Source organism: Streptomyces sp. NPDC055506 (assembly GCF_053643595.1).
Window position 1 is genome coordinate 1 of the sequence record NZ_JBSHKH010000054.1, and the last position, 51767, is coordinate 51767.

Here is a 51767-nt window from a genome sequence, read left to right on the forward strand (position 1 = left end):
GGACACGATCCGTGCCGCCGGACGCGGCGAGAACGCGGGCGACCAGGACATCCAAAACCGTTCGGGATGTCCGCAGCGACCAGGAATGGGTACAACACTCACTCCTGCTCACTGAATAGGAACGGTGACCGAATCCCGCCGGGCCGGACAGGACCGAGTGAAGCGGGCCGCACCGGAAGCGGCCCGTCGCATGGTCACTTCAGACCGATGGCCTGGCAGGCCGCCTCGTACTTGCTCGTGCAGATGTCCGACAGCTTGTAGATGTCGTCCGCGACCACCGTGTCCTTGATGTTGCCCTTGGTCAGCGCGACCACGGGCACCAGCTGGGCCGGGATGGCCTTGTGGGTGGGGCTGTCGACCTTGTCGCGGGTGAGGGCGGCGAACTGGATGTCCCGGCCCTGGACCTTGGCCACGGCCATCTCCGCGGCGTTCTCCGCCTCCTGCGGGTAGGACTTGTACACGCTCATGTACTGATCGCCCGCGATGATCCGCTGCACCGCCTGGAGCTCCGCGTCCTGCCCGGTGATCGGCGGCAGGTCGGTCACGCCCGCGGCCTCCAGCGCCTTGACGATGCCGCCGGCCATGCCGTCGTTGGCGGAGTAGACGGCGGCGATGTCGTCCTTGCCGATCGCCTGGATCGCCTCGGCCATGTTGGCCTCGGCGTTCTCCGGCTTCCAGTCCTTCGTGTCGTAGGACTGCGCGATCGTCACCTTGCCGTTCAGCTCGGACATCGCACCCGCCTTGAACTGCTTGGCGTTCGGGTCGGTCGACGAGCCATTCATCATGACGATCTTGTCGGAGAGGCTCGCGTCCTCGCCGATGGCCTCCAGCAGGGTCCGCCCCTGGACCTCGCCGACCAGCTCGTTGTCGAAGGAGATGTACGCCTCGATCGGGCCCTCGGCCAGCCGGTCGTAGGCGATGACGGGGATGCCCGCCTCCTTGGCCTTCGTGACGCCGCTCGCGATGGCCTGCGAGTCGACCGCGTCCAGCAGGATCACGTCGACCCGGTCGTCGATCATCTTCTGCAGCTGGCCCGCCTGCGTGTCGGCGTCCGCCTCGGCGTTGGCGTACTCGACGCGGCCCTTGTTGTTGGTGAGGGACTCGACCTTCGTCTTGATGATCGGGTAGTCGAAGTTCTCGTACCGGGTGTTCGCCTTCTCCGGGAGCAGCAGGCCCACGGTGATGTCGTTGCCCTTGGCCGGGCTCGCGTCGTCACTGCTCCCCGTCGCGTTGAGCGCGCCGCAGCCGGCGAGCGTGACGGACATCGCGGCCGCGGCCACGGATATGGAGATACGACGACGCATGTCGGGAGCTCACTTCGCGTGTGATTCGGACGTGGGCACAGCTTTGTGGCCCATGTGACTGAAAAGCCAACGCGGACGCGGCCCCCAGCGTCAAGCGGAACCACTTAACGAGATGACAACACCACGCTCCGCAGTGGTTGTGAAGACGGTGCGGAATCGCCTCCAAGTGCTCTGCACTGATCAATCATCGACAGGAGACCCTGCGAAATCGGGTCAAGGTATGCGAAAGGGGCCGGGAGTTGCCTCCCGGCCCCTTCCACAGACTGTGGACAGGCAGTCAGTCCGACTGCTGCTGCCGCTTCGGCCGCCACACCACCAGCGCGCTGCTCTGCTGGACCTCCTGGTACGGCACCAGGTCGCGGCGGTACGACGCGTGCACCGCCGCCTCGCGCTGGCGCATCGCCGCCGCCGCGCCGTCGAGCGCGTTCTGCAGCTCGGCCGCCCGGGCCTGGAGCGCGGCGACCTGGTTCTCCAGTTCGATGATGCGCTTGATGCCGGCCAGGTTGATGCCCTCGTCCTGCGACAACTGCTGGACGGTGCGCAGCAGTTGGATGTCGCGGGCCGAATAGCGCCGGCCCCGTCCCGCGGTGCGGTCCGGGGACACCAGACCCAGGCGGTCGTACTGGCGCAGGGTCTGCGGGTGCAGGCCGGACAGCTGGGCCGCCACCGAGATGACGTAGACCGGGGTTTCCTCGGTCAGTTCATACGGATTGCGCCGACGACCGTCCATCTGACTCATGCTCCCTTCGCGGCCTGGAACAGATCCGCCCGCGGATCCTCACCCGCGGTCGCCTCGCGATACGCCTCGAGTGCGTCACGAGCCTTCCCCGTCAGGTCCGTCGGAACACTCACTTCGACGGTGACCAGAAGGTCCCCGCGGGTGCCGTCCTTGCGGACCGCGCCCTTGCCCCGGGCGCGCATGGTGCGGCCGCCCGGCGTACCCGGCGGCAGCTTCAGCGTGACGGGCGGGCCGCCCAGCGTCGGCACCCGGACCTCGCCGCCGAGGGCCGCCTCGGCGAAGGTCACCGGGACGGTGACCGTGAGGTTGTCGTCCTTGCGGCCGAACACCGGGTGGGAGTCGACGTGCACGACCACGTACAGGTCGCCCGCCGGGCCGCCCCGCTCACCGGGCGCGCCCTTGCCACGCAGCCGGATCCGCTGGCCGTCGCTGACGCCGGCCGGGATGCGCACCTGCATGGTCCGCGAGGACTTGGCCCGGCCGCTGCCCTTGCAGACCTCGCAGGCGTGCTCCGCGATCAGGCCGCGGCCCTTGCAGTCCGGGCAGGGGTCGGTGAGGGAGAACCCACCGCCGCTGCCCCGGGCGACCTGCCCGGTGCCGACGCAGGTCGGACACACACGCGGCGTGCCGTTCTTGTCGCCGGTGCCCGAACAGGCCTTGCAGGGTGACTGCGAGGACATCCGCAACGGGACCGTCGCGCCCTCGATCGCCTCGATGAAGCTGAGCGTGACCTCGGACTCGATGTCCTGGCCGCGCCGCGGGTGCGTGCGCGTCCCCGCGCCCGTACCGCCGCGGTTGAACAGGCCCCCGAAGACGTCACCGATCCCGCCGCCGAAGCCGCCGGCTCCCTGCCCCTGGCCCTGGGCGCCGCCTCCGAAGAGGTCGCCCAGGTCGAAGTTGAAGGAACCGCCGCTCCCGCCGGGCCCCGGACGGAAGCCGCCGTTGCCGAAGAGGGCGCGTGCCTCGTCGTACTCCTTGCGCTTCTTGGGGTCGCCGAGAATGTCGTTGGCCTCGGAGATCTCCTTGAAGCGCTCCTCCGCCTTGACGTTTCCCTTGTTGGCGTCCGGGTGGTTCTCGCGGGCGAGCTTCCGGTACGCCTTCTTGATCTCGGCCTCGGTGGCGTCCTTGGGGACGCCGAGGACCTTGTAGTAGTCCTTCTCGATGAAGTCCTTGGTGCTCATCCTCGACGCCCCTCCTTCCTGTCGTCCGTTATGCCGTCAGCCCTCGTCCGGGCCACCGCTCTCCTTGTCGTCGGCGTCGGCGGACTCGTCCGCCTTGACCGTCTGTGCCCCCGGCTGGGGTTCGGCCACCGCCACCCGCGCGGGGCGGATGGTGCGCTCGCCGATCCGGTACCCGGGCTGCAGAATCGCCACGCACGTCGTCTCGGTGACGTCCGGTGCGTAGCTGTGCATCAGGGCTTCGTGGATCGTCGGGTCGAAGGGCTCGCCCTCCTTGCCGAACTGCTGCAGGCCCATCTTCGCCGCGGTGCTCTCCAGCGACTCGGCGACGGACTTGAAGCCGCCGACCAGTTCGCCGTGTTCGCGGGCGCGGCCGATGTCGTCGAGCACGGGCAGGAGCTCGGTCAGGAGGTTCGCGATGGCGATCTCCTTGACCGCGATCCGGTCGCGCTCGACCCGGCGGCGGTAGTTCTGGAACTCGGCCTGGAGGCGCTGGAGGTCGCCCGTGCGCTCGTTGAGCGCCGTGCGGGCCTGGTCCAGCTGGGCCACCAGGGCCACGTCCTGTCCCGTGTCCCCGGCCGGGGCCGCCCCCTCCTCGGAGGCGGCCTTCGGCTCGGCGTCATCGGAGGTGGCGCCGGAAGGGACGTCGGGCTGCTGCTCGTCGAAGCCCGGGGTCTCCTCCGTCACGCGGCACCGTCCTTCCGGTCCTCGTCGACGATCTCGGCGTCGACGACGTCGTCGTCGGCCTTGGCGTCACCGGCACCGGCACCCGCGCCGGCTCCGGCGGCGCCGTCGGCCTGCGCGGCGTTCGCGTCGGCGTACATGGCCTGGCCGAGCTTCTGCGAGACGGCCGCGACCTTCTCCGTCGCGGTGCGGATCTCGGCCGAGTCCTCGCCCTTGAGCTTTTCCTTCAGCTCGTTGACGGCCTCTTCGACCTCGGTCTTGATCTCGCCCGGGACCTTGTCCTCGTTGTCCTTGAGGAACTTCTCGGTCTGGTAGACGAGCTGCTCGCCCTGGTTGCGGGACTCGGCGGCCTCGCGGCGCTTGTGGTCCTCCTCCGCGTACTGCTCGGCCTCCTGGCGCATGCGGTCGACCTCGTCCTTCGGCAGCGAGGAGCCGCCGGTGACGGTCATCTTCTGCTCCTTGCCGGTGCCGAGGTCCTTCGCCGTGACGTGCATGATGCCGTTGGCGTCGATGTCGAAGGACACCTCGATCTGCGGGACGCCGCGGGGCGCCGGGGGCAGACCGGTCAGCTCGAACATCCCGAGCTTCTTGTTGTACGCCGCGATCTCGCGCTCGCCCTGGTAGACCTGGATCTGCACGGAGGGCTGGTTGTCCTCGGCGGTGGTGAAGATCTCGGACCGCTTGGTCGGGATCGTCGTGTTCCGCTCGATGAGCTTGGTCATGATGCCGCCCTTGGTCTCGATACCGAGGGACAGCGGGGTGACGTCGAGGAGCAGGACGTCCTTGACCTCGCCCTTGAGGACACCGGCCTGCAGGGCGGCGCCGATGGCGACGACCTCGTCCGGGTTGACGCCCTTGTTGGCGTCCTTGCCGCCGGTCAGGTCCTTGACCAGCTCGGCGACGGCGGGCATACGCGTGGAACCACCGACGAGAACGACGTGGTCGATCTCGGAGAGGTTGATCCCGGCGTCCTTGATGACGTTGTGGAACGGCGTCTTGCAGCGCTCCAGCAGGTCCGCGGTCAGCTGCTGGAACTGGGCGCGGGTGAGCTTCTCGTCGAGGTGCAGGGGGCCCTCGGCGGAGGCGGTGATGTAGGGCAGGTTGATCGAGGTCTCGGTGGACGAGGACAGCTCGATCTTCGCCTTCTCGGCGGCCTCGCGCAGACGCTGCAGGGCCATCTTGTCCTTGCCCAGGTCCACGCCGTGGCCGGACTGGAACTGCTGGACCAGGTAGTCGACGATGCGCTGGTCCCAGTCGTCACCACCGAGGTGGTTGTCACCGTTGGTGGCCTTCACCTCGACGACGCCGTCGCCGATCTCCAGCAGCGAGACGTCGAACGTACCGCCACCGAGGTCGAAGACCAGGATGGTCTGGTCGTCCTTGTCGAGGCCGTACGCCAGGGCGGCCGCGGTGGGCTCGTTGACGATGCGCAGGACGTTGAGGCCCGCGATCTCGCCGGCCTCCTTCGTGGCCTGGCGCTCGGAGTCGTTGAAGTACGCCGGGACGGTGATGACCGCGTCGGTCACCTTCTCGCCCAGGTAGGACTCGGCGTCCCGCTTCAGCTTCTGGAGCACGAAGGCGCTGATCTGCTGCGGGTTGAAGGGCTTCCCGTCGAGCTCGATCTTCCAGTCCGTGCCCATGTGCCGCTTGACGGAGCGGATGGTCCGGTCCACGTTCGTGACCGCCTGGCGCTTGGCCACCTCTCCGACGAGCACTTCACCGTTCTTGGCGAAGGCGACGACGGACGGCGTGGTCCTGGCGCCCTCGGCGTTGGTGATGACGGTGGGCTCGCCGCCCTCCAGAACGCTGACGACGGAGTTAGTCGTGCCCAGGTCGATGCCGACCGCACGTGCCATGGTTGATTCCTCCAGCTGACTTGAGTGGAACGGACTCAAGTGTGCACGACGGCCCCCAACCGGTCAACAGAGCTGAGTCGACCGGACTCAAGTCTTATCCGTTCCTTACACGCAACGGTGCCCTGACCTGCGGCGACATCTCGCGCCGAGGAGCCCGGGGGCCTCGGGAGGCGTACACCGAGACGCGTGACACAGCGAGGACGACGACGAGCGCCGAGCCCGCCACCCACCAGAGCGCGTCGCCGCCGACCCGCCCGGCGTGCGCGAGTACCCCGACGGCCACCCCGGACAACGCCCCGGCGCCCAGCAGCAGACTCGCCCCCGGCGCGGTCAGCCCGAGCCGCCGCAGCCGGTGCGCGAGATGATCGGGGCCGCTGCGGAGGACGGGCCGCCCGGCCATCCGCCGCGACAGCAGCACCAGCCCGGCGTCGGCGCACACCAGGGCGGTCAGCGCGAACAGCACCCCCGCGCTCTCCCCGATCCCGGACCCGGCCCGCGCGTACACGGCCCCCAGGGCGATCACGAACCCCGCGGGCATGGCCCCGCACGCCCCGAGCCCGACCCGGGCCGGATGCCAGTTGTGCATGAGGAACCCGGTCAGCGCGGCGGCCAGCACGCTCATCAGCACGGCGATCCCGTCCATCACCTCGACCGCCGCGCAGACCCCCACCCCGAAGGCCGTCACGACCCCCACGGTCCCGGCGAGCCCGTCGGCGTGATCGAGCCCCCGGAACCCGAGGGCCATCCCCGCGACCCACACCACGGCCAGCAGCCCGGTCCCCACCCCCGTCTCCCCGTACGGCACGACGCACGCGGCCGCCGCGGCCGTACCGGCGAAGAGCACCCGCCGCCGCAGCCGCCACACGTCGTCGACCAGCCCGAGCAGGGCCACCACGCCCCCGGCGACGAGCAGTTCGCGCACCTCGCCCCCGGTCGGCACGCCCTCCACCCAGCCGTAGGCGCACACCACCGCACCGGTGACCACCACGACGGCCACACCACCGGACAGCGGCACCTCCCGCTGCCGCCGCCTATCCAGCAGCCGCGACCACCGGGCGGGCGCCCGGAGGAGGGCAGCGAGCAGGGCGGTGAGCAGAAGGGCGATGGCGGCGGCAGCGATCCCGTAGAGCACGGATATAAGTTAGGCGTCACTATGACAATTCGGTACGAATAACACGACCGGATCCCGACTTGATCTCGACTACATGTGTGCGAGTTCTGAGGCAACCCTCAGCGATTCAGATCACCCCCCACCCGGCTACAGTGCGGCGGAGGATAGGGGTAGTCTCAGACGGACTGCATAAGTTACCGCTTAGTAATTTCGGGAACCCTCTGAAACGGAGAGGGTCCCGACAGAAACCCCTCGCAGGCCCGAGGAGCCCCCATGCAACTCGCCGCGATCATCGTGTCGCTGGTTCTGACCGTGGTCGGCGTCGCGCTGCTCGCACGCGCGATCGGCCAGTTCGTCCGGTACTTCAAGCTGGGCCAGCCGGTCCCCGCGGGTACCAGGACCGACAACCCCTACCAGCGCAGCGTGACCCTGGTGAAGGAGTTTCTCGGGCACACGCGCATGAACCGGTGGGGCATCGTCGGTGTCGCCCACTGGTTCGTCGCCGTCGGCTTCCTGACCCTCCCGCCGACCCTCGCCCAAGCCTTCGGCCAGCTGTTCAAGGCCGACTGGGTGCTGCCGGTCATCGGTGAGTTCCTGCCGTTCGAGCTGTACATCGAGTTCATCGGTGTGATGACGGTCCTGGGCATCGCGGTGCTCATCGCCATCCGCCTGCTGAACCTGCCGAGCCGGCCCGGCCGCAAGTCCCGCTTCGCCGGCTCCAAGGCCGGTCAGGCGTACTTCGTCGAGTACGTGATCCTGACCATCGGACTGGCGATCTACGTGCTGCGAGGCCTGGAGGGCGCGCTCCACCACGTGGACCACTACGAGGCGTCGTACTTCGCGTCGTATCCGCTGGTCCTGGCCTTCAAGGGGCTGAGCGTCTCGGCGCTGCAGAACCTCGTCTACTTCGTCGCGATGATCAAGATCAGCACCTCGTTCATCTGGATGATCGTGGTGTCGCTCAACACCAACATGGGTGTGGCCTGGCACCGCTTCCTCGCCTTCCCGAACATCTGGTTCAAGCGCGAGGCGTCGGGCGGTACGGCCCTCGGCGCCCTGCAGCCGATGACGTCCGGCGGCAAGCCGATCGACTTCACCGACCCGGGCGACGACGACGTCTTCGGCGTCTCCCAGGTCGAGCAGTACTCCTGGAAGGGCCTGCTGGACTTCTCCACCTGCACCGAGTGCGGTCGCTGCCAGTCGCAGTGCCCCGCCTGGAACACGGGCAAGCCCCTCTCCCCCAAGCTGCTGATCATGTCCCTGCGGGACCACGCGCACGCCAAGGCGCCGTACCTGCTGGCCGGCGGCGGCAAGACGATGGAGGGCGAGGAGAAGGCGTCCGAGGAGCAGCTGGCCGGTGTGCCCGCGGCCGCTCTGGCGGAGGCCGAGCGCCCGTTGATCGGCACCGCCGAGGAGAACGGCGTCATCGACCCGGACGTCCTGTGGTCCTGCACCACCTGCGGTGCCTGTGTCGAGCAGTGCCCGGTGGACATCGAGCACGTCGACCACATCGTCGACATGCGCCGCTACCAGGTGATGATCGAGTCGTCCTTCCCGTCCGAGGCGGGCACGATGCTCAAGAACCTGGAGAAGAAGGGCAACCCCTGGGGCCTGGCGAAGAAGCAGCGCCTGGAGTGGCTGAAGGAGCTCGACTTCGAGGTCCCGGTCGTCGGCAAGGACATCGAGGACCTGTCCGAGGTCGAGTACCTGTACTGGGTCGGCTGCGCGGGCGCCCTCGAGGACCGCGCCAAGAAGACGACGAAGGCCTTCGCGGAGCTGCTGAACATCGCGGGCGTCAAGTTCGCCATCATGGGCGGCGACGAGAAGTGCACGGGTGACTCCGCCCGCCGTCTGGGCAACGAGCCGCTGTTCCAGGAACTCGGCATGGAGAACGTCATGGCGCTGAACATGGCGTTCGGCGAGGAAATGGACGACGACGGCAAGGTCACGCCGGAGTCGGCGAAGCCGAAGTCTTCGAAGAAGATCGTCGCGACCTGCCCGCACTGCCTCAACACGCTCGGCAACGAGTACCCGCAGCTCGGCGGCGACTACGAGGTCATCCACCACACTCAGCTGCTCCAGCACCTCGTCGACGAGGGCAAGCTGATCCCGGTCACGCCGGTCGAGGGCATCATCACGTACCACGACCCGTGCTACCTGGGCCGCCACAACAAGATCTACACGCCCCCGCGCGAGATCATCGCCAGCGTCCCGGGCATCCGCAACGAGGAGATGCACCGGCACAGGGAGCGCGGCTTCTGCTGCGGTGCCGGTGGTGCCCGGATGTGGATGGAAGAGCGTATCGGCAAGCGCATCAACAACGAACGCGTCGACGAGGCGCTGTCGCTGAACCCCGACATCGTCTCCACGGCCTGCCCGTTCTGCCTCGTCATGCTCACGGACTCCGTGAACGGCAAGAAGAACGACGGCAAGGCCAAGGAGTCGATCACCGTGGTCGACGTGGCCCAGCTCCTGCTGGACTCCGTCAAGACACCGGTCCCCGCGGAGGACTCCGACGGTGACGACGATGACGAGAACGGCGGCGAGCCGCCGGCGGGCACGTCGGACTCTACGAGCGCGCCGGAGCCGGAGCCGGTGAAGTAGGCGATCGTTTGCGGCTGTCTCCGACGCCCCCTGTCCGAGTTTCGGGCAGGGGGCGCCGTTGTGTTCTACGGCTGGGCCCCGTGGCACCGACATCCACACCGGCGCTGGAGCAGGATGCCGAAGGCGAAGGGCAGGGGCAGGTCGCTGGTCTGGCGGCAGTCGGCGTGCAGGTACTGGTAGCCGGGGCGGGAGGCCAGGGTGCACTCGGGTGACGCGGACGGCTGCTCGGCCGCGGCGGGCCTCACGGGAAGGACCGCTCCGGAGCCCCGTCACCGGACGTCCACCCCCGGCTCTCGGCGACGCGGAGGATGTCACGCAGGGCCTCGGTCAGGCGCTCGGCGAGAAAGCGGAGTTGTGTGTCGGTGGCGTTGGGGAGCAGGTCCTCGGCGTGGGCGAGAAGTTGAGCGCCCATGTCGAGTTGGGTTGCTTCCCTGATGTCGGCCAGGCGGGAGACGCGTCCGCCGCCTTCGTCAGTGATGAGAAAGCACGGCTTGTCCTCGGGACTCGTCCAAGGCAGGAGCCGAAGCGTGCGGTGAGGACGTCCACTCATCCGGCGGCCTCCATGTGCTCGTGAGCGACGAGATAGGGGCGTACCGCCTTGGTGGAGGCGCCGTCGATGAAGGTGTCCACACCGTAGGGGCTGCGAAGAGCGGGCAGAGGACGGCAAGCCAGAAGCGAAGCGCCAGTCGCGGGGCGGAGGTCGCGTAACGCACGAGGGCACGCCCTGCGGGGCTTGCACAAAGGGCCCACCCAGGCGACGAGACGGCGAAGCAGGTCGGTCATGGCATCGGTTCCGATCGGGTTCGGCGGACGGCCGGAATTGCCCAACAGCGCAGACCTTACTGCTATTCACAAAAAGCAGCAAGCATGCCGCGCGGGGACGTTAGCAGACGACCGCCGAAGCCCCTTGGCCACCAAGTCGCTTACCGTGTAAAGCGGCAAGGTCACTGCAGGCGTCAATCGCGGGAGGACATCGTGGACGTGAGCGCATGGGTCAGCACTTCGATGCCGTACCTGACCCCGCGCAAGCAGGGGGAGGGCGACGCGTGGAGCGCGGACGCGGCCACCCGGGGACGACGAGGATCCCAGCGCATCGTCCATGCCGGAGAGGTGCCCGCCCCCGCCGAGGTCGCGACCCTGCTCGGCATCGCCGACGGTGAACCCGTCGTCGTACGGCGCCGCCTGATTCTCCTCGACGACGAGCCGAACGAACTGACCGACACTTACTACCCGGTCGCCATCGCCCGGGGCACCCCGCTCGCCGGAACGGCCAAGATCCGCGGCGGAGCTGTCACGCTGCTCGCCGAGCTGGGGCATGTCGGCGCGCTGGTCAGGGAGGACGTGACGGCCGGCCTGGCCGAGGGAGAAGAGCAACAGAACCTGCGGCTCGCGCCGACGGAGCCGGTCCTGCGCCTCACCAGGCTCACCCTGGACCGCGACGACCGGCCGATCCAGGTTGACCGCATGGTGATGCCCGCCCAGCGCCAGCAGTTGCGCTATGAGATCAGGATCGGATGACCGTGCCCAAGGCCGAACCGGAAGCCCACGACCGCCGCTCGCTGCACGAACGGATCGCGGCGGACCTGCGCGACGACATCATGACCGGCGAACTGCCGCCAGGCGCCAACCTGCCCTCCACCGCGCAGCTCAGAACCCGCTTCGACGCCTCGAACGCCACGGTCCAGAAAGCACTCCAACTCCTCAAGGACGAGCGCTTGGTGGTCGGACGCGCGGGCGCGGCGGTGACGGTTCGCGAACACCGCCAGCGCACGATCCGACCTGCCACCTCCCTGGCACCGGCGGCGCCGGGTGAGCCCTTCCCCTGGCTCACCGAGGCGGCCAAGCACGGCACGGACGCCCGCATCTCCCTCCTCGACGTGACGGAGACGAACCCACCCGCGGACATCCGCTCCGCCCTCGGCCTCAGCGACGATGACACTGCGGTACTCCGCAGCCAACTCGTCCTGATCGACGATGAACCGGCCGAACTCCTGAAGTCCTACTACCCGTTGGCCGTCGCCCGGGACACGCCTCTGACGGCCCGGCAGCGGATCAAGGGCGGAACACCCACGCTCCTACGGCGACTCGGGCACACACCCCACCAGTGCGTGGACCGCGTCTCGGCCCGCGTCCCCACGCAGGAACAGTTCGAAGCCCTGCGCCTCCCCGGCAGCCTGCCCGTCCTGTGCACGCTGCGGGTCGTCTTCGCGGCAGACGGGCGGCCGATCGAGGTGACGTCGATGGTGAAGGCGGGGCATCTCTACGAGGTGCAGTACGAGTTCACGCCGGAGTGAGAGTGGTTCATTCGCCGATTTCCGGCCGATACATGTGCATGGCCTGACCGCAGGAGCCCCTCAAGGGCCAGTTGGAGTTTCCCTGGGCGGTCCGTCATAAGGCTCCCAGTAGGGATTCTGATATTCGGAAGCTCCCGGATACCCGTACTCGTCCACCAGTTCCAGGGAAACTGTGCTGCCGTTCGACGGGACTTCATCGAACCATGCGCCCTGCTCAATGGTCTCACCCGGGTCAAGCGTCGCGCTCCACTCGCCCCCAGTTTCACTACAGACAGTCTTCGCGGCGTCGAACGGCTCGCCCAGGTCATTTTCTGTAGGCGCAATGAGCTGCCTCACCGTATCGGGCTGCGCATAGCCCTCGCAGTCGAGTTCCTCGGCAGGACTACTGTGATTCTCGTACCGGATCACGTAGTAGACCCAAGAGGGCTCACCACCGGACTCTGACGGTTTTACATATACAGGCCCCCAAGTGATGCGAACGTTCGAGTTCTCGAAGATCAGATTGTGCTCTTCGGACCCTGTGTTGAACCATCCGCTCTCAGGGGCACCACTAACGACCTCAGCGTTGCGGGCCATTGCACCAGCCGAATAGGGGGCCACAGCTGAAATCGCCAGTGCGGCAACTGCTGGCAGGGTGCGAAGTCGATAGCTCAACATGGACTCACGCTCCTTTAATCCATTTGCACACGCGCCTAGCGCACAACCACAGCTAGCGGCCTGCTGTCAGCATCTGCGGATCCACAGGCGCAACTGCCCTCCGCGATGCCGGAACGGGCGATTCAAGTGACTACGCCGTCCTGCATTTCACACCCCCCGCCGGGTCGTCAGGATCAGAATTAACAGACCTCATGTCACCAAATCTGACCCCATAGAAGAGATCGCACGCCTCATCCCAGGTGAGGGTCTCAATACTCGACTCATCGTCAGTGATCGGCATGGCGCCACGTGGGCTTAGGCACTTCCAGTCTCCTACCGTTCGAACAACCTGCCAGTTGGCATCTTGGAATCCTTTGGCCTTGCAGTAGGAAGTGAGGTCGGGCAGGCCGCCCACGATCCGACTCGAGGCGGATGGCGCATTGACTGGAGCGGCAGGGGCGACCAGAAGGGCTGACACCAGCACCAAAATTCCGGCTATCGGAAAAAACCATCCAAGCCTGCAGCCGGACCTTCTCCGTGCAGCTGTTGCAGAATTTCCGCTCTCCTGACGCAGCATGTCACTCATTTCGTCTCCCTGTGCGCGGCGCAACTGGGTGACCCTCATGACAAGACTGCGCCGAACATGCGACGAACGCATCTGGACGTGGGCGCCGGTGAGTACGACCTGTTGAATAGGTCGCGGGCGTTGCTTCCACACCAGTTCCGCCGGCACCCGGCCTTGCTGTCGGAGACGTGGTTCTGCGTCCGGGCCGACACCTGTCCGGTCTGCTCACCACGGCCTACCGACGGCTACGAGCCTCCTGCTCAACAGCACGACCTGAGCAGCGCCTGGCTCGCTGTCGGCCCAGCGATCACCGAGGCCGAACGCTCAGGCACCCCCGTCGTCCCTGCCTCCAGCGTCCGCGTCCAAGCCCGTGCTGGCCCGGGAACAACACACGCCTCAGGCCGTCCCTACTCGTCCTGCACACCGCAGGCCAATTGTCGGGCTCGTACGATCGTCGCTCACCGAAGTGCCCCGCCGCTATTGGGCTGTTACTACGGGGCGCTGTTACTACGGGGCGGTGTCACGGCGTCCAGCAGCGACGGCGACCGTGCCATTACGAAAGAGCTCCTCACAGAGGCGAAGGAGCGCGGACCGCGTCCTGCGCCTAACCCGGCTCACCCCGGACCGCGAGGACCGGGGGATTTAGGTGGGCCGTATGAGGATGCCCGCCCGGCGCCAGCGGTTGCGCTACGAGATCAGGCTCGGATGACCGGGCCCAAGGCCGAACCGGAATCCCACGACCGCTGCTCGCTGCCCGAACGGATCACGGCCGGTCTGCGCGACGACATCGGTGCTGCTGTCCCCTTACCGGTCTTGGAACTCAGACCGTGCACGGAGTCGCGGTGGGACGCCGCCCGGCGGTGAACGCGGCCGGTGGGACGCCCATGAAGTGGCGGAACTCGCCCGTCATGTGGGACTGGTCGTAGTACCCCGCCGTCGCGGCGATGTCCGACCATCGACCGGCGCCCGCCGCGAGCACGGTGCGAACTCGGGCGATGCGCGCGAAGTGTTTGGGGGACAGGCCGGTGCCGTCGGTGAACAGGGTGTGCAGGCGGCGCTCGCTGATATGCAACCGGGCCGCGGTCGTGGCGACACTGGTGCTGACCAGCAGGTGTGCCGCCTCTTCGAGCCGCGCCGGGGGCTCCGGACGGTCGGCCAACGCCCTTTCGAGAGCGGCGATCGGATCGGCGGCGAGCTGGTCGACGTCCAGGCCCGGTAGTTCGCCGAGCGGAAGGGCCCGGTCGGCGACATCGCGCAGTGGACGGCCGAGCAGGGCTCGCGCACGACCCGGCCGCATGCGAACCCGCAGGCACGAGTGGCTGGGCGCACCGACGTGATAGGCGGCCCGGGTGCGGGGGCCCATGACGATCAGCTCACGCTCTTCGATGCGCAGGAGGAGTGTGGTGGCGTGGTCGGGTTCGTCGATCGCCGCCGAACCCGTCGCCGTGGCGACATCGATCCCGGCCACCCAACGCCCAAGGGTAAGAGGCACGTTGAGAGAGCTCACGCGGTCCACGATAGTGCCGAATTCTCCTATCACGCGGCCCGAGCGCGGTGTGATCGTCGGAGCATGATTCTTGTAACCGGTGCCACCGGCACCATCGGCAGCCACGTCGTTCGTCGGCTCACCGATCAGGGCGTGCCGTTCCGGGCGATGTCCCGCGGCGTACAACCTGGCGGAGTGCGGGCCGACTTCGACGACCCGGCGTCACTGGCGCACGCCGTGGCCGGCATCGACACGGTCTTCCTGGTGACCGTGCCACCCGTGCCGACGGCGGACCACGACATCGCCCTGCTGACGGCCGCGCGGGCGGCAGGCGTCCGTAAGATCGTCAAACTGTCCCCGCTCGGCAGCGGCGAGCGGTTCGGCGGAGCGACCGTCGGCGCGTGGCACGTCGCCGCCGAGGAGGCGATCGAGGCCACTGGACTCGTGTGGACGATGCTCCGCCCGCCGAGCTTCGCGTCGAACCTCTTGCGCTACCGGGCGCTGATCCAGGCCGGAGAGCCGATCCCGAACCTTGCCGGCGACTCGCGGCAGGCCATCGTAAACCCGAGGGACGTAGCCGCGGTCGCCGTTGCCGCCATGACCGGCGATACACACGATGGACAGCGGTACGACCTGACCGGGCCCGAGCTGCTGACGTTCACGGACCAGGCGTCGATCCTGGAGCGCGTACTGGAACGACCGGTCAAGACCACCGACGCGAGCGCGCTCGACCAGTTGCCGGCCGGGGTGATCACCGGCATCGGTTGGGCGCGCGCCGGCGGAGCGGCCTACGTCACCGACCACGTGCCGCGGGTGCTCGGCCGACCGGCGGGCACGTTCGAGCAGTGGGCACGCGACCATCGGAAGGCATTCGCGGCCATGCCGAACCCACCGTCACCCGGCACAGACACCCCCTACCGGGCGATCCATAGAACACCTGCCCGGTGAACCCGCGCAGCCATATGGCTCATTCGTTCGAGTCGAGCCCCTCGAACGAGGTACGCGCGATCGATTCTGCGATGCGTGATCAAAAACCTCAGGCGGGCCGCGCTCGCGGCCGTACTCGTTGTCCTCGTTCTTCTGGCATCCACTCCGGCCCAGGCGCACGGCCGGGCCGCCGAGCCGCGCACGCTCCCGATGGGGACCGCGGTCGGTGTCCTGCCCCTCGCGGACGAGGTGCGGGAGGGGTACCAGCGCACGAGCTTCCGGCACTGGAACGCGGGCCAGAACCCCACCGACGGCTGCAACACGCGCGCGGAGGTGCTCATCTCCGAGGCGGTCGACCCGCCCGAGATCCTCGCCGAGTGCAGGCTCTCCGGAGGGCGCTGGTGGTCGTACTACGACGCCCGGTGGGTGACCGAGGCCGGTTCCCTGGACGTCGACCACATGGTGCCGCTCGCCGAGGCCTGGGATTCCGGGGCATCGCAGTGGACCGCCCAGCGGCGTGAGGCGTACGCCAACGACCTCGACGCCCTGACCTCCCTCGTCGCGGTCACCGCGGCCTCCAACCGCAGCAAGGCCGACAAGGATCCGGCCGAGTGGCTGCCGCCCGCCGCCGGTGTCACGTGCCGGTACACCTCGGAGTGGGTCGGGACCAAGCTCCGGTGGGGCCTCAGTGCCGACGCCGTCGAGTTCGAGGCGCTCACCCGGCTCGCGCAGTCCTGCCCCGACACCACCGTGACGTACGATCCCGCGCCGTAGAACAGGAAGGTGGTCCCGCCTCGGCAACGTGGCCTTGGCGCTACGGCCCTGCCGCAGGCGGGACATCGTCGTGAGGTGCGGTTCGGGCTTCCGGCGGCGTGACACCGCCCGGGGCGCCGAGGGTGTGGCCGGGCATGGCCCCGTACGGCATGCCCGACGGCGGGTACGGGGCGTACGGCGGGTACGGGGCGTACGGCGGGTACGGAGCGGGCTCGGGCGCCGGCGGCGCGAGGCGTTGCGGGCGGTGGCGTCGGGCGAGCCACAGCACGAGCGCCGCGTACAGCAGGGTCGTCGCCACGTCCGCGAGGGCGAGTGGCCAGGGCGAGTCGGCCGCCGTCTCGTCGGAGTTCAGCCCGTCGACGACCGCGGCGAGGGTGCCGAAGGCCACCAGGTTGTTCAGGACGTGCAGCGCGACGGCTGCCTCCAGGCCACCGGTACGGATGGTCAGCCAGCCCGCCACCACACCGAAGACCAGCAGGCTGATGAAGCCCCACGTGGTGCCCCAGCCGTGGGCGGCGGCGAACAGCGCGGCCTGCGGGAGCACCGCGAACCACGGAGTACGGACGAAGGCGCCGGCCGCCTGCGTCAGCCAGCCCCGGAAGACGTACTCCTCGGCCGCGGCCTGCACCGGGACGAAGACGGCCAGCACTCCCAGGGAGGTGAGGTACGACCCCCAGCCCACCCACACCTCGGACTCCCCCGGGCCGCCCTCGCCCTCGGGCAGGAGGAAGGCGGTCCCCGTCAGCACGGCCACGGGGACCACCGCGGCCAGCAGACACCACCCGAGCCAGCGCCACCGCAGCCGTCCGGCGACCGACGACACGGTGCCGACCGGCCGCCGCCCCGGCCACAACACGGCCAGCAGCACCAGCGGCAGGGCGACCGCGATGGACGTCAGCTCCATCGCGGTGTTGGCGAGCGGACCGAAGTCGGGTCCGCCATCGGGAAGTTCGGGGGCGTCGGCCAGCGCCCCGAATACGTAGGTGACGGCTATGAGCAAGAGGACGGCTATGAGATACGCGCCGAAGAACAGCAGAGTGCCGACCAAGGGCCGCCACCAGCGGTGACGGCCCGTGAGGTGGCCCAGGCGGTGATAGGGGAGGCCGTCGGGGCCCGGCGGGACAGCGGTCGTCATGATCGACAGCTTCCCAAACGGGGCACGCCCCGGGCGTCCGCCCGCAGCAGGAGCGGTCACTCGGTCTCAGGGTGGATGCTCCGGAGCCACACACACTGCGACCTGGTGCTTCTCGACCAAGTCCGCTCAGCCCAACAGCCGGTTCCTGACCGCGGCGAGGACCTCCGTGCGGCTGCGCGGGCCGTTGTCGGCTGCGATGAGGTGGTCGCCGATGCGCAGTGAGAAAGTGATCAGGCAGCGGGCCTCGACATCGCCCTCGTCGGGACAGAAGGCCCCGTAGAGCTCACGCAGATAGTCCATGCGCCGGTTGTCGGCCCGGCGGAGGCAACTCGCGACGCCTTCGTCGCGCCGGGCCCAGTCGCGGATCGCGAGTTCGACCCCGGCACTGGTCACGTGCGTCTCGCCCGACCCCACGAAGTCGAAGAGACGCCCGAGCCGCTCGCGGGCGTCGCCCCCGTCGCGTTCGATCCGCTCGATGACGTCCTCGGTGACCCCGCGCTCCCAGGTGTCGAGCATCTCCTCCAGCAGGGCGGCGCGGTTACGGAAGTAGCCGTAGAAGCCGCCCTTGCTGACGCCGAGGGCCTGGGCGAGGACTTCGACCCGGACAGCCTCGGGGCCGCCGGCGGCGAGCGCCCGCAGCCCCTCCTCGATCCACTTGTCCCGCGGCGTGCGGATCGCGCCCATACCGTGTCTCCCCCTCACATGTCTCGGCCCAGTATACGGAGCCGTATAGATGGGTCTATGCTCGATCTATACGCCACCGTATAGACAAGGATCTGCCATGAGCGATCTGCGCCTTCCCCCAACCGACCACACGTCACGCCCCTGGCGGATCCACGAGATCGCCGGCGACTTCCGGCTCGAGGATCTGTGGGCGCTGCCGACACCGGGCGGCCCGGACGACCTGCACCACCTGGTCCGGCAGATGGCGGAGGGCAAGGACGGTCCGGACGGCGGCAACCCCGTGGGCCGTTTCCTCTTCGCCGCGCGCTGGAAGCTCGGCGCGCTGCTCGGCTGGGACAAGCCGGACTCGGGCGTCGGCGGCAGGGTGGCGACGCTGCGCGACCGGCTGCCGGACGACCTGCGCGAGGGGCCGCGGGGGCCCGACCTCAGCGCGGCGCCCTTCACATCGGTCTTCCAGACACACGACGAGTGGGCCGCCGAGTACGCCAACAAGACCATGCACGGGGTGATGCACATCGGCTGGGTCCCCGACGGGAACGGCGGCTACCGCGGCCAGATGGCGGTCCTGGTGAAGCCCAACGGCCGCCTCGGTTCCCTGTACATGCTCGGCATCAAACCTTTCCGGTACCTGGGGGTGTACCCGGCCCTGATGCGATCGATCGGCCGGGAGTGGCGAGAGAACACGGCACGCCGAACGGCTGGCTGACGCCTCACCTGGGGGCCGACGGTCGTCCGATCGAGGTGACGTCGATGGTGAAGGCGGGGCATCTCTGCAACGTTGCTTTACGGCTCTTCGAGGCGCATGGCTTCGCCAAGCTCGGTCACGGCGTTCCAGTAGTGATCGAGAGCCACGTAGAACACTGAGGTATCCGAGACACCCTCAGCGATGTCGCCCAGCGCCATGTAGACCCCCCTCGACGCGGCAAAGACGCGATCACAATTCGCCCTGGCCGCGCTGCTCCGGGCATCCACGCCGGCGACCTGACAGCAGTGACGGAACGGGCCGAATGCCTCACGTAGGCGTGCTCGGTGCTCTTCGAGGCGTACCCGGCGCTCGTCGTGATCTTCAGTGCTCAGGATGTGCGGAGTCTGGCGATACTCGACGCCCATGAGGTGAGCCTGTTCGAGGAAGGCGAGGTACGACGCGCGCCGGGCTTCTCGCCGACGTGTCTCGGCTTGTGCTGCCGCTGATATCTCAGCCTGGATGCGCGCAGCCCGCGTGTGTCCCCGACTCGTGACCCAGCTCGCGACTACTGCCGTGGCGCCGGTGATCCCCGCGATCCATAGTCCGCTGTCCCCCACATCGGTGAGTGTGAGGGTCGGCGGCCCGCTGGAACAGCCCTCATGCCCGATCAGAGAGCGTCCTGGCACTGGAGCCGATGGTTCCGCCGCCTGCACACCGGCGGCCAATTTTGATGACTGTCCGTCAGATGTGCGTTTCAATCGGCGATTTGCGATTTCCTCATGTGACCCTTGCCTCAACTCCCGTCCCACCATGCACTCTTGTACCGCGCTCGGCCCCGCTGTTTTCATGTGTCAGCGAGAGATCACCTAAAAACGGGGGGTGGTTTGAGTCATGACGCAGAACGCGTCCGGGCCGCAGAGTGCCGCGGTGATCACCTATCTGCTTTCGGACGGGACCCGGTCCGTGCTGGACGTCTCCGTGGGGACCACCGTGATGGAAGCGGCGGTCGACAACGGCGTGGAAGGCATCGTCGGCCAGTGCGGTGGCAAGACCGTCTGCGGGACCTGCCATGTGTTCGTGGAGTCGTCGGCCGGCCGTGCGCTGCCGCGACTGCAGGCGGACGAGGACGATCTGCTCGACTACACGGCCGAGCCCCGCGCGGGGTCCAGCAGGCTGGGCTGCCGGCTCGTCGTCGAGGAAGGGCTCGACTCCCTGGTCGTCCGGCTCCCGAAGACCCAGTGCTGAGCGCGCGCCGCCCGAAGGGAAAGCCCCCGGTGAACCGTCCGTCCGACCTGTCCGAATCCGCGCCGCCCTTCGTCCACTTCGACCCCGGCGTGCTGACAGGGGCGCTCGAGACGGCGCCCGAGAGCGCCGTGAAGGAGTTCACCGAGTCGTGGAACGACCTTCCCGCCGATGAGCACCTGCCGGCCGACGTGCCGTACCGGTTCCGCCGCTACGGCACCTTCCGTCTGGGGCCGGGCGAGTGGGAGCAGCTCCCGCACACCGCCTTCTTCCAGGAGGAACGGCTGAACCCGGTGAACGGCGGCATCAACCGCATGTTCGCCCCGCTGGAGGACTCCGTGGCCGCGGGGCCCGCCCTGCACGCGATCGTGACCGCTCTGCACGAGCGGCTGCCCGGCGACGCCGAAGGGATCGACACCTGTGGTGTCCACCAGATCCGGGTCACCGCCACGGCCGAAACGGCAGGCGACCCGGCGCCGGAGGGCATCCACCAGGACGGCCATCACTACGTCGGTCAGGTCCTGATCCGGCGCGAGAACGTCAGCGGCGCCGAGTCGTGTCTGTACGACCTCCACCGCCGGCCGGTCCACCACGCCGTACTGACGCAACCCTTCGAGACGATCCTGCTCGACGACCGGCGGGTCCTGCACGGCGTCACGCCTGTGACCCCGGCACCGGGCACCCGCGCGGGAGTGCGCGACATGCTCCTCGTCGACTTCTTCCCCGGGCCCGGGCGTTGATCCGCCCCCGGCCCCGCAACGCACCATCGCCCCTTCCCGCCCGTGATGAAAGGCGACCGCTGTGACCGCGATCCAGGAAGCACCGCAGACCCCGGCCGTGACCCGCCCCCGCATCGGTTTCTCCACCAATATCTGGGACAACCCGGCAGAGATCGTCGAGCATCTGGAGTTCCTCGCCGGTCACTTCACCGACCTCGAGTTCGAGATCGCGGAAGAGGCGCAGGAGGTGCTCCTCGGCGCGACCGCCACGGAGTACGAGAAGATCGTCGACGGCATGCGGCAGGTCATCGAGACCCACGGGCTCGACCTGTCGGTGCACGCCGCCTGGTACGGCCCGCACACCGACCTCTGCTCCCCCGACGAGGACGAACGGTCCGAGTCCATCAATCTGTTGCGTCGCGCCGTGCACCTCGCGGCCGACCTCGGCGTCACGCGGGTGACGTATCACCCCGGCTACCAGTCCAAACGCAGCAATCCGGTCCTCCTGGACGTGCTGCGCTCCTCGCTGGACCGGCTCCAGCCGCTGCTGAGCCGTACCGGCATCCTGCTGTGTGTGGAGAACATGGGCGCCAGCCGTCCCCGCTACGTGGTCTTCGAACCCGAGGAGCACATCGCCCTGTGCGAGAGCACCGGAACAGCGCTGACGCTCGACGTCCCGCACCTGGCGACGGTGCATCTGCCGCGGGGCGACTACAAGGAGGCCCTGGAGGCGGTCGCGCCGTACGTCCAGACGGCCCACATCTCCGACATCAAGGGCTTCGACCACACCCACCTGCCCATCGGCGAGGGCGACTTCGACCTGTGGGGCTCGCTGGAGGTACTCGGCTCGTTCGGCTACGGCGGTGCCGCCGTGGTCGAGGAGTTCGCGCGCGGCTACCGGCCCGAGGACTACCTGAGCCGCGCGCTGGACTTCCGCGCCCGCTGGGAGGCCGCCGGGTCCGAGGCCGGAGCCTGATGACCCGCCCGGCAGTCGTCGACGCCGTCGCCTCGGATACCGTCCGCGGCGCCGCGGACCAGCGGCCGTCCGCGCTGCTGGCCGGGGTCGCGGCGGACGCCCGTCGCGTCGGCGAAGCGGTCAACCTCGCCGCCTTCGAGAACGTGCTGTCCCGCACGGCCCGTGCCCTGCTCGCCGGGCCGCTGGCCGACCGCTACCTGATCGGCCGGGAGCACGAGCGGGGCCCGGGTACGGCGATGCTCCGCGCCGGGCTGCTGTCCGTCGGCTACCCGGAGGTGGACGGGCTGGAGCGGGCCGCCGCCGCGGCGATGGAGCGGATGCTGGGCGCCTCCTGGACCGACTTCCGGCCACTGTCCGGGCTGCATGCCACGACCTGCACGATCGCCCTGCTCACCCGGCCGGGTGATCTGGTGCTGTCCATCGCGCCGGCCGACGGCGGCCACTTCGCCACCCGTCCGCTGCTGGAGGCGCTCGGCCGGCGCAGCGCCTATCTGCCCTGGGACGCCGCGGCCGGCACCGTGGACCTCGCCCGCCTCGCCGTCACCCGGGCGGCCGGGACGGCGGCCATGGTGTTCCTCGACCACGGGGTGCCGCTCGCACCGATCCCGGTCCGGGCCCTGCGCACCGTCCTGGGCGGCGAGACCGTCCTCGTCTACGACGCCTCGCACACCCTCGGCCTGATCGCGGGCGGGGCCTTCCAGGACCCGCTGGGGGAAGGCTGCGACATCGTCCAGGGCAACACGCACAAGAGCTTCCCGGGCGCGCACAAGGGTGTGATCGCGTTCGCGGACGCCGAGACCGGGCGCCGGTTCTCCGATCGTCTGGGCGAGTCGATGGTGTCCTCGCAGGCGACCGGTGCGACGCTCGCCAACTATGTGACGGCGCTGGAGATGGACGTCCACGCCCCCGCGTACGTCGCCCGGATGCTCGACAACCAGGCGGCGCTGGCCGAGGCGCTCGGCGAGTGCGGCTTCCGTGTGCACCGGCTCGCGGGCGCGCGGGCCGCCAGCCGCAGCCATGTCCTCCTCGTGAACGGGCACGGGCGGCAGGCGGGATACGAGCTGGCCGCTGCCCTCGTCGGCTCGGGGCTGCTGCTCAACGCCCGTCCGGTAGCCGGCGAGGTGCGGCTGCGGCTGGGGGTCCAGGAGGTCACCCGGCGCGGTATGCGCAGGCCGGAGATGTGGCGCATCGCCGATCTCATGGCCGAGGTGGCGATGTCCGCCGGGCGGGGCGGAGCCGTACGGGAGGCTACGTCCGCCCGGGTCAGGGCACTGGCCGAGGAGTTCGGCCGGGTGCACTTCGGGTTCGACGGTGTGGAGGTCGTCAGTTGAGTCAGCGCGCGCAGCCCTTGGTGCTCTTCCTGGGCAACGCCCGTTACGGCGAGTTCGAACCGCTGTATGAGACGGGAGCCCGGGTCGGCCTGATCCGGGACATCTCCTCGAACGGCTGGAGCGCCCGGGACGACGCCTTCGACACGGTGCTCCCCTGGGACCCGGCCGAGGGCGTCGAGGAGCTGGCCTCCCGGCTCCCGCGCGACGGGTCGGTGAGCGTGCTCAACCTGCGCGAGGCCTACGTCGAGCACTACGCCAGGCTGTGCCGGCTGCTCTCCCTGCCCTCCGTCGCCCCCGAAGATGTGGCGGCGCTGCGCTCCAAGCATCTGATGCGGCAGCTGTTCCAGGAGCGGATCGGTCCCGACAGCACCGGGCGGTTCCGTGCCGTCGCCTCGGCCGCCGACCTGCGGGAGTTCGGCGAGGAACACGGCTGGCCGGTCGTCCTCAAGCCGGCATCCCTCTACTCCAGCCTGTTCGTGGTCACCGTGGCCGGGCCTCAGGCCGTGGCAGCGGCCTTCGCGCAGGTCCGGGACGGCGTCGCCGACCATGTGCGGGCCAAGGGCCTGCCGCAACGGTTCACGCAGCTTCAGGCGGAGGAGTTCCTCGCGGGCAGCAACCACTCGGTCGACCTCGTCGTCGACCGCGACGGGGTGCCGTGGCCGAGCCCCGTGGTGGACGTGCTCACCGGTGCCGACCTCGGCGGCGACGACTTCCACCACTTCGCGCGCTACGCGCCCAGCCGCGCACCCGGCCCGGCGCGGCAGCGGATGGCGGAACTGGCCGTGGCGGCGGCCCGTGCCCTGGAGCTGCGGCTGTGCGCGGCCCATGTGGAGTTCATCCTGACGCCCAAGGGCCCGCGGCTGCTGGAGGCGGGCATCCGGCCCGGCGGCCATCGGGCGCGGGTGCTCCACCAGGCACACGGGGTGTCCTTCATGGCCGCCTACGCCGCCGTCCTGCGCGGCGAACAGCCGGATCTGGCCGAGCGGTTCAGCAAACCGTTCGGCATCGTGACGCCTTTCCCCCGCGCGACCGGCGTCTTCGACGGGCTGCACGAACCGCAGCGGCTCACCGGGCTGGCGTCCTACCGGGGCCACAGCGTCTATCACTCCCCCGGCAAACTCGTCGGCACCGCGGCACAAGGGCACTGGCAGGTCGTGTCAGCCGAGCTCGTCGCCGACACGGCGGAGTCCCTCGTACGGGACATGGAAGCGGTGTGGCACATGGACGACCTGGTGGCGGTCCGTGCCGACCCCGCCCGGGACCGCCCTCATCTGCTGGTCGTCGGCGGGAAGGACTCCGGCTTCGCGTCCCTCGCCCGACTCGGCGTCCGCATCACGCTCGTGCAGGCACGCGCCGATCTCACGCCGTTGCAGACCGAACGGGCGGACACCCTCGTCGTCCACGACCGGCTCGACTCCGGCCTCGCCGAGGCCACGGCGGTCTTTCTGCACGAGCACGGCACGGCCCCCTTCGACGCGGTGCTGTCCTTCGCGGAGTCGCATCTGCTGACCGCCGCGCGCATCGGCGAGCGGCTCTCGCTCGTGCACAACCCGCTGTCCGCCGTCCGCGACAGCCGCGACAAGCTGCGCACCCGCGCGTTGCTGGACGAGCAGGGTCTGCCGAGCGTCGCGTACCGGGCCTGCGCCTCGCTCGAGGAGGCCACCGCCTTCCAGGCCCGGCTGGACTCTCCCGTGATCCTCAAGCCGGCGGACGGGTCCGGCAGCCGCGGGGTCTGTCTGGCCCACGGGCCGCACGAGCTCGCCACAGCCTGGGAGACGGCGTCGGCGGGCGGCGGCGCCGTCATCGCCGAGGAGTACGTCGCCGGGCCGGAGGTGAGCGTCGAGACGCTCACGCTCGACGGCAAGCACGAGGTTCTGGCGGTCACGGAGAAGATCACCACCGGGCCGCCCGCCTTCGTCGAGACCGGTCACCAACTGCCCGCCCGGCTGACGCCCACGGTTCAGGAAAAAGTGGCCTCGACCGTCACCGCCCTGCTCGACGCGCTGGGCCACCGGTGGGGGCCCGCGCACACCGAGTTCAGGATCCGTGAGGACGGCGCCCCGGTCCTCATCGAGACGCAGACACGCTTCGGAGGCGACCAGATCTGGCAGATGGTGGAACTGGTGACGGGCGTACCGCTGGCGGCGGCGACGGCCGCGGCGATGCTCGGCGCGGAGGGCACCGCCCGGGTGCCCGCCCGTGCCCGGGCAGCGGCGATCCGCTTCTTCTCGTACGAGAACACCGTCGTCCGGGGTCTCGGGGACGTGGACGCGGCCCGCGCCCTGCCCGGCGTCGTGACCGTGCGGGTCGCCGCGTCCGAAGGGCAGAGGCTGGGCCGGCTCGAAGGGTCCGGCAGCCGCCAGGGGTACGTCCTCGCGTCGGGGGACGACGTGGAGGAGGCCGTGGCGCGGGCGGAGGCGGCTCACCGGGCCGTCGGTTTCGTGGTGGGCGGGTGACCGGGAAGACCAAGCGGCCGGAGCGGATCACGCGGGGCCTGATCGCGTCGTCGTTCATCGACTCGATGGGCAACGGGCTGTTCCTCGCGGGGTCGGTGCTCTATCTCACCCGTGTGGTGGACCTGTCGAACGCCCAGGTCACGTTCGGTCTCACCGTCGCCGGACTGATCGGCTTCCTGACCACCGTTCCGGTGAGCATGATCGGGGACCGGATCGGCGCCGGGCGGCTGCTGGTCATACTCCAGTTCTGGCGGCTGGCCGGCTTCGTCGCGTACGCGTTCGTCGGCGGCTTCGTCCAGTTCATGGTTGTCGTGGCTTTCATCGCGCTGGGCGACCGGGTGGCCCAGCCCGTGCTCCAGACCGTCGTGGGGCAGGCTGTCGGTGACGAGCGGCGCGTGCGGACGATGGCCTGGATCCGCAGCACCCGCAACGCCGGCCTGACCGCGGGCGCGCTGCTGACGTCCCTCGCCGTCACGGCGGACTCCCCGTGGTCGTACCGGGCGATCATCCTCGGCGACGCCGCGACGTTCCTCGCCTCCGGCCTGCTGCTGTGGGCGCTGCGGCTGCCCGGTGGGCGGCCGGCGGACGGCGCCGCGCCTCACCTCCGCCCGTGGACGCTGCTGCGATCACTGGCGGGCGAACGCCGCTATCTCTCCCTGACCGCTCTCAACGGCCTGCTCTCCCTGCACACCACCGTGCTCGCTGTGGGAGTGCCGCTGTGGGTGTCCCAGCACACCAAGCTGCCGGCCGCCGGCATCCCGGTGCTGATCGCGGTGAACACGATCCTCGCCGTCACCCTCCAGCCATGGGCGGCACGCGGGGCCGTCACGCTGTCGCGGGCCGCGCGCCGCAGCCTGTTCGGCGGCCTGGCGCTCGCGGCCGGAGCCCTCCAGTTCGCCCTCGCCCCGGCCTTCGGTCCGGTGGCCGCGGCTGTCGTCCTCACCACCGCGATGATCTCCCTCACCCTGGGCGAGGTCTGGCAGTCCGCCGGCGGCTGGGAGATCAGCTACGCGCTGAGCCCCGAGGACCGCCGCAACACGTACCTGGGCGTGTTCAGCCTCGGCCCGACGGGGGCGCAGATCCTCGGCCCCGTGGTGGTGGTCATCGGGGTCGTGGGCGGAGGCCCGCTGGGCTGGGTGATTCTGGCCGTGACATTTGCGACGACAGGTCTCGCCATGATGCGAGCCACCGTCACAACCGACGCCCTCGACGCCCACCGGCCCGCGCCCCGGCGCCTCCGCCTCAAGAAGTAGCCGAATTAACCGAACTCACGTACAACCCTTACGTCCCTGCACAGGTCTTCTGATCGCCGACCACCCGTGAACGCCCGTACAACTCCCGGCGAACACGGACGGCCCCGGCACTTCATCGACGGTGGATGCCCGCCAGGCATCCCGCGTGCCGCAGGAGACTCCCGCATGGACCAGCACAGGCGACGCCCCCAGCGGCGTCCGCACCCGCGCCCCGCCCTCGCGACGGCCCACGCCCCGGCCGCGCCGACGGGCGGGTCACTCATGCCCGCGCCCCCCGGCCGGGCGATCTCCGGCCCGGCGACGACCCACAGCGCGACGACCCGCAGGGCCGCGTCCCCGTCCAGGGCGACCACGACGTCCCGAGGCTCCGCCCACACCGCCTGACCCGCCGCACGCCCCCGTCCTCCTCCTCACCGGGAACGGAACGGCCCTGCTTTCAGGTCCGGCCCGGCCCCACCCCTCCCCACCCGGAGCCCCGCCTTGCGCACCCGCACTCTCCTCCTGGCCGCCGCCCTCACCACCGGCCTCCTCTCCAGCACCCCGGCCACCGCCGCCCCCTCCGGCCTCGCCGGGGACTTCAACGGCGACGGATACCGGGACGTCGCGGCCGGCGCCGCGTGCGCCGACGTCGGCTCGGCATCCTGCGCCGGCGCCGTCGTCGTGCTGTACGGCTCGGCGTCCGGTGTCTCGGCCGCCCGCAGGGCCGTCATCACCCAGAACTCCGCGGGGGTGCCCGGCACCGCCGAGTCGGGCGACCTGTTCGGCTCCGCGCTGGCCACCGGCGACCTGGACCGGGACGGCTACTCCGACCTCGTCGTCGGCGCCGCCAACGAGAGCGTCGGCGACCGGGACAGTGTCGGCTCCGGCACCGTCCTGTGGGGCAGCAAGTCGGGCCTGACCAGCGGCAAGGGCCTGCCGCAGCCGTCGACGCTCGCCGAGTACGGGAACTTCTCCCGGGGCATCGCGACCGGCGACTTCGACGGCGACGGCGACACGGACGTCACGCTCACCGGCCAGAGCCACACCCGTATCTACCACGGGCCCTTCACCCGCACCGGCGGCCCGCTGAACAACCTCCGCGTCGGCGAGGTCGGCACGACGTTCGAGGTGTTCGCGGGTGACATGACCGGCGACGGAGCGGCCGAGCGCGTCTACCCGTTCAACGTGGACGGCGACACCGGCGGCCAGATCGACTACTTCCGCTGGACCGGCACGACGTACAAGATGGCCGATCTGCCGAACGCCGACGGCTACCCCGGTTCCATCGGCGACATCAACCGAGACGGCTACGGCGACCTCGTCCTCGGGGACCACGCGGACCCGTACGACCTCAAGCCCGGCGGGCACAAGGGCGGCCAGATCACCGTCTGGTACGGCGGACCGAACGGCCCCGACCCGGCGCAGCAGCCGGCCGTCGTCCACCAGGACACCGCGGGCGTGCCCGGCGCCGGCGAGGCCGAGGACGGCTTCGGCAGCGCGGTGGGCACCGGCGACATCAACGGCGACGGGTTCGCCGACGTCGTGGTCTCCGCCCCGGGCGAGGACATCGGCTCGGCGAAGGACGCGGGCTCGGTGACCGTGCTGTTCGGCTCCGCCTCCGGTCTGAAGACCACCGGCGTGAAGTCGTACACCCAGGACACCGCCGGAGTGCCCGGCGCCGCCGAGTCCTCGGACCGCTTCGGTTCGGCGGTCGGCCTGACCGACGTGACGAAGGACGGCAAGGCGGACCTGGTCGTCGGCGTGTACGGCGAGAACTCCACGGGCGGCCTGTGGACCCTGCGCGGCTCCGCCACCGGTCTGACCACGAGCGGCGCGCAGGGCATCACGACCACCGCCGTCTCCCTCAAGGGCAGCGTCAACCTCGGCTTGACCGTGGCCCAGTGACGCCCCGCCGACTCCCCTGTGAGGCACGTACACCCATGCGCACCCGTATCACCACCGCCGTCATCGCCGCGGCCCTGACCCCGCTCGCCCTCACCCTCTCCGCCCCCGCCGCGCACGCCGTCACGCCCGCCGCCCCCTACGACTTCAACGGCGACGGCCGCACCGACCTCGCGATCGGCGCCCCGGGCGCCACGGTCGCCGGGAAGGCGAAGGCGGGCGCCGTGTCCGTCGTCTACGGCAGCACGAGCGGGCCGAAGACCTCCACGCGCACCCTCCTCACCCAGGACACCGCCGGGATGCCGGGCGCCGCCGAGGCCGACGACGCCTTCGGCTCCGCCCTCGCCTCGGCGGACCTCGACACCGACGGCTACGCCGACCTGCTGATCGGCACGCCCGGCGAGGACGGCTACGACACCAACGACGGCACCGCCACCATCGTCTGGGGCTCGAAGTCCGGCCTGTCCGGCGCCCGTTCACTGTTCAGCTTCTTCAGCACCGACTACGACCGCTACGGGCAGACCCTCGCCGCGGGCGACTTCGACAACGACGGCGACCTCGACGTGGCGGTCGGCTCCACGGGGCCGACCACCCTCTCCCTGGTCGCCGGCCCGATCACCAAGGCCGGCGCGCACAACGGCGGTTCGGGCTCGGGCAAAGACATGTGGTCCACGTCGTACGGCATCACCCACCTGTCCTCCGGCAACGTCACCGGCGACGGCCACCCCCGGGTGATCCTGCACGGCCGCTCCGCAGGCACCGACGACGCCGTCACCGCCCTGGCCGACATGGAGATCAGCAACTACGCCGACTGGCTGCAGAACCTGCCCGCCGGCTACGTCTCCGCCGTGGCGGACATCGACAAGGACGGCTACGCCGACATCGCCGTCGGCAACGACCGCGAGACCTCCGCCGACCCGGCGGGCGCCCTCGGCGGCAAGGTCACGGTCGTCTACGGCGGACCGGACGGCCGGGACACCGGCCGCGCCCCGCTCGTCCTCACCCAGGACACCGCCGGTGTGCCCGGCGCCTCGGAGAAGGGCGACCGCTTCGGCAGCGGCGTCTCGCTCGGCGACATCAACGGCGACGGCTACGCCGACCTGGCTGTGGGCACCGCGGGCGAGAACTCCGCCGCCGGTGCCGTCACCGTGCTGTACGGCTCGGCGTCCGGCCTGACCACCAAGGGCGCGACGTCGTACAGCCAGAACTCCGCGGGCGTGCCCGGCGGTTCCGAGAAGGGCGACCGTTTCGGCGAGCGCGTCACGCTCACCGACCACACCGGCGACCGCCGCGCCGACCTGTCCGTCTCCGCGCCGGGCGAGAACGGCGACGGCGCGGTCTGGTCCCTGCGGGGCACGGCGACCGGCCTCACGGCCACCGGCTCGACGAGCTTCGGCCCGGGCACGACGGGCATCTCGACGGCCGGGGCGCCGGGCTACGGCACGGCCCTCAGCTCCTGACCACCGCTCCACACCGAACACCAAACCGAACGCTCCATACGAAACCGGGGACTTCGATGCGCAAACGCACCCTCCTCCTGGCGACGGCCCTGACCACCGGCCTGCTCACCGCCCTGCCCGCGACGACGGCCACCGCCGCCCCCGCCACCGGCCCGACCGCCGACTTCAACGGCGACGGCTACGGGGACGTCGCCTTCTCCGCCGCGTACGCCAAGGTCGACGGCAAGGGCGAGGCCGGCTACGTCGCCGTCGTCCACGGCGGCGCCACCGGCCTCGACCCGGCCAAGCGCACCGTCGTCAGCCAGAACACCGCCGGTGTGCCCGGTGCCGCCGGCACCGAGGACACCTTCGGCAGCGAGCTGGCCACAGCCGACCTCAACGGCGACGGCTACACCGACCTCGCGGTCGGCGCGCCCGGCGACGACGACGGCACCGACGGCGACGGCGGCTCCGTCACCATCCTGTGGGGCTCGGCGAGCGGCCTGAAGAACGGCACGACGGTCAAGGACCCGGCCGTCTCCGCCCACAACAACTGGGGCAACCTGCTGACCGCGGGCGACTTCGACGGCGACGGCAAGGCGGACCTGGCGGTCGGCACCGACACCGACGACGTCTACGTCGTCCGCGGCCCCTTCACCACCACCGGCACCACGGGCCCCACGCAGAAGATCTCCACCCCCGAGCCGGCGTGGATCGTCGACACCATGGGCGCGGGCGACACCAACGCCGACGGCAGGTCGGAACTGGTCCTCACCTACCGGGTCACCATGAACGAGGGCGAGTCGACCAGCTGGTCCAAGGGCGTCGCCTACCTCGGCTCCCCCACCGGCCCGGACACCTCGGCCCCCCGCCCCCTGAACGGCGGCACCTCCCTGGCCTTCGGCGACATCGACGGCGACGGCTACGACGAGATCGCCCTCGGCAACGTCTTCGGTAAGGGAAGCGATCACACCGGCAGCCTCGGCGGCAAGGTCGTCGTCATCCGTGGCTCCAAGGGCGGCCCCGTCAACGGCGACGCGCCCATGGCCGAGCTCACCCAGGACTCCGCGGGCGTCCCCGGCGCCGACGAGGAGCGCGACAACTTCGGCAGCTCCGTCTCCATCGGCGACACCAACGGCGACGGCTACGGCGACCTCGCCATCGGCGTCAGCTTCGAGGACCTCGGCACCACCGAGGACGCCGGCGCCGCGATCCTCATGAACGGCTCGGCCACCGGTGTCTCGCGCACCGGCGCCCGCACCGTCACCCAGAACACCGCCGGCGTCCCGGGCACCGCCGAGGCCACGGACTACTTCGGCTCGGAGACCCTGCTGGCCGACGTCACCAAGGACGGCCACGCCGAGTTCACCATCACCGCCGGTTTCGAGGACGAGGGCATCGGCGCCATCACGGCCCTGCGCGGCTCCGCCACCGGCCCCGTCACCGACGGAGCCCGCACCTTCGGCCCCGGCAGCCTCGGCCAGGTCCGTTCGTACGGCGCGTTCGGCGCCAACCTCATCGGCTGACCGGCCAGGGAGACAGCGTGCGCAGATCCACCACGACCGCCCTTGTCGCCACCCTGCTGGCGACGGGCCTCACCCCCGTGTTCCTCACCGCCCCAGCCTCCGCGGCCCCCGCCAAGTACGCCGACGACTTCAACGGCGACGGCTACCGCGACCTCGCCGCGGCCGCGCCCTACACCCCGGTCGGCGGCAAGAGGGACGCGGGCGCCGTCGTCATCACCTACGGCTCGGCGAACGGCATCAGCGCCGCCCGCCGCACCGTCCTCACCCAGGACACGGCCGGCATCCCCGGCACCGCCGAGCAGGGCGACCGCTTCGGCAAGGCACTCACCTCCGGCGACCTGAACAGTGACGGATACGCCGACCTGGTGATCGGCAGCACCGGCGAGGACGTCGGCTCCGATGCCGACGGCGGCTCCGTCACCGTCGTCTGGGGCGGCAAGAGCGGCCTGTCCGGGGGCCGCGGCGTCCCCGACCCGGCCGTGGCGGCCCACGACGAGTACGGCGTGTCCCTCGCCGTCGGCGACTTCAGCGGGGACGGCCTGGCCGACCTCGCCGTGGGCAGCACCGGCAGCGACATCTGGATCCACGAGGGCGTCTCCAAGGCCTCCGGCTCGGGCACCCACCGCGAACTCGCCACCGGCCTCGAGACCGGCAGCGGCCTCACCGGCGCCCTGAACCTCACCTCCGGTGACCTCAACGGCGACGGCACCGACGACCTGGTCATCACGGGCAGCGAGGCGTCGACGTACGACGACGGCACCATGATCTACCTCGGTTCCGGCTCCGGCCTCACCTACCAGACGTTCCTCAAGAGCGACGCCTGGGACGTCGCGGCCGTCGGCGATCTCAACGGCGACGGCTACGACGACGTGGTCACGGCGGCCCCGAGCACCGACGGCAAGAGCCTCGGCGGCTCCGTCAGCTCCTGGCTCGGCAGTGCGAACGGCGTCCGCACCCAGCCCCAGGCGGTGATCAACCAGGACACCCCGGGTGTCCCCGGCGCGGACGAGGAGGGGGACGCGTTCGGCAACGACCTCTCGGTCGCCGACGTCGACGGCGACGGCTACGCGGAAGTGGCCGTCGGCGTGCTCCACGAGACCATCGACGCCGCGAAGATCGCCGGGAGCGTGATCGTCCTGCGCGGCTCGGCCGCCGGTCTGACCGGCACCGGCGCCCAGTCGTTCACCCAGAACACGCAGGGCGTGCCCGGCACGGCCGAGTCCGCCGACCGCTTCGGCGCCTCCGTACGCCTGTCCGACCTCACCGGCGACGGCAAGGCGGACCTGTCCGTGGGCTCCGACGGCGAGAACCACCCCTCCGGCTCCCTCTACAGCCTGCGCGGCTCGGCCTCGGGCGTGATCACGAAGAACGCGATCAGCTTCGGCCCCGGCTCCCTGGGCATGTCGACGACGGACTACCTGAGGCTGGGCCAGGACATGCTGCGCTGACCCCGCGGTGCGGGGCCCCGGCATGGATGTGGGGCCCCGGCATGGATGTGGGGCCCCGGCATGGATGTGGGGCCCCGGCGCGGCCCGTACGGCCGAACCCTGACAACCCATCGGCTCCCCAAGGGCCTTACCCCTAAGGGATGTCACAGCTCGGCCGCAAAGCCGGGCCCGGAAGCCCGGGCCCGGCACGCCACCGCCCGGGACCAGGTACGTTCGAAGACGTGGCTGGATTCAGGATCGGACGCGGCCGGAACAACGGCGCTCCTCAGACGCGACCGCATAACCCCCCGCACGGGCAGCAGACGCCGCAGGGACCGTCGTACGGTTACCCGCCGGCGCCTCAGCCGTACCCGCAGCAGCAGCCGTACGGCAACGGCGGCGGCCCCACCTGGCCGCAGGCGAACGCCGGGCCCGGCGGCGGCTACGGCGGCCAGGGCGAGCCGGAGTACTTCGGCGACGGCGCGTACCCGCCCGGCCCGCAGGGCCCGCCGGACCCGTACGCGGCGAACAACCCGGGCCACACCCAGGCCTTCTCGGTCGGCGAGGACCCCTACAACCAGGGCGACACCTACCGCGCCGGCGCCGCGGCCCCGCCGCCCGGCCCGGTCGGCCCGCGCCTGCACTGGAAGGCTCTGCTCCGGGGGATCATCCTCTCCCCCAAGCAGACCTTCCTCCAGATGCGCGACTACTCGATGTGGGGCCCGGCCCTCATCGTGACGCTCCTCTACGGCCTGCTCGCGGTCTTCGGCTTCGACGGCGCCCGCAAGGATGCGATAAACGCAACACTGTCGAACGCGGTCCCGATCGTCCTGACGACGGCCGTCGCGATGGCGCTCAGCGCGTTCATCCTGGGCGTGGTCACCCACACCCTGGCCCGCCAGCTCGGCGGTGACGGCGCCTGGCAGCCCACGGTCGGCCTGTCCATGCTGATCATGTCCCTCACGGACGCGCCCCGTCTGGTCCTCGCGATGTTCGCCGGCGGCGACGCGACGTTCGTACAGCTCGTGGGCTGGGCCACCTGGATCGCGGGCGGCGCACTGCTGACCCTCATGGTCAGCCGCTCCCACGACCTGCCCTGGCCGAAGGCGCTCGGCGCGTCGGCGATCCAGCTGATCGCCCTGCTGTCGATCGTGAAGCTGGGCACGGTCTGAGGTTCCGCGCGTACGAGAAAGGGGCTCCCGGAGGAGCCCCTTCTTGCTGTCTGTTTCTTGCTGTCTGTCAGGCGTCGAGGACCTGCCCGGCGCGCCGCACGACAGGCGGTTCAACACTCCACGGGAAGTTGATCCACTCATCGGTGCGCTTCCACACGTACTCGCACTTCACCAGTGACTGGGACTTCTCGTAGACCACGGCGCTGCGCACCTCGGCGACGGTGTCGAGGCAGAAGTCGCGGACCAGCTTGAGCGTCTTGCCGGTGTCGGCGACGTCGTCGGTGATCAGGACCTTCTTCTCGGAGAAGTCGATCACGTTGGGGACGGGGGCGAGCATGACGGGCATCTCGAGGGTGGTCCCCACGCCCGTATAGAACTCCACGTTCACGAGGTGGATGTTCTTGCAGTCGAGGGCATAGGCGAGCCCGCCGGCCACGAAGACACCGCCGCGGGCGATGCTGAGCACGACGTCAGGCTCGTACCCGTCGTCGGCGATGACCTGTGCGAGCTCGCGCACGGCGACGCCGAACTGCTCGTAGGAGAGGTTCTCCCTCATCTTGGGGTCGCTCATACCTGGGTCCGATGGAAGTTGAGGAAGGACCGGGAGGCGGTCGGCCCCCGCTGCCCCTGGTACCGCGACCCGTACCGCTCGCTCCCGTACGGGAAGTCGGCGGGGGAGCTGAGCTTGAACATGCACAGCTGCCCGATCTTCATCCCCGGCCAGAGCTTGATGGGCAGGGTGGCGAGGTTGGACAGCTCCAGGGTGACGTGCCCGCTGAACCCGGGGTCGATGAACCCGGCGGTGGAGTGCGTCACCAGTCCCAGCCGTCCCAGCGAACTCTTGCCCTCCAGCCGGGAGGCGAGATCGTCGGGCAGCGTGATGACCTCGTACGTGCTGGCGAGGACGAACTCCCCCGGGTGCAGGATGAACGGCTCGTCCCCCTCCGGCTCCACGAGCCGGGTCAGATCGGTCTGCTCGACGGAGGGGTCGATGTGGGGGTACCGGTGGTTCTCGAACACCCGGAAGTAGCGGTCCAGCCGCACATCGATGCTCGAGGGCTGCACCATCGCGTCGTCAAACGGATCGATACGCACTCGTCCGGCGTCGATCTCGGCCCGGATGTCCTTGTCTGAGAGAAGCACGCCCCGAGGATACGCAAGGCGCGCGGAGCGCCCACAACCGGACGACTCCGCGCGCCTTATGCCCTTTGGCTATGCCTTTGTCCGCTGTTCGCTACCGCTCGCCGCCGACCGCTCCGCTCGCTACCGCTTCTGGTGGCTGACGGGTACGACGCTCCGGAGCCGCGTACACCGCGGGCACCGGAGCAGCCGACCGGGGCCGAGTCGCTCGGCCTGCTGCATCGGGAACGAAGCGGTGGTGAACACGTGCCCATCGGCACAACGGACGACGGTGCGCTCCATCAAGTCCAAGAGTCCCTTCCCCAAGAGCCGCGTCTGGCTGGTGCTTGCCTGACGACAAAAGCCACAGTACGGGATCAAAGGAACGGCCTTCGAGGCGGCGCTCCGGTCCCGCCCGGACCCTCGCCCACGCCCCCACCGTACGCCCCAACTCCGGTGACCCGCAGCCGCATCCCGCCCCTGAAACGCCCTCAGGCCCCGAGGCATCAACACCCGGGGCCTGACATGGGGTAAAGTGGCGAACGTTCGCACACCGACTCCGTCGGCGTCTTACGCGGGTGTAGTTTAATGGTAGAACATCAGCTTCCCAAGCTGAGAGCGCGAGTTCGATTCTCGTCACCCGCTCCATGATGAAACCCCAGGTCAGTGGCCTGGGGTTTGTTTGTTGTCTAGTCCAATTCGAGGGTGCCATGCCCTCCGTGTGCCCTAAGTCCAGGTCGATCTCCCCTTCAGGAGCGCCCGGGCGCAGGTCAAATCGTCAGAGCGCCCGATCGTCTCAGATAATGAGACGCATTTTCGGTGACCTGGGTCACAGTATGAGCAAATGATGGGCAAGTCACCTATGCAAAACCGCAGTTCGCAGCGGTGCGCACGCCGACGTGTCCACCGCTAGGCCCAGCGAGGGGATGGCCGTTCCTCACCGCCCGCGTGAGCCCCGCCGGCTCGCTACAGCTGGAGCAGCAGGGGCTCGTCCAGGTCTCCCGGGACTTGTCCGGCCGTGACTCCCAGGTCCTCCTCACCGACGAGGGGACACTGGCGGCTCGACAGTTGAGGGCACTGCAGGCTGACTCGGTTGCACGCAAGGGCTACACCCTGATCGACCCCAGCAAGAGGCCGGCTGAGGGAACTCCCTCCTTCGGCGCGTTCCTCTACCTCCGGGACGTTGCCCTCCTCACGCGGCGGCTGCTGTGGATCTACACCGAGCGCAAGAGGCTGGGGGCGCCGTGAGCGTCAGGGACGACCAGATCATCAAGGAACTCGCCCACTACATCCATGAACACCCGTCAGAGCAGATGGCGTTGATGCCGGTGTACGACGCGGCCCGTGATCACGCGCAGCGGCGCTCCTGCACACACTGCCGACGCTGCGAGGGCGCTTGGGACGACATGCCGCCCATCGCCCGATCGGCTCGCCGTCGCCTCGGGACGAAGGAAGCGAGGAGCGATGACGGAGGTGGGCGGCGACCGGACAGGGTCGGGGTGGACCGGTCGGAGGGGTTCGGCGAACGGCTGCTGGGTGTGCTGCTGGACCGTGCCCACGAGATGCCGCCGGACAAACCCGGGGCGGCGGGCATCGTGGTGGACCGCCGTCCGGGGATGCGCGACGAGCCGGCCGGACGGTCCGCGCCCGACGGGCATCGTGTCCTGGAGGGTTGGCTGCCCCGGCCTGCGGACACCGGACGCGGGTGGGCCCCGGCCTGTCGTGTGCGCGGCTGCGGCCGGGGCCCCGGATTGCGGGTTGTGCTGTCGGTGCGGTCAGTTCCGCCCGTCGGGTGACGGGCCCGGCGGGCCTGCCGGAAGGGCGGGGCTCGCTCCTTCACGGGCGCGGGGGGCGCCCGCGTGCGCCGCGCCCGGGCCGGTCGGGGCGGCGGGTGCCGCTCGTCGTCGCCCTGCCGCGGGCCCCTCGCCGAGCCGACGGAGCCGGTCCCGCGACAGGCATCCCGGTGCGGCCGTAATGGACGCCGGCCATACGGTCGCCGTGCTGCGAGTTCAGCAGGCGGATGAGGAACGCCCCGACCACGATGAGTCCCACGATCACGGCCACGGTCACGAAGGTCTCCACCATCCTCACCTCCCCATCGGTTGCTGCGGCACCCTGCCGGTCATGGCCGGCACCCGTGGAGGTGCGGCCGCGTCGCGGGACCCGTGCCCTCCTTCGGAGTCCCAGACCGCTTCCACGGCCCGGTCGGCGTCGCGCAGCGTCCGCAGGCGCGCCGCCTCCTCCATCAACCGGCTCGCGCTCGACGTACCGCGCGGGTCGCTCGCGGCGGCCATCAGCCAGGCGGCTGAGTCGGGAGCCGTCTGCGGCGGGACGACCAAGAGGTTCCAACGGCCCACGTGGTAGGAGAGCAACAGCAGTTCATGCGGGTCCTGCTCGTCCCGGAACCAGCCCACGTGCACCACGCGCCCGGCGACGGGCACCTTGCGTGGGATGACCGGCCACTGCGTGGGATTCACCGTGACCCGGGTGATCCGCCCCCACAGCGGTTCCAGTACGGCGGTCAGGGACGGGAGTTCCGCCTCGAGATCGCGGGAGCGGGGCCACCAGGCGCCGTCCAGCAGAGCCGGCGCGGAGCCGATGGGAGCGAGCGACAGACGCGGAGAGAGCGAGGAGAGCCGGTCATCGGCTTCGGTCGTCGGCGGGTGGGAAATGGTCGCCATCATGACGCGAACCCTGCCCCGGGCCGACCAGGGCCGGCCCGGAATATTGAATCGCCGAAAACGACACGAGCCTGGAAGCCGGTGTTCGAAATATCCTCGGTAAATCCAGCGTACTCCTCGAACAGGCCCGGCGGACCGTGCGGACAACGGAGGAACGCTCCCATGCGTTCCTCCCCGGGACCGTCGTCCCTGAGGCAACGATTCCGGGCGAGTTCCCCTGCGCCTGCCCAGCGCCGGCACTTCCCAAGCTGAAGGGCGAGTTCGATTCCCGTCACCCGTCACCCGTCACCCGTCACCCGCGCAAGCCGAAGCCGCTTTCACGGAGGGGAGTTGTTCAAGCAGCCTTAGCCCGTGCCGCAGCAGGGTGGTCGCAGCGTCTCGCGCCGGGGGAACGACATGGCCACGCGACGTCGCCGAGCTGATCCGTGTCGAGTCGGGGGAATATCGATCCACTGGTGTGTCGGTCCCCCGATGCGCCCGCGGGCTTCGGCGAGGGTTTCCCTGACGGAGGGGGTGGCATGGTGAAGGGTGCGGGAGACGAGGGGAGCCGGCCGGCGGCCGAGAAGGGATTCTGGCAGCTGGTCGTCGGGCAACTGGGCACGGCTCTGGTTGTGGTGGATCCCGCCGGAAGGATCCTCGCGGTCAATCCGGCGGCCGAGCGGCTGCTCGGCCGCGCCGCCCCGGCGATGCGCGGGGAGGACGCACACGACCTGCTGCACCGGGATGCGCACGGCGGCAGGATCCCCCGGGAGCAGTGCCCGCTGCTGCGGGCCGTGGCCGAGAGGTCCGAGGCACGCGAGGAGGGCGAGGTCTGTCTGCGCGGTGACGGTCGCCTGATCGCGATCTCCTGGTCCGCTTCTCCCGTGACGGACGACGGCGCCTTCATCGGCATGGCCGTGCTGTTCACCGACACCGCCGGCGAGCGCAGCGCGCGTCGGGAGCGTGCGGCCTACACCCGTGCTCTGGAGGACCTCACCGAGCGGCTGACGCTGGTCGCGGAGATCACCGACGTACTCGGCCAGACCCTGGAGACCGATGAGGCCCTCGTCCGGCTGGGCCGCCTGCTGGTTCCCCGCCTCGCCGACTGGGCGGCGGTGGATCTCCTGGTCGGTTCCGGGCAGGTCCACCGGGTGGCGGTGACCGGTCCCGCGGGCCGGGAGGCCGGACTGGAGGGCGGGCACCAGCGTCTTACCGAGGCGGGGGAGGGAGATCACTCACCGCTCGTCCAGGTGCTCAACGGCGCTGATCCCGTACTGCAGCAGGAGGCGGATCCGGCCGCACCGCCCGCCTCTCTCCTGGCCGCCGTCCACGACGACTTCCTGCGGACGGTGGGCTCGACGTCGGCCATCACGGTGCCGCTCGGCCCCCGACGGCAGATCACCGGCGCCCTGACAGTGGTGCGCACGGACCCGGAGCTCCCCTTCGACAGCGACGACCTGGACGTCGTGAGCGACATCGGCCGCCGGGTCGGCCTGGTCATCGACAACGCACGGCGGTTCGGCCGCCAGCGCGCCGTCGCCGAGGCCATGCAGCGCAACCTGCTCGCCCCGCCGCCTCAGCCCGGCAGCCTGCGGCTGGCCGCCCGCTACCAGCCCGCCCCGGCCGGCTCCCAGGTGGGCGGCGACTGGTACGACGCGTTCGAGCGGAAGGACGGCACGCTCGCGCTGGTCATCGGCGACGTCGTGGGCCACGACCTGACCGCGGCGGCCGGAATGGCGCAACTGCACGGCATCCTGCGCTCGCTGGCCTGGGACCACACCGGCCCGCCCGGTGCCGTCGTCGACCGCCTCGACGACGCCATGCCCGCCATCACCACCGTCCCCATGGCCACCCTCGTCCTCGCCCTGCTCGAAGGCAACCCGCACACCGGTCCCTGGACGCTGCGGTGGACCAGCGCGGGGCACCCGCCGCCTCTGCTGCTGACCCGGGACGGACAGGCGCAGTACCTCGAAGCGGGACAGGGAGTCGTCCTCGGTGTCCCTCCGGGCACCGGCGGCAGCCGGCCGAGCGCCGCGCGGTCCCTTCCACCGGGTTCCACTCTCCTGCTCTACACCGACGGCCTGATCGAGATCCCCGGCAGCGACCTGGACACCGGCCTCGCCCGTCTGCGCCGCCACGCCCTCGCTCTCGCCCACAAACCGCTGGACACGTTGTGCGACCAACTGCCCGCCCGCATGCCGCCCGGCAGCACCGACGACGTGGCCCTCCTCGCCCTGCGTCTGCCGTCGCCCTGAAGGCGGTGACCGCGGTGGGGCGGGGTCCGGGGGCTCAGGTGTCGAGGACCAGGACGCGGAACGGGCCGAGCGGGGCCGTCCGAGGTGTGTCGCCTTCGATGTACCGCCATCCCCAGGACCGCAGCGCCTCGACGGTCCTGTGGTCGGAGCGCTTCACCAGCGTGACGGCGACGGCGGCACCGTGGTCGGTGAGCAGCCGTTTCTGCAGGCGCCGGGCGAGGTTCCAGGCACGGTCCTGGTTCTGCCTGCGTACCCGGGAGGGAACGTGGATCCCGGAGATCACGAAGAGGCGTCCGGAGGCGGCAAGCCGGAGCAGCCGCCCCGGAAGGTATCCGTCGAAGCCCTCCCACCAGGGGCCGTCGCCGCCTACGGGGAAACCGTAGGCGCAACCGGTCAGCGCGGTGGTCTCCGCGATCAGCAGCTCGAATCCCGGTCGCCGTGCGTCGGCCGCGAGCCGCCGCAGGAAGGCGCTGCGGGCTTGGTTCCACGCCCAGGGGCCGCCGCCGGACGTCTCCGCGTACAGATCACCCAGTTCCTGCAGATGGTCCTCGATCTGACGCCGGGTCAGCGGACGGACGCGTTGCCCTTCCCGGGGCGAGGAGCCCCGTTCCGGCCTCGGGCCGGGCTTCCGCGTCGCGGGCGGGTGCGAACCGACGGGACGCCCGAGGAGTTCTGTGGTCGTCGGCGCAGCCGACACGTTCACGGTCATGAGGCAAGCCCTGCTTCGGGCACGGACGGACCCGGCCCGGCGTCGTCGGTCGCCGAGAGCGGCACCGGTGTCGGAGTCGGCGCGCGACGCCCTCGGTGTCTTCAACCGTACTCCCGCGGCCGTGCCCCCCTTCGGGACCGACGGTGCACGAGAACACCGAGGCGGGTACGGCGGTTCCGTCCGCTTCCCGACAGCCGGGGGCGCACAGGAGTACGGTGGAGGTACCGAGGGCATGTCGCACACCGGCTTCCGCGCTGGTCTCGTCCTCGGCGAGACACTTCGCCGGAAGCCTCGCGCAGCGCAGGAGCTTCCGGAGACAGGTCAGCACGATGGCCCCGGCCCTCGATTCCTTCCCCGCCGCCGACGCGTGGCCGGTGCCCGACCCGCGCAGGGCCGTACTGCAGCTCTTCACCACGGGCGCCACGAGCACGAACGGCACCACCGGCACCCATGCACCACCACGCGCCCGAGGGACTGCGGGCCCGCTTCTCCCAAGCTCTTCTCGCGTTCGACCGACCGTCAGGTCGTGACCGCCATGGACATCGACCTCGGCATCGCCGCGCTCCTCGTGCTCATCGCCGCCGGAGCGTACGTGATCCACCGGCTCAACTCCGCACACAGCGAAAGGATCGCCTTGCGTTCCTACAGCCGCTTCCTTCCCGGCCCCCCAGCCGCCGCCGACCGAGCCGCCGGCACCACCCCGCCGCCCCCATCGCACTCCACCCCGTCCGCCGCGCTCGACCGTCGCGACCATCGCGACGGCGGGCGGGGGCGCTTCCGGCCGCGCCGCCACCGGGAACGGACGACGCACAACACGCCGAACGCCGCGGGGCGTTGAAGCCGAAATGGCCGACAGAACAGAGGTCACTTCCATGCCCGCGCCGCTCCGCCGAAGCCGCAGCCAAGGCATCGGCACCAGTCACGGCACAAGCGAAGATCCACAGGCGTACGAGACCACCGACGGTGATCTCCCCATGGGCGACCTCGCGGAGGTCCGCATCATCGCCGCCAGCCCTGACATCGCCCAACGAGTGGCGCAGCTACTGCGCCGGAACCTTCGCTGCGACGAACCCCGCAGCTACCCCGCGGGCCCCGGCGGGCAGGGCACCCTGCTCCATCTCACCGTCGACACCGGGCAGGCCGGCGAAGAGACCTTCACCCAGTCGCCCTGGCTGGCCACCAGCCACACCCAGGCCCGACGCGCCCACACCGACGAGCCTGGCTGACGCCGGCCCAGCAGCACCGGCAGTCGCAGGACGGCCGCCCGAGGACAGGAACCGCGACCATGAACCCGCACACCGGCACGGGCCCACCGCCGAGGACCGGCGACCGCGCCCCCAGCCGCCCGGTACGCACGCCACCGATCCCTGCCCGGCTCGCCCTGCGCCCGCCGACCTTCCCGCCCGGCCCTCTCTGCGGCGCCTGGTGGCCCCGCACCGATGACCTGATGGCCGAACTGCCCGCACTCACCGAGGCGTTCGACGCGACGCGAGGACGCGTGTCGCGCATGGCGTCCCACCGCGACACCTGGCCGGCGGCGCCCTGCGACCTGCCCGTGCCCGGGCACACGGTGAAGGCCGCGTGGTTCGCCTCCGGTTTCGACCCGCACACGATTCGGCTCTTCTCGTACGGCGTCGGACGCTGGGACCTGCTCGTCGTCCCACCCCGGACCGAGACCGCCACGGCCGCACGGCTCATGGCCGCGGCTGCCGACCCCGCGCTCCACCTCACCGCGAGCGAGCTCCTGGCGGCCGAGCGACGCCTCCACGCCAAGAACGAGGCCGTACGCGATCAGGGGCAGACGGAGCAGTGGGAGGCCGAGGGCGGAGCACCGAGGCGAGCATGGGCCCCCCTCTCCGCTCCGGCAACTGTTACGGTCCGCGACCCCCTTCTCGCTTCCCGCCAGGTACGCTGAAGGAACCGAGGGCACGACGCATACCGGCGACGGACCGGCTTTCGCTCCCGGCGCACCACGATTCCGGACGGTTCGTCGCCCGGACAGGGTCCGCATCACGGCAGCCTCTGCCGCCCGACTTCGACGCGGATGTCGTGGCCACCACGTTTCGCAGGCGACCGGCACGCAGAGCGCAGCCGGAACACCGCCCCCCAGCCGCGCAGGAGAGCGTGGCCTCACCCGACGGCCGCCCGTCCACGCCACCACAGCAGCCGAGCACCCGGCCGCGCCTCCCCCGGCCTCTCGTCTCGGCCCGGCGGGAGGAATCCCCTCACCGAGGCCGAGGAGCCCCGTCATGCCGCTCGATTCTTCCGCGACCGTTCCCTCACCGGCGGAGGCCCCGCCGGATCCCGTGGGCCCGCCTCGGGCTTACGACGGAACGGTGCCCTTCCCGTCCGACGGCCCGGCGCCCGCACGCGGCGGTGCCGAGCGCGTGTACGTGGCGGTGACGGCGGCGATCGTCGTCCTGCCGTTCCTGGCGCTCGGCACGGCGGGCTGGTGGCTGTGGGGAAGCCTCATCCGGCCCGCCGACATCGTCCTCGCGCTCGTCCTCTACGTGGTCACGGGCCTCGGCGTCACCGTCGGCTTCCACCGCGGCCTGACCCACGGCGGCTACCGGGCGGTCCGGCCGGTGCGTATCGCACTGGCGGTGGCCGGGTCGATGAGCTTCCAGGGGGACGTGATCAGCTGGGTCGCCACGCACCGTCGCCACCACGCCTTCACGGACCGGCCCGGCGACCCGCACTCCCCGTACCGCTACGGCACCCGTCTGCGCGGCCAGTTGCGCGGTCTGCTGGACGCCCACGTCGGCTGGCTGTTCCGCAACGACCCCACGCCCGCCGACCGGTACGCCCCCGACCTGCTGGCCGACCGCGACATACGCGCTGTCGCCCGTGCCTTCCCGGCCCTGTGCGTCCTCACACTCGCACTGCCCTTCGGGATCGGCTGGGCAGTCGGCGGCACCTGGGTCCACGCGCTGACGGCCGCGCTGTGGGCAGGGCTCGTCCGCATCGCCCTGCTCCATCACGTGACGTGGAGCGTCAACTCCCTGTGCCACGTGCTGGGCAAGCGGCCCTTCCGTACCCGCCGCCACGACCGCGCCACCAACCTGTGGCCGCTCGCCCTGCTCTCCTTCGGCGAGAGCTGGCACAACCTGCACCACGCCGACCCCACCAGTGCCCGGCACGGCGTCGACCGGGGCCAGATCGACCCCTCGGCCGCCGTCATCCGACTCCTCGAACGGCTCGGCTGGGTGCACGACGTGCGCTGGCCCACGTCGGACCGGCTCGCCGCCCGCCGGGCCTGACCCGAACCCACCGCTCCACAACCTGTCGAAGGAAACGCCATGATCACCACAGCGCCACCGGCACCGCCCGCACCGTCCATCCGCCCTCTCCTCCGCCTGCGGCTCGCGCCCCACAGCGTGCTGCCGCGTCGCCTCGACGGGGTGTGGTGGCCACGTTCGTACGACCTCCTGGTGGAGCTTCCGCAGCTGCTCGCCGCACTGCCGCGCGCCTGGGGACACATCGCCGGCGTCACGGTGAACGGAGCGGCCTGGTCCGCGGCACCTGGCCGGATGCTCGTCGCCAACCAGGTCGTACGACTGCGGAAGACGGTCGCAGCGCACGCCCCGGACACCGTCGTCCTGCTCGCCCCCGGCCACGGCCGCTGGGACCTGCTGGTCGTGCCGCCCGACACGACCGAGGAGGCGGCCGAACCGATCATGACCGCCGTGCTCGGCGACCGCGCCTGACCCGCCAGGAGTAGCGTGGACGCGAGTAGGTTCCGAACAGGCAGGTGAGCACGATGCCCGATCCCGATTCCCCGCCCGCGGCAGGTTTGCTGGCGGACGGTGCACACGAATCCATGCGTCCCGGAACGGCGCTTCTGCGGCTCACCACCACTCACGAACGCCGGAGCATCCTCGACGGCGCGTGGTGGCCCCGTTCAAGGAGTCTCGCCTCCGAACTGCCCGGCCTGATCAGCGCGCTGACCGAGCGCCTCGGGCCGATCACACGGATCGGCCTGGACGCCGCGGCCTGGGACGCACTACCGACGCGGGTGACCGTCGACGACCGTGTGGTGCACATCGACGTCTTCTCCGTGGGCGACGAAACCGCGCTCGTGACCCGAGGGGACCAGGACCACTTCTCCCTGCTCGTGGTCCCACCGGACACGCCCCCCGAGGCGGCGCGAGCCGCGATGACCGAAGCGGTCCGATCCGGCAACCTCAAGCAGGCCCAGCAGATCCTGATCGACACCAGCCTTTGACTCGGCCCGGGATACGCATGAGCGAAGGCACACGCGGCCGGCTCGTGCGTTGTCGGCGCGCCGGCGGAGAGGAAGCGGTTCCCCGCGGCCCGGAAGCCCGTCTGTCGGAGGTCGTGCCCTCGGCGCGCCCGTAGGAACGGAGAACCACGGTCCATCACGGTGCGATACAAGCTGAAGGCATGGGGGATACAAACCGCGTAGGCGCAGGTCAGATCAGACGCCACCCTGGACACGCGAACCCTGACGTCATCTGTCCGGTGCCTCCACAAGATCGGGTAGAGGCCCTGTGGAAGGGGACCGTCGTCAGCATCTTGGCCGAGGGGTACGGGGCCCAGGTCGCGTTCCGCGAAGCAGCGTCCGTCTGCGTCGGGCGGGCTGTGCTCAGGTGGGCCGGGGGGGAGCCCGTAGTCCGATGTTGTATCCGCCCTGTGGGGTGGGTTCGGCGGTGAGGGTGCCAGTGAGCAGTTCGGCGCGTTCTCTCAGGCCGATCAGGCCGTGCCGGGCGCTGGGCAGGGCGACGGACGGGCGGGTGGGGGCGGTGTTGGTGACGGTGACGCCGAAGTGCTGCGCGTCGTGCCACAGGCGCACCTCGGCGCGGGCGCCGGGGGCGTGCTTGCGTACATTCGTGAGGGCTTCTTGGACCGTGCGGTAGACGGTGCGTTGGGCGGTTGTGCTGATGCTGGGCGGGAGCTCCCCGGTCAGGGTGGTCTCGATGCCGCTGTTGGCGATCAGCTGCTGCAGGTCGGCGAGGGTGGGCTGCGGGGTGAGTTCGGTGTCCTTGCCGCCGGAGGCGCGCAGCAGGGTGACCATGTGGCGGAGTTCGTCGAGGGTGTTCACGCTCAGGGTGCGGATGGTGCGGGCGGCGTCGCGGGCGTCCGGGTCCTTGGCGGCGACCTGCAGGGCTCCGGCCTGCACGGCGATGAGGCTGACCTGGTGTGAGACGACGTCGTGCATCTCGCGGGCCAGTTGGGCGCGTTCGCGGGCGAGGACGGTCTGGGCGTACAGGGCGCGTTCGTGTTCGCGGGCCACTTCGACCTCGACGAGTTGGCGGGCCACGTCGCGTCTGGCCTGCACGAGCTGGCCGCACAGGATCGGGGCGAAGGCCATGGCCAGCGTGTAGACGAACTCGATGAGCGTCCAGGTCCGGTCGCCGGGAAACGTGTCGCCGGAAAACGTGTCGGACAGGGGCCAGGCGAGGGCATGCGTGGGCATGATGCCCGGCGCGGCCCGGGGCCACGGCTGGTGCGGGTCAGGAGGCGGCGGCCGCCGGTGCGGCTGAGACCACGACGGCCACCCAGGCAGGTATGGAGACTCGCGGTGTCGCACCGGGCAACGCCGGGGAAACCCATCCGGTCGTGGACACCGCCCTCCTCGACCGCGTCCACGACGACGTCGCGGACAGCCGTGACGTCGATGTGGTCCGACTCGTCCGAGAGCTCCAAGTTCAAAAGGCGCCCGTCATCGGGCGCGATGTGGTGGCCGAGCTGCCGCTCCCCGAGCAGGGGAAGAACCTCCCGCAGCTGCTGTTGGTCCAGCAGTCGCTGCACGCGGACTTCGTCGTACCCGGCGTCCGGGAGGCGCTCTGGCGACATCTCCCCCGCTTGGCGCGCACGCCACCGCTCGGTCCCAGGTGATCACGGCTCGGCGTACGTATGCGCCGGCCCCCGCCTCGTCACGAATGCAGGCCGCCCGCCTGCGTGCGCAGGAGGGCGGCCTGTAGGAGGTCCTCGGCGTCGCAGGCCCGTCTCACCCGCCGGGGCGGCCCGCCGGGGTCAGGAGCTGCGTCGCCGCGAGCTGCGCGTACAGCTCGTCCTCGGCCACCAGCTCCTCGTGGGTGCCGACCGCGCGGACCTTGCCCGCGTCCATGACGACGATGGGTCGGCGTCCGTGACCGTCGACAGGCGATGGGCCACCACCAGCACGGTGGTCTCGCGTGCGGTCTCGGCGATGACGTCCCGCAGTGCCAGCTCGTTGACGGCGTCGAGCTGCGAGGTCGCCTCGTCCAGGAGCAGCAGCCGGGGCCTGCGCAGCAGCGCGCGGGCGATCGCGATGCGCTGGCGCTCGCCGCCGGACAGTTTCGTGCCGCGGTGCCCGACCGGGGTGTCCAGGCCGTGCGGGAGACGCTCGACGAGGGCGTCGAGCCTGGTCCGGGTGAGGACCTCGCGTATCTCGTCGTCGGTCGCGCCGGGCGCGGCGAAGACCAGGTTCTCCCGCAGCGTGCCGGCCAGCACCGGCGCGTCCTGCTCGACGTATCCGATGACGGACCGCAGCTCGGACAGCGGCCACTTGGATCTTGCCACCGGACGAGAGCCGGTCGACCAGCGTCTTCGTGGCCAGCGGCTGCAGCAGCCCTCCGGCGGCCCCTACCAGCGCCAACAGCAGACCGAGCGCTACGGCCCACCGGTGCGGACGGACGTACCCGTACAGCGCCTTGAGCGTCTCGCTGGTGCGCAGGGACTCGGCACCCGTCGCCTCCGGGGCGGATGCGGTGTTCACAGAATTCCTTTCCTACGTGGTCGGCCGCGCACCGCGTCGGCGGTTGCGGGCATCGGCCCGCGCGGGGGCCTTGGGGCTCGGCTCAACCGGTCAGTTCGACTGCCCTCGTGACGAGCATGTGCACAACCTCATCGCGGAGTTCAGGACGTACGGCGGCCAAGCAGAGGCCGCCCGCCACCAACGCCATGCCGAGGAACTCCCAGAGCTCGCTCCTGCCTCGCCTGGCGCTACCACGACCCGCCGCATCGGCCGGTGGCCGCCTGGTGGTGTCGAGCTCCCTCTCATGCGCACGGTGTGTCATGGCACCAGCCTGGAAGCCCGGTCCTTCCGTCGGCCATCCGGCGATCGTCGGGTGCACCCCCGCCAAGTGGCTGGAGCCGCCTGCACAGTGAACCCGAGCAGCCAGAACCGGCGAGGGGGAGGCGTGACCCGGTCGGAGCGCGGTCAGAGGCGTCGTGCCTCGCGCAGCCCTTGTGCGTAGTAGCCGTCACCGTCCAGCCGTGAGGTGCCGCCCTTGTCGCCCATGGTGGGGCCGCCCGCGTTCTTCCGGCTGGAGATGAAGCACGGGTGGTCGGCGGTGTCCAGGCCGAGGTAGATACCAATGTGGCCGATCCGTCCGCCGGGCAGTTCCCGTGTCTTGAAGAAGACCAGGTCGCCGGGCTGGAGCTGCTGGATGACGGCGGGGTGGCGGTCGGTGAGGGGGATCACGGGTAGGCCGAGCCGCCCGCGGGCGATCGCGTCGGGGGTCCGCTGCAGCCCGTTGCCCGCCGCGTTGTCCCTGCTGTTCAGCGGGAATCCCGAGCGGTATCCGTACACCAGCCGGACATAGCCGGAGCTGTCGACGGAGCGGGCGCGGTCCTTCTCGGGGCGGCGGGTGACCGCGTCAGGGAAGGTCCAGGGGATGCCCAGGTAGTCGTAGAAGTCCGAGTCCGTGCGCGGCTTCGGCTTCCCCTGCACAGCACGCCCGGAGTCGCTGGGGGTGCTGGGCGTGTAGCGGGCGGCACCGCTGTATTTGACTCCCGCTGCCGTCGTCCGGGCCGGGGCACCAGCGATGTAGTCGAAGGGTGGTCGACCGCCCCCCCGCCTCGGCAAGGTTGTCCCGGTGACCGACATCCAAAGCGCCAAGGAGGCGCGTCGCCAGTCCTTACCCGCATCCGAGTCCGCCACGGCGACGGAACGCCCTTCATCGACGGCGCGGCTGGTCGGGTGGACCTCGCCCGTGCACTGGACGCCGCAGCGTTGTTGGTGCCCAACTCATGCCCAAGAGGGGGTACTTCAACTGACGCGCCATGGTGGCCACGAACGGACCGGGGGGCACGCAGGCTCGGCGGAAACGTCTCAGGCGATGTCGTGGATGTTGTGCTCGGCCAGGTCGGATGCGTGCCGGGCGATGGCGCGGTAGTCGGCATCGTCATGGAGGACGGCGAGGCCGTGGTGGGCCGCGGTGGCCGCGATGACCAGGTCGACCGCCGATGCGCTGCGGTGCTCTCCAGCCCGGGCCATGCGGTTCTGCACCGCGCCGATCCAGCGTCCCGCGTTCTTCGGCACCGACACGTCGGGGTACAGGTCGGCGAACATCTCCACGATCTCGTCGTACTCGCGGCCGTTCCGAGCACTGTGGAGGAACTCGGTGCGTTGCACGTAGCAGGATGCGATGGCCCCGGCGTCGATCGCGTCGTACCAGGCCGCTTGGAGTTTCGGATCGCGGAGTAGGCGGACCAGGCCGGAGGTGTCGAGCAGGTAGATCACCGGCTGTTCTTCTCCGCCCGGTGCAGGCGCTCGGCGTCCTCGACAGCACCCCACTCACGCGCCCGTTCGAAATGACGGCTGATGCGTGCCGCACGCTCCTGCTGTTCGGCGTAGAAGTTCAACGCGAGATTGACCGCCTCCTTCTTGGTCCTGACCTTGGCCAGAGCCATGGCGCGTTCGAGGGCGTCGTCATCGATGTCGATCTGCGTCACAGACATGTGGCGCCTCCTGCGATGTTGGCAATGTACATAGAAGGATACGTCACCAACATCGACCCGCAAACACCGTCAGGCCGATGCAACCGATCTCGCCGGTACCCCCGGAAACTCTCGCCCCTCTGGAACGGTCCCGATATCTGCCCGACCAGTCCGCCGAAACCGGCTGCCAGCCAGCCGTGCGGTAGGACCTCAATGCATCACCGCGGAATGAAAGGACGATCGCCCGGCCACGCCTGCCGTAGCGTGAACCCCCAACGCATCCGGTGTGTGCACTCGCGACGAGCCTGCTCGAAGTAGACAGCCGAGCAAGCCGAACCCGAGGCATCGGCCTTCGCGCTCACCCAATATCCCGCCGATCCGCGGCGTCGCGCCCATAGCGTGCCCGTAAGAGCGGACAATCACGGTCAACAGCGGCGCCATGGACCCTCACGAGCACCACAGGGAGGAGGTACATGAGCAGGTCAGAGGCGTAGAGCCCGCCCAAGCGCCGTCGCTTCCCAAGCTGAGAGCGCGAGTTCGATTCTCGTCACCCGCTCCAGAGTGAACCCCAGGTCGCGACCTGGGGTTCTTTTCGTCTAGACCAATTTAGGGGCGCGCCCTCCGCGCGCGCTCTGAGTCGAGATCAGTAGGACCTCCAGGGGTCCCGTGGGTGCGAGTTGAGGCACCACAGGGCGAGATAGGCGACTTGCCGGCCGCCTGCCAGTGCTCGGTCTGAGGCAGCCAGGCAACCGTCGCCCTTTCGCAAGAACAGCTGCCACTCACCTGGGGCCGATCGCCGAGAGTTGGCACTTCTCGCCTGGGCGTGGACGATGGCGTGTCCGGAATGCGCCGCGCTGGACGCCGACGCGGTGCGGCGCCAGCCGATGCGGGGGTGGCGAGGAGGCCGCTGTCGAGCGGCCGACACGGAGTGACGAGGTCACCGCTGCCCGGGCTCACGCCGGTTCGAGGTCGGCTGATCTCTGCGCGGACGATGGCGGGATGATGGCCGCCATGCGCATCCGCATCGACGCAGTCGACCTGCCCGGCCTCACCCGCCCCGCCTCTGCCGACGGCGAAGTCCCCGCGTACGACAACGTCCACGTCGCCGTGCAACGCCGCGCCCGTCCCGCCGAACTCCTGGAGCCACAGCCCGGCGACGCACCGTCCGCGACATGGACCCTGGAGTGCACGACGAGCGCCTCGCCGACCGGCATCGACATCAAAGGCCCGTACGTGCAGGACCGTCTGGGCCGACGGTTCATCTACCTGTCGTGGGGCACGGTCGACGAGGCGGGCACCTTCACGATGTTCCGCCGCGCCAAGCTCATGCTCGACGTCATCCCCGCCGACGTACTCGGCGCCGCAGCACGCGACGGGCTGCTGGTCGGACGCCTCGGCCTGACCGACGCGCAGGGCGGGCCCCTGTGCGCACGCGTCGAGCCCCCGCACATCACCTGGACCGCCGAACGCGTCGGCTAGGTCCACGGCCCGTGGTCCCCGCGCCGTCTTCCGTTGCCCTGGTCGCCTCGTCGATTCGTGGCGGCAGGCGCGGCGCTGTCAGACGTCGTCACCGTACGGGCGGGACGACGTGTGGATGCTCACGGCAGCCGCCGTGCCACTGCCGTTGGCGTCTCGCTGATCACCCGCCCGTACTCCCCGTAGGCCATCGACATCGTGGCCTTCTGGGCCGATGTGACCTTCGTCGCGGTAGTGGCGTCTCGGCAGGTGTTCCCCGTTGCCCCATCCGTTGATGGCGATGGCCGCGGCGCACGGTCCATCGACCAAGGTCATGGCGCTGTGGCCGGAAGCGTTCGGGAGGAACACCGCGTCCGCGCGGATCAATATCTGTATCCGCGAAGTGAGAAATAGGTGCGGCACGCGGAAAGTATTCCTCGACCGCCGACCAGAGTGGAATCAATGACGGCGCAGGGCCGACCGTGCCATGCTAATGTCGATATCAGTTGCAGGTGTGGTTGCCAGAAGGTTCATTTTCCGACGGGTTAATCAGCACGGCGACGCGGAATCCGCACAGGGCGAATTCCGGACATCGTCTCCGAAGGAGAAATGATATGACTACTGGCACCGTGAAGTGGTTCAACGCGGAAAAGGGCTTCGGCTTCATCGAGCAGGACGGCGGCGGCCCCGACGTCTTCGCCCACTACTCGAACATCGCCACCCAGGGCTTCCGCGAGCTCCTGGAAGGTCAGAAGGTGTCGTTCGACATCGCGCAGGGCCAGAAGGGCCCGACGGCCGAGAACATCGTTCCCGCCTGA

At 70.2% G+C, this 51767-nt stretch carries 50 protein-coding genes, 1 tRNA gene and 2 pseudogenes; 30 read left to right on the forward strand and 23 right to left on the reverse strand.

From position 1 onward, the window contains the following. Positions 1 to 194: 194 nt before the first annotated feature. From ACWIF2_RS21240 to ACWIF2_RS21265, 6 genes are all read right to left on the reverse strand, one after another. Positions 195 to 1304: a substrate-binding domain-containing protein gene (locus ACWIF2_RS21240; RefSeq protein WP_454362166.1), complete on the reverse strand. Its 1110-nt coding sequence runs from the start codon at positions 1302 to 1304 to the stop codon at positions 195 to 197. 277 nt (positions 1305 to 1581) lie between these two features. Next, a complete protein-coding gene (locus ACWIF2_RS21245) occupies positions 1582 to 2034 on the reverse strand; it encodes a heat shock protein transcriptional repressor HspR (RefSeq protein ID WP_454362236.1) in 453 nt (150 codons plus the stop codon). Positions 2035 to 2039: 5 nt separating this feature from the next. After that, positions 2040 to 3224 carry a molecular chaperone DnaJ gene (gene dnaJ, locus ACWIF2_RS21250; protein ID WP_454362168.1) on the reverse strand — a complete coding sequence of 395 codons (1185 nt, stop codon included), beginning with the start codon at positions 3222 to 3224 and terminating at the stop codon, positions 2040 to 2042. 36 nt (positions 3225 to 3260) lie between these two features. Continuing rightward, entirely contained in the window at positions 3261 to 3908 is a 648-nt protein-coding gene (gene grpE / locus ACWIF2_RS21255; RefSeq protein ID WP_454362170.1) for a nucleotide exchange factor GrpE, read from the reverse strand. After that, positions 3905 to 5761 carry a molecular chaperone DnaK gene (dnaK, locus tag ACWIF2_RS21260; protein ID WP_215120037.1) on the reverse strand — a complete coding sequence of 619 codons (1857 nt, stop codon included), beginning with the start codon at positions 5759 to 5761 and terminating at the stop codon, positions 3905 to 3907. Before dnaK ends, grpE begins: the two co-directional genes overlap by 4 nt. A 94-nt stretch (positions 5762 to 5855) precedes the next feature. Beyond that, the gene (locus ACWIF2_RS21265; RefSeq protein ID WP_454362172.1) at positions 5856 to 6893 is read right to left on the reverse strand and encodes an MraY family glycosyltransferase; all 1038 of its coding nucleotides are present in this window, start codon (positions 6891 to 6893) and stop codon (positions 5856 to 5858) included. A gap of 252 nt (positions 6894 to 7145) precedes the next feature. On the opposite strand from ACWIF2_RS21265, the gene ACWIF2_RS21270 reads away from it, so the two are divergent. Beyond that, on the forward strand, positions 7146 to 9476 hold the full coding sequence (locus ACWIF2_RS21270) for a (Fe-S)-binding protein (RefSeq protein WP_454362174.1): 2331 nt from the start codon (positions 7146 to 7148) through the stop codon (positions 9474 to 9476). A gap of 65 nt (positions 9477 to 9541) precedes the next feature. On the opposite strand, the gene ACWIF2_RS21275 is transcribed toward ACWIF2_RS21270, so the two are convergent. Beyond that, positions 9542 to 9721, reverse strand: a complete 180-nt coding sequence (locus ACWIF2_RS21275) for a hypothetical protein (protein ID WP_454362175.1) — start codon at positions 9719 to 9721, stop codon at positions 9542 to 9544. After that, positions 9718 to 9888 (reverse strand): hypothetical protein, encoded by a 171-nt coding sequence (locus ACWIF2_RS21280; protein ID WP_454362177.1) that lies wholly within the window; start codon positions 9886 to 9888, stop codon positions 9718 to 9720. The genes ACWIF2_RS21275 and ACWIF2_RS21280 overlap by 4 nt, the downstream gene beginning before the upstream one ends. Before the next feature lie 563 nt (positions 9889 to 10451). Here ACWIF2_RS21280 and ACWIF2_RS21285 point away from each other — a divergent pair. Further along, on the forward strand, positions 10452 to 10994 hold the full coding sequence (locus tag ACWIF2_RS21285; RefSeq protein ID WP_454362179.1) for a GntR family transcriptional regulator: 543 nt from the start codon (positions 10452 to 10454) through the stop codon (positions 10992 to 10994). Beyond that, complete coding sequence (locus ACWIF2_RS21290; RefSeq protein WP_454362180.1) at positions 10991 to 11770, forward strand: GntR family transcriptional regulator; 780 nt, start codon at positions 10991 to 10993, stop codon at positions 11768 to 11770. The genes ACWIF2_RS21285 and ACWIF2_RS21290 overlap by 4 nt, the downstream gene beginning before the upstream one ends. A gap of 60 nt (positions 11771 to 11830) precedes the next feature. On the opposite strand, the gene ACWIF2_RS21295 is transcribed toward ACWIF2_RS21290, so the two are convergent. After that, the gene (locus ACWIF2_RS21295; protein ID WP_454362182.1) at positions 11831 to 12427 is read right to left on the reverse strand and encodes a hypothetical protein; all 597 of its coding nucleotides are present in this window, start codon (positions 12425 to 12427) and stop codon (positions 11831 to 11833) included. 1364 nt (positions 12428 to 13791) lie between these two features. Further along, positions 13792 to 14439, reverse strand: a complete 648-nt coding sequence (locus ACWIF2_RS21300; protein ID WP_454362183.1) for a helix-turn-helix domain-containing protein — start codon at positions 14437 to 14439, stop codon at positions 13792 to 13794. Positions 14440 to 14541: 102 nt separating this feature from the next. Here ACWIF2_RS21300 and ACWIF2_RS21305 point away from each other — a divergent pair, with 102 nt between their 5' ends. Both ACWIF2_RS21305 and ACWIF2_RS21310 read left to right on the forward strand, forming a co-directional pair. Next, positions 14542 to 15405 carry an NAD(P)H-binding protein gene (locus ACWIF2_RS21305; RefSeq protein ID WP_454362184.1) on the forward strand — a complete coding sequence of 288 codons (864 nt, stop codon included), beginning with the start codon at positions 14542 to 14544 and terminating at the stop codon, positions 15403 to 15405. Between the two features lie 75 nt (positions 15406 to 15480). Next, on the forward strand, positions 15481 to 16158 hold the full coding sequence (locus tag ACWIF2_RS21310; protein WP_454362185.1) for an HNH endonuclease family protein: 678 nt from the start codon (positions 15481 to 15483) through the stop codon (positions 16156 to 16158). A 40-nt stretch (positions 16159 to 16198) separates the two neighbouring features. Here the strand turns inward: ACWIF2_RS21310 and ACWIF2_RS21315 are convergent, their stop codons facing one another. After that, positions 16199 to 17293: a CPBP family intramembrane glutamic endopeptidase gene (locus ACWIF2_RS21315; protein ID WP_454362186.1), complete on the reverse strand. Its 1095-nt coding sequence runs from the start codon at positions 17291 to 17293 to the stop codon at positions 16199 to 16201. A gap of 126 nt (positions 17294 to 17419) precedes the next feature. After that, complete coding sequence (locus ACWIF2_RS21320) at positions 17420 to 17977, reverse strand: TetR/AcrR family transcriptional regulator (RefSeq protein ID WP_454362188.1); 558 nt, start codon at positions 17975 to 17977, stop codon at positions 17420 to 17422. 97 nt (positions 17978 to 18074) lie between these two features. Here ACWIF2_RS21320 and ACWIF2_RS21325 point away from each other — a divergent pair, with 97 nt between their 5' ends. Then, entirely contained in the window at positions 18075 to 18683 is a 609-nt protein-coding gene (locus tag ACWIF2_RS21325; protein WP_454362190.1) for a DUF2867 domain-containing protein, read from the forward strand. A 77-nt stretch (positions 18684 to 18760) separates the two neighbouring features. On the opposite strand, the gene ACWIF2_RS21330 is transcribed toward ACWIF2_RS21325, so the two are convergent. Beyond that, positions 18761 to 19087 (reverse strand): hypothetical protein, encoded by a 327-nt coding sequence (locus ACWIF2_RS21330; protein WP_454362191.1) that lies wholly within the window; start codon positions 19085 to 19087, stop codon positions 18761 to 18763. 466 nt (positions 19088 to 19553) lie between these two features. Between ACWIF2_RS21330 and ACWIF2_RS21335 the strand changes: the two genes are divergently transcribed. The 12 genes from ACWIF2_RS21335 (at position 19554) to ACWIF2_RS21390 (ending at position 34084) form a co-directional block, all read left to right on the forward strand. Beyond that, positions 19554 to 19907, forward strand: coding sequence for a 2Fe-2S iron-sulfur cluster-binding protein (locus ACWIF2_RS21335; RefSeq protein ID WP_454362193.1), 354 nt, complete (start codon positions 19554 to 19556; stop codon positions 19905 to 19907). A 29-nt stretch (positions 19908 to 19936) separates the two neighbouring features. Beyond that, positions 19937 to 20644 carry a 2OG-Fe dioxygenase family protein gene (locus ACWIF2_RS21340; protein ID WP_454362194.1) on the forward strand — a complete coding sequence of 236 codons (708 nt, stop codon included), beginning with the start codon at positions 19937 to 19939 and terminating at the stop codon, positions 20642 to 20644. Between the two features lie 61 nt (positions 20645 to 20705). After that, positions 20706 to 21599, forward strand: a complete 894-nt coding sequence (locus ACWIF2_RS21345; protein WP_454362196.1) for a sugar phosphate isomerase/epimerase family protein — start codon at positions 20706 to 20708, stop codon at positions 21597 to 21599. Beyond that, positions 21599 to 22930, forward strand: a complete 1332-nt coding sequence (locus tag ACWIF2_RS21350) for a hypothetical protein (protein ID WP_454362198.1) — start codon at positions 21599 to 21601, stop codon at positions 22928 to 22930. The genes ACWIF2_RS21345 and ACWIF2_RS21350 overlap by 1 nt, the downstream gene beginning before the upstream one ends. Then, positions 22927 to 25386 carry an ATP-grasp domain-containing protein gene (locus ACWIF2_RS21355; RefSeq protein WP_454362200.1) on the forward strand — a complete coding sequence of 820 codons (2460 nt, stop codon included), beginning with the start codon at positions 22927 to 22929 and terminating at the stop codon, positions 25384 to 25386. The genes ACWIF2_RS21350 and ACWIF2_RS21355 overlap by 4 nt, the downstream gene beginning before the upstream one ends. Continuing rightward, positions 25383 to 26639 carry an MFS transporter gene (locus ACWIF2_RS21360; protein ID WP_454362202.1) on the forward strand — a complete coding sequence of 419 codons (1257 nt, stop codon included), beginning with the start codon at positions 25383 to 25385 and terminating at the stop codon, positions 26637 to 26639. The genes ACWIF2_RS21355 and ACWIF2_RS21360 overlap by 4 nt, the downstream gene beginning before the upstream one ends. 165 nt (positions 26640 to 26804) lie before the next feature. Beyond that, a complete protein-coding gene (locus tag ACWIF2_RS21365; RefSeq protein WP_454362204.1) occupies positions 26805 to 27023 on the forward strand; it encodes a hypothetical protein in 219 nt (72 codons plus the stop codon). A gap of 96 nt (positions 27024 to 27119) precedes the next feature. Then, positions 27120 to 28523 (forward strand): FG-GAP repeat protein, encoded by a 1404-nt coding sequence (locus ACWIF2_RS21370; protein WP_454362206.1) that lies wholly within the window; start codon positions 27120 to 27122, stop codon positions 28521 to 28523. 35 nt (positions 28524 to 28558) lie between these two features. Then, positions 28559 to 29980, forward strand: coding sequence for a hypothetical protein (locus ACWIF2_RS21375; RefSeq protein WP_454362207.1), 1422 nt, complete (start codon positions 28559 to 28561; stop codon positions 29978 to 29980). Between the two features lie 56 nt (positions 29981 to 30036). Further along, complete coding sequence (locus tag ACWIF2_RS21380; protein WP_454362209.1) at positions 30037 to 31485, forward strand: FG-GAP and VCBS repeat-containing protein; 1449 nt, start codon at positions 30037 to 30039, stop codon at positions 31483 to 31485. A gap of 17 nt (positions 31486 to 31502) precedes the next feature. Further along, complete coding sequence (locus tag ACWIF2_RS21385) at positions 31503 to 32933, forward strand: VCBS repeat-containing protein (protein WP_454362210.1); 1431 nt, start codon at positions 31503 to 31505, stop codon at positions 32931 to 32933. Between the two features lie 140 nt (positions 32934 to 33073). Continuing rightward, positions 33074 to 34084, forward strand: a complete 1011-nt coding sequence (locus ACWIF2_RS21390; protein ID WP_454362212.1) for a Yip1 family protein — start codon at positions 33074 to 33076, stop codon at positions 34082 to 34084. 67 nt (positions 34085 to 34151) lie between these two features. Here ACWIF2_RS21390 and ACWIF2_RS21395 read toward each other — a convergent pair whose 3' ends face one another. Both ACWIF2_RS21395 and dcd read right to left on the reverse strand, forming a co-directional pair. Further along, the gene (locus ACWIF2_RS21395; protein ID WP_454362238.1) at positions 34152 to 34640 is read right to left on the reverse strand and encodes a phosphoribosyltransferase; all 489 of its coding nucleotides are present in this window, start codon (positions 34638 to 34640) and stop codon (positions 34152 to 34154) included. Between the two features lie 11 nt (positions 34641 to 34651). Further along, positions 34652 to 35227 (reverse strand): dCTP deaminase, encoded by a 576-nt coding sequence (dcd, locus tag ACWIF2_RS21400; protein WP_454362213.1) that lies wholly within the window; start codon positions 35225 to 35227, stop codon positions 34652 to 34654. 550 nt (positions 35228 to 35777) lie between these two features. Here dcd and ACWIF2_RS21405 point away from each other — a divergent pair. Together ACWIF2_RS21405 and ACWIF2_RS21410 are read left to right on the forward strand one after the other, a co-directional pair. Beyond that, positions 35778 to 35851 (forward strand) — tRNA-Gly (locus ACWIF2_RS21405). Positions 35852 to 36151: 300 nt separating this feature from the next. Continuing rightward, positions 36152 to 36451, forward strand: a complete 300-nt coding sequence (locus ACWIF2_RS21410; protein WP_454362214.1) for a hypothetical protein — start codon at positions 36152 to 36154, stop codon at positions 36449 to 36451. A gap of 588 nt (positions 36452 to 37039) precedes the next feature. Here ACWIF2_RS21410 and ACWIF2_RS21415 read toward each other — a convergent pair. Both ACWIF2_RS21415 and ACWIF2_RS21420 read right to left on the reverse strand, forming a co-directional pair. Beyond that, positions 37040 to 37288: a hypothetical protein gene (locus ACWIF2_RS21415; RefSeq protein WP_454362215.1), complete on the reverse strand. Its 249-nt coding sequence runs from the start codon at positions 37286 to 37288 to the stop codon at positions 37040 to 37042. Positions 37289 to 37290: 2 nt separating this feature from the next. Continuing rightward, positions 37291 to 37887, reverse strand: coding sequence for a DUF5994 family protein (locus tag ACWIF2_RS21420; RefSeq protein ID WP_454362216.1), 597 nt, complete (start codon positions 37885 to 37887; stop codon positions 37291 to 37293). A 515-nt stretch (positions 37888 to 38402) separates the two neighbouring features. On the opposite strand from ACWIF2_RS21420, the gene ACWIF2_RS21425 reads away from it, so the two are divergent. After that, entirely contained in the window at positions 38403 to 40118 is a 1716-nt protein-coding gene (locus tag ACWIF2_RS21425) for a SpoIIE family protein phosphatase (protein WP_454362217.1), read from the forward strand. A 34-nt stretch (positions 40119 to 40152) separates the two neighbouring features. On the opposite strand, the gene ACWIF2_RS21430 is transcribed toward ACWIF2_RS21425, so the two are convergent. Further along, the gene (locus tag ACWIF2_RS21430; protein ID WP_454362218.1) at positions 40153 to 40827 is read right to left on the reverse strand and encodes a hypothetical protein; all 675 of its coding nucleotides are present in this window, start codon (positions 40825 to 40827) and stop codon (positions 40153 to 40155) included. Between the two features lie 535 nt (positions 40828 to 41362). Here ACWIF2_RS21430 and ACWIF2_RS21435 point away from each other — a divergent pair. From ACWIF2_RS21435 to ACWIF2_RS21460, 6 genes are all read left to right on the forward strand, one after another. Further along, positions 41363 to 41665: a hypothetical protein gene (locus ACWIF2_RS21435; RefSeq protein WP_454362240.1), complete on the forward strand. Its 303-nt coding sequence runs from the start codon at positions 41363 to 41365 to the stop codon at positions 41663 to 41665. A gap of 34 nt (positions 41666 to 41699) precedes the next feature. Next, a complete protein-coding gene (locus tag ACWIF2_RS21440; RefSeq protein ID WP_454362220.1) occupies positions 41700 to 42053 on the forward strand; it encodes a hypothetical protein in 354 nt (117 codons plus the stop codon). Positions 42054 to 42112: 59 nt separating this feature from the next. Beyond that, complete coding sequence (locus ACWIF2_RS21445; protein WP_454362222.1) at positions 42113 to 42742, forward strand: DUF5994 family protein; 630 nt, start codon at positions 42113 to 42115, stop codon at positions 42740 to 42742. Positions 42743 to 43076: 334 nt separating this feature from the next. Further along, positions 43077 to 44087, forward strand: a complete 1011-nt coding sequence (locus tag ACWIF2_RS21450; RefSeq protein ID WP_454362223.1) for an acyl-CoA desaturase — start codon at positions 43077 to 43079, stop codon at positions 44085 to 44087. A 39-nt stretch (positions 44088 to 44126) separates the two neighbouring features. Continuing rightward, entirely contained in the window at positions 44127 to 44534 is a 408-nt protein-coding gene (locus ACWIF2_RS21455; RefSeq protein ID WP_454362225.1) for a DUF5994 family protein, read from the forward strand. Positions 44535 to 44587: 53 nt separating this feature from the next. Beyond that, positions 44588 to 45052: a DUF5994 family protein gene (locus tag ACWIF2_RS21460; RefSeq protein ID WP_454362227.1), complete on the forward strand. Its 465-nt coding sequence runs from the start codon at positions 44588 to 44590 to the stop codon at positions 45050 to 45052. Positions 45053 to 45433: 381 nt separating this feature from the next. Here the strand turns inward: ACWIF2_RS21460 and ACWIF2_RS21465 are convergent. After that, positions 45434 to 46249, reverse strand: a pseudogene (locus ACWIF2_RS21465) (sensor histidine kinase); the annotation flags it as partial. A gap of 107 nt (positions 46250 to 46356) precedes the next feature. On the opposite strand from ACWIF2_RS21465, the gene ACWIF2_RS21470 reads away from it, so the two are divergent. After that, entirely contained in the window at positions 46357 to 46686 is a 330-nt protein-coding gene (locus ACWIF2_RS21470) for a hypothetical protein (protein WP_454362228.1), read from the forward strand. 112 nt (positions 46687 to 46798) lie between these two features. Here ACWIF2_RS21470 and ACWIF2_RS21475 read toward each other — a convergent pair. The 4 genes and pseudogenes from ACWIF2_RS21475 to ACWIF2_RS21490 all read right to left on the reverse strand — a co-directional run. Beyond that, positions 46799 to 47337, reverse strand: a pseudogene (locus ACWIF2_RS21475) (ATP-binding cassette domain-containing protein); the annotation flags it as partial. 655 nt (positions 47338 to 47992) lie between these two features. Then, a complete protein-coding gene (locus ACWIF2_RS21480) occupies positions 47993 to 48505 on the reverse strand; it encodes an NlpC/P60 family protein (RefSeq protein WP_454362230.1) in 513 nt (170 codons plus the stop codon). 381 nt (positions 48506 to 48886) lie between these two features. Then, on the reverse strand, positions 48887 to 49297 hold the full coding sequence (locus ACWIF2_RS21485; protein WP_454362231.1) for a PIN domain-containing protein: 411 nt from the start codon (positions 49295 to 49297) through the stop codon (positions 48887 to 48889). Then, complete coding sequence (locus tag ACWIF2_RS21490) at positions 49294 to 49515, reverse strand: type II toxin-antitoxin system VapB family antitoxin (RefSeq protein WP_031120842.1); 222 nt, start codon at positions 49513 to 49515, stop codon at positions 49294 to 49296. The genes ACWIF2_RS21485 and ACWIF2_RS21490 overlap by 4 nt, the downstream gene beginning before the upstream one ends. A gap of 990 nt (positions 49516 to 50505) precedes the next feature. Here ACWIF2_RS21490 and ACWIF2_RS21495 point away from each other — a divergent pair. Both ACWIF2_RS21495 and ACWIF2_RS21500 read left to right on the forward strand, forming a co-directional pair. Then, on the forward strand, positions 50506 to 50973 hold the full coding sequence (locus ACWIF2_RS21495; protein WP_454362234.1) for a DUF5990 family protein: 468 nt from the start codon (positions 50506 to 50508) through the stop codon (positions 50971 to 50973). Between the two features lie 590 nt (positions 50974 to 51563). Further along, the gene (locus ACWIF2_RS21500) at positions 51564 to 51767 is read left to right on the forward strand and encodes a cold shock domain-containing protein (protein WP_441269253.1); all 204 of its coding nucleotides are present in this window, start codon (positions 51564 to 51566) and stop codon (positions 51765 to 51767) included.

Bases quoted from the DNA above. Each gene is read 5' to 3' on its own strand.
- ACWIF2_RS21240 (WP_454362166.1), bottom strand. From the start codon at position 1,304: ATGCGTCGTCGTATCTCCATATCCGTGGCCGCGGCCGCGATGTCCGTC.
- ACWIF2_RS21245 (WP_454362236.1), bottom strand. From the start codon at position 2,034: ATGGACGGTCGTCGGCGCAATCCGTATGAACTGACCGAGGAAACCCCG.
- dnaJ (WP_454362168.1), bottom strand. From the start codon at position 3,224: ATGAGCACCAAGGACTTCATCGAGAAGGACTACTACAAGGTCCTCGGC.
- dnaK (WP_215120037.1), bottom strand. From the start codon at position 5,761: ATGGCACGTGCGGTCGGCATCGACCTGGGCACGACTAACTCCGTCGTC.
- ACWIF2_RS21270 (WP_454362174.1), top strand. From the start codon at position 7,146: ATGCAACTCGCCGCGATCATCGTGTCGCTGGTTCTGACCGTGGTCGGC.
- ACWIF2_RS21280 (WP_454362177.1), bottom strand. From the start codon at position 9,888: ATGGGCGCTCAACTTCTCGCCCACGCCGAGGACCTGCTCCCCAACGCC.
- ACWIF2_RS21290 (WP_454362180.1), top strand. From the start codon at position 10,991: ATGACCGTGCCCAAGGCCGAACCGGAAGCCCACGACCGCCGCTCGCTG.
- ACWIF2_RS21295 (WP_454362182.1), bottom strand. From the start codon at position 12,427: ATGTTGAGCTATCGACTTCGCACCCTGCCAGCAGTTGCCGCACTGGCG.
- ACWIF2_RS21305 (WP_454362184.1), top strand. From the start codon at position 14,542: ATGATTCTTGTAACCGGTGCCACCGGCACCATCGGCAGCCACGTCGTT.
- ACWIF2_RS21315 (WP_454362186.1), bottom strand. From the start codon at position 17,293: ATGACGACCGCTGTCCCGCCGGGCCCCGACGGCCTCCCCTATCACCGC.
- ACWIF2_RS21320 (WP_454362188.1), bottom strand. From the start codon at position 17,977: ATGGGCGCGATCCGCACGCCGCGGGACAAGTGGATCGAGGAGGGGCTG.
- ACWIF2_RS21325 (WP_454362190.1), top strand. From the start codon at position 18,075: ATGAGCGATCTGCGCCTTCCCCCAACCGACCACACGTCACGCCCCTGG.
- ACWIF2_RS21330 (WP_454362191.1), bottom strand. From the start codon at position 19,087: ATGGGCGTCGAGTATCGCCAGACTCCGCACATCCTGAGCACTGAAGAT.
- ACWIF2_RS21335 (WP_454362193.1), top strand. From the start codon at position 19,554: ATGACGCAGAACGCGTCCGGGCCGCAGAGTGCCGCGGTGATCACCTAT.
- ACWIF2_RS21350 (WP_454362198.1), top strand. From the start codon at position 21,599: ATGACCCGCCCGGCAGTCGTCGACGCCGTCGCCTCGGATACCGTCCGC.
- ACWIF2_RS21365 (WP_454362204.1), top strand. From the start codon at position 26,805: ATGGACCAGCACAGGCGACGCCCCCAGCGGCGTCCGCACCCGCGCCCC.
- ACWIF2_RS21375 (WP_454362207.1), top strand. From the start codon at position 28,559: ATGCGCACCCGTATCACCACCGCCGTCATCGCCGCGGCCCTGACCCCG.
- ACWIF2_RS21380 (WP_454362209.1), top strand. From the start codon at position 30,037: ATGCGCAAACGCACCCTCCTCCTGGCGACGGCCCTGACCACCGGCCTG.
- ACWIF2_RS21390 (WP_454362212.1), top strand. From the start codon at position 33,074: ATGTCACAGCTCGGCCGCAAAGCCGGGCCCGGAAGCCCGGGCCCGGCA.
- ACWIF2_RS21395 (WP_454362238.1), bottom strand. From the start codon at position 34,640: ATGAGGGAGAACCTCTCCTACGAGCAGTTCGGCGTCGCCGTGCGCGAG.
- ACWIF2_RS21415 (WP_454362215.1), bottom strand. From the start codon at position 37,288: ATGGTGGAGACCTTCGTGACCGTGGCCGTGATCGTGGGACTCATCGTG.
- ACWIF2_RS21420 (WP_454362216.1), bottom strand. From the start codon at position 37,887: ATGATGGCGACCATTTCCCACCCGCCGACGACCGAAGCCGATGACCGG.
- ACWIF2_RS21425 (WP_454362217.1), top strand. From the start codon at position 38,403: ATGGTGAAGGGTGCGGGAGACGAGGGGAGCCGGCCGGCGGCCGAGAAG.
- ACWIF2_RS21430 (WP_454362218.1), bottom strand. From the start codon at position 40,827: ATGACCGTGAACGTGTCGGCTGCGCCGACGACCACAGAACTCCTCGGG.
- ACWIF2_RS21435 (WP_454362240.1), top strand. From the start codon at position 41,363: ATGGACATCGACCTCGGCATCGCCGCGCTCCTCGTGCTCATCGCCGCC.
- ACWIF2_RS21440 (WP_454362220.1), top strand. From the start codon at position 41,700: ATGCCCGCGCCGCTCCGCCGAAGCCGCAGCCAAGGCATCGGCACCAGT.
- ACWIF2_RS21445 (WP_454362222.1), top strand. From the start codon at position 42,113: ATGAACCCGCACACCGGCACGGGCCCACCGCCGAGGACCGGCGACCGC.
- ACWIF2_RS21450 (WP_454362223.1), top strand. From the start codon at position 43,077: ATGCCGCTCGATTCTTCCGCGACCGTTCCCTCACCGGCGGAGGCCCCG.
- ACWIF2_RS21455 (WP_454362225.1), top strand. From the start codon at position 44,127: ATGATCACCACAGCGCCACCGGCACCGCCCGCACCGTCCATCCGCCCT.
- ACWIF2_RS21460 (WP_454362227.1), top strand. From the start codon at position 44,588: ATGCCCGATCCCGATTCCCCGCCCGCGGCAGGTTTGCTGGCGGACGGT.
- ACWIF2_RS21470 (WP_454362228.1), top strand. From the start codon at position 46,357: ATGGAGACTCGCGGTGTCGCACCGGGCAACGCCGGGGAAACCCATCCG.
- ACWIF2_RS21490 (WP_031120842.1), bottom strand. From the start codon at position 49,515: ATGTCTGTGACGCAGATCGACATCGATGACGACGCCCTCGAACGCGCC.
- ACWIF2_RS21495 (WP_454362234.1), top strand. From the start codon at position 50,506: ATGCGCATCCGCATCGACGCAGTCGACCTGCCCGGCCTCACCCGCCCC.
- ACWIF2_RS21500 (WP_441269253.1), top strand. From the start codon at position 51,564: ATGACTACTGGCACCGTGAAGTGGTTCAACGCGGAAAAGGGCTTCGGC.